The sequence below is a fragment of the Cupriavidus sp. 96C5-1 genome, assembly GCF_057798855.1.
The window spans coordinates 115344-172317 of record NZ_JBYOJU010000011.1; the positions used below are offsets into that span (position 1 = coordinate 115344).

Consider the following 56974-nt stretch of genomic DNA (forward strand, 5'->3'; position numbering starts at 1 on the left):
CGCGCGGCCAGACGATCCACCGGTAGGCTTGCAGGTCGTTCCAGCCAGGCTCCGCCAGCTCGAACAGCGGATGGCGCGGGCGCGTCACGAAGTGGATCGGCTCCATATAGAGTGCCTCCGCGCGCATCTGCCCGTCCTGCAGTTCCGGCGCCGAGCGTCCCACCACGATATCGACCTCGCCCCGGGCCAGTTGCGCCATCAGCAGGTTCATCGTGCTCTCCACCAGCCTGACCTGGGCTTTGGGCAGCCGCTGCAGCAGCGAGGTGACTGCCAGCGGGACGGTATCGGCCGCGGAAGCCCCCGAGGTGCCGATCACCACCAGGCCGCTGCCGCCTTCGCGCATGGCCTGCATATCGTCGCGGGCGGTATCCAGGTGCGCTTCAATGCGCCTGGCATGCGCGATCATCGACTCGCCGTAAGGCGTTGGCCGCAGGCCGCGGGCGTGCCGCTCGAACAGCGGCAGGCCGACGTCGTCTTCGAGCTCCTTCAGCCACTTCGAGAGCGCGGGCTGGGTGGTGCTGAGCGCCGCCGCCGTCTGGCTCATGTTTCCGGTCTGCGCGAGGCTAAGCAGCATCTGCAGGTTGCGCAGCCGGAGGCGCTGGGTCCAATCCATCAGGGTAATCCCTTTGAGCTATATCCATATCTATATGGATAAGAGGAATTGATTATTTTACAAGGTATATCTCCGGGCGTATAACTCTTTCATCGACGCGGGACAGCCAGATCGCTGCCCCGGCCAGACCAGACCAAAGACCGGAGACCAGCATGTCAGACGCAGCAAAGCGCGCGGACCGTTCAGCCTATTACAACCGCATCGGCCGCAATCACATGGCCCCGCTATGGGAATCGCTGCACGCGCTGGTGCCGCCCCAGCCACGCCCCCAGGCGCAGCCGGCGATCTGGAAGTACGCCGAGGTACGCCCGCTGGTGATGCAGGCTGGCGAGGTCATCAGCGCGGCGGAAGCGGTGCGCCGCGTGCTGGTGCTGGAGAATCCCGGCCTGCCTGGCAAGTCGAGCATCACCTCCACCCTGTATGCCGGCCTGCAGCTGATCCTGCCTGGCGAGATCGCACCCAGCCACCGCCATACGCAATCCGCGCTGCGCTTCATCGTGGAAGGCCGTGGCGCCTGGACTGCCGTCAATGGCGAGCGCACCACCATGCATCCGGGCGATTTCATCATCACGCCGTCGTGGACCTGGCATGACCACGGCAACCCGTCGCTGGCCGATGGCGGCGAGCCGGTGGTCTGGCTCGATGGCCTGGACATCCCGCTGCTGGTGCACCTGGACGCAGGGTTTGCCGAGAACTACCCGGAAGCCTCGCAGCCGGTGCTGCGTCCCGAAGGCGACAGCTTCGCCCGCTTCGGCCACAACATGATGCCGGTGCGCCACCGCGTCACCGATCCCACTTCGCCGATCTTCAGCTATCCCTACGAACGTAGCCGGGAAGCACTCGACCAGCTTTACCGCAACGGCGAACTGGACGCCTGGGATGGCGTGAAGCTGCGCTATGTGAATCCGGCCACCGGCGGCTGGCCGATGCCGACCATGGCTACCTTCATGCAGTACCTGCCTGCCGGTTTCCAGGGCAAGACCTATCGCAGCACCGACGCCACCGTCTATTCCGTGGTGGAAGGGCGCGGCACGGTACGGATCGGCGAGGCGCAGTTCCAGTTCGAGCCGCGCGACACCTTCGTGGTGCCGTCATGGCAGCCGGTGCAGCTGGCCTCGGTCGAAGACACCGTACTGTTCAGCTATTCCGATCGTCCTGTGCTGTCGGCGCTCAACCTGCTGCGCGAAGAGCGCACCTGACTCCGTTTCCCGCGGGCACGGCGGCATGCCGGTGACCGCCTTCCCCGGCTCCATCCATCTTCCCTGTTTTCCTGATTCCCATACCGAGGTCTTCCATGTCTTTCGTCGTCACGCCTCCCGCCACCGTGGCCATTCCGGTCGTTGGCAGCAATGAGCTATTCCCTGTTCGTCGCGTCTATTGCGTGGGCCGCAACTATGCCGCGCATGCCCGCGAAATGGGTTTCGATCCGGACCGCGAGCCGCCGTTCTTCTTCTGCAAGCCGGCGGACGCCGTGATCCCGGTGGCCTATGGCGAGACCCTGACGCTGCAATACCCGGCGCAGACCGCCAACTACCACTACGAAGCCGAACTGGTGGTCGCCATCGGCAAGGGCGGTTCGGACATCCCGCTGGAACAGGCGCTGGACCACGTGTGGGGCTATGCCGTGGGCCTGGACATGACCCGCCGCGACCTGCAGATGAAGATGCGCGAGATGGGCCGCCCCTGGGAAATCGGCAAGGCCTTCGACGCCTCGGCGCCCATTGGCCCGCTCCATCCCGCCAGCGACGTGGGGCATTTCGAGCAGGGTGCGATCTGGCTGACCGTCAATGGCAGCGACAGGCAGCGCAGCGATGTGACCCACCTGATCTGGTCGGTGGCCGAGACCGTGGCCGACCTGTCGAAGTTCTTCCGCCTGGAGCCGGGCGACCTGATCTACACCGGCACGCCCGAAGGCGTCGGTGCCGTCAAGCCCGGCGACCTGATGGCCGTGGGCGTGGAGCGGCTGGGCGAACTGTCGGTGCGCGTGGCCTGATCATTTTTGCGAGGGCTGCACCGTGCAGATCTATAGTTTTTTCAATAGCTCGACGTCGTACCGCGTGCGCATCGCGCTGGCCCTCAAGGGCCTGCCGTACGACTACCGCCCGGTCAATATCCGCACCGGCGAGCATCGCGCCTCGGACTACGTGGCCGCCATCAACCCGTCGGCCGTGGTACCGGCGCTGGTGGACGGCGACTTCCACCTGGGCCAGTCGCTGGCGATCATCGATTACCTGGATGCGCATCACCCCGAGCCGCGCCTGATCCCGCAAGAAGCGGAATTGCGCGCCAGGGTGCTGGAGCTGGCCTATGTCATTGCCTGCGACATCCACCCGGTCAACAACCTGCGCATCCTGCGCTACCTGCAGGACACGCTGGGCGTTTCGCCGGAGCAAAAGGACGCCTGGTACCGGCACTGGGTCGAGGAAGGGCTGGATGCGGTGGAACGCCTGCTGGCGCAGCACGGGCGCGGACCGTGGTGCTTCGGCGAGCAGCCCTCGCTGGCGGACTGTTGCCTGGTACCGCAGATTGCCAATGCGCAGCGCATGGGCTGCGACACCTCGCGCTTCGTGCGGGCCATGGCGGTTTACCGCCATGCCAGCGGGCACCCCGCCTTCCAGCAGGCAGAACCTCAGCGGCAGCCGGACTACACGGCGCGCTAACCGGGGTGTGCCCGGGCGTTGCGTGCCGGGCGCGCACCCAAGGAGACCATCATGAATGACATCCGCAGCACGGACCGCAAGGTCATCGTCGTCGGCGGCGGTATCGGCGGACTGGCCGCCGCGCTGGCGCTGGCCCGCCAGGGCATCCGCGTCGAATTGCTCGAACAGGCCGAGAAGATCGGCGAGATCGGCGCGGGCATCCAACTCGGCGCCAACGCCTTTGCCGCGCTGGACGCGCTGGGCGTGGGCGAAGCCGCGCGCAAGCGTTCGGTCTTTACCGACTACCTGATGATGATGGACGCCATCGACGCCACCGAGGTGGCCAAGGTGGACGTCGGCGAGCCCTACCGCAAGCGCTTCGGCAATCCCTACGCGGTGATCCATCGGGTCGATATCCATCTGTCCATCCTGGAAGCCGTGCAGGTGCATCCGTTGATCCAGTTCCGCACCGCGACCCAGGTGCGCGCGCTGGAGCAGGATGAATCCGGGGTCGTCGTGATCGACCAGCACGGCGAGCGCCACCGGGCCGATGCCGTGGTTGGCTGCGACGGGGTGAAGTCGGCAATCCGGCAGGCCTTGCTTGGCGACGAGCCGCGCGTGACCGGCCACGTGGTGTACCGCGCGGTGGTCGATGTGGCGGATATGCCAGCCGACCTGCAGATCAACGCGCCGGTGGTGTGGGCCGGCCCGAACTGCCATCTGGTGCACTACCCGCTGCGCGGCGGCGAGCAGTACAACCTGGTGGTGACCTTCCACAGCCGCGAGCAGGAAGTCTGGGGCGTGCGCGACGGCAGCAAGGAGGAAGTGCTCTCGTACTTCCAGGGCATCCATCCCCGTCCCCACCAGATGCTGGACCGCCCGAGTTCCTGGCGCCGCTGGGCCACCGCGGACCGCGATCCGGTCGAGCGTTGGAGCTTCGGACGCGCCACCATCCTGGGCGACGCGGCGCATCCCATGACGCAGTATCTTGCCCAGGGCGCCTGCCAGGCGCTGGAAGACGCCGTGACGCTGGGCGCCGCGGTGCAGGCGACGGATGGCGATTTCACTGCCGCCTTCGCGCTCTATGAAAAGGTCCGCATCCCGCGCACCGCGCGCGTACTGTACTCCGCGCGCGAAATGGGGCGCCTCTACCACGCCAGGGGCGTGGAGCGGCTGGTGCGCAATTCGCTGTGGGTTGGCCGCACGCAGGAGCAGTTCTACGACGCGCTGCAGTGGCTGCACGGCTGGCGTGCCGAGGATTGCCTGGGAGGCGCGCGATAGGGGCAGGCAGCGCCCCGGCGACAAAGCCCATCAAAGCGGCCCGATCCCGGATCGGCCGCCTCGAAAGACAATGAAGGAGACAGCTGTGCCCACCCAACCATCCATCGGTATCACCGAGTTCATCGATCGCCATCCCTTGTCGGGGTTCCAGGTACTGATCGTCGCGCTGTGTTTCCTGATCGTCGCCATCGACGGCTTCGATACCGCCGCCATCGGCTTTATCGCGCCGGCGATCCGGGCCGAATGGCAGCTCACGCCGGCACACCTGGCGCCGCTGTTCGGTGCCGGGCTGACCGGCCTGATGGCGGGGGCGTTCCTGTTCGGCCCCCTGGCCGACAGGTTTGGCCGCAAGAGCGTGCTGATCTTCTGCGTGCTCTTTTTCGGCATCGCCAGCCTGGCCTCCGCGTTCGCCGGCTCGCTCTGGGGACTGGTGGCGCTGCGCTTCCTGACCGGCCTCGGGCTTGGCGGCGCCATGCCCAACGCGATCACGCTGACCTCCGAGTATTGCCCGGCCAAGCGCCGCTCCTTCCTGGTGACCACCATGTTCTGCGGATTCACCATCGGCTCGGCGCTGGGCGGCCTGGCCTCGGCAAGCCTGATCGAGGAGTATGGCTGGCGCTCGGTGCTGCTGATGGGCGGGGTGCTGCCGCTGTTGCTGCTGCCATTCATGTTGTGGCGGCTGCCTGAATCGGTCCGCTACCTGGTGATGAGCGGCAAGCAGCCGGAGCGGGTGGCGGCCACGCTGCAACGGATTGCGCCGGGAGAGTCCATCGCGCCCGGCAGCATCGTGGTCACGGACAAGCGCATGCCCGGTTCGCCTGTGGCCCACCTGTTCCGGCCCGAGCTGGTGCGGGGCACCTTGCTGCTCTGGCTCACCTTCTTCATGAGCCTGCTGGTGATCTACCTGCTGTCGAGCTGGCTGCCCACGCTGCTGCGCGCCACCGGCGTGTCGCTGAAGACTGCCGCGCTGGTCACCATGATGTTCCAGGTGGGCGGCACCGTCGGCGCCATTGTGCTGGGCTGGCTGATGGACCGCGCGAATCCGCACTATGTCCTGGCAGCGACCTACGCGCTGGCGGGCGTTTTCATCGCCGCGATCGGCAGCCTGACGGCGGCGCCGTGGCTGGCGGGGGTGGCGGTATTTGCCGCGGGCTTCTGCATCTCAGGCTCGCAGGTCGGCGCCAATGCGCTGTCCGCGGCCTACTATCCCACCAACTGCCGCGCCACCGGCGTGAGCTGGGCCAACGGCGTGGGCCGCATGGGCTCGGTGGTGGGATCGGTCGGCGGCGGCACCATGCTGTCGATGGGCCTGACCATGCCGGCGCTGTTCCTGCTCGTCGGTATTCCGGCAGTGATCGCGGGCGCGACCATGCTCAAGCTCGGGTGGCATCGCGCTGGGCTGGCGCGGCGCGTGGCCGTGGCCTGAGCACAAGGGCAGGGGATTCGTCCTTGACCCATCAAATGATAATGCTTATCATTCATAACTCGGGTTTGTGACACGGCCTGAGTCAGCAAATGGGTTACCGGACACGTCATGTGTCCGGTTTTTTTTGCATGCTGGCGGCTATTGGCAGCCACCTGCACAGGCCAATGCTGCAATTCATCGCTGCAACGCCGGGCTGCTGGTCACCGCCATGGGCCAGACACCCGGCCGGTGCCGGCAGCCAGTCGGCGGTGTGCGGCGGTGCGCCGTGTTCAACCCTGCTCCCACGCGCTGCACCACCCCGCGGCCGCCACCTGCTTGTCGCCAAACAGCACGCAGCCGCCCGTGGCAGGGCTGCTGCCTTCCTGGAATAGCTGGCAGTTGGCGCAGGTCTGGCTGGGGGCATGCCCGGGATACCTGGCCTGGTCCACCTTGCGCGTATCCGCCTTGTAGCCCAGCTTGACGGCCTGCGGATCCTTCTCGTCGAGCTCGGCGGCGCCGGCTGGCGTCGCCATGGCCGCAAGGCTTGCGGCCATGGCCACCGGCATGGTCTTCAGGAAATGACGGCGGGTCGGCATGCTGCTTTCCTCTTTTTGGGGGGACAGGATTGGGGGACAGGAGTGGGTTTGGCCGATGAATCGAGGGGCTCGGCCTTTGCCGGCTGGATTGTGGCACAGCAAGCTGTTGCGCCGCAGCCGTGCATTGCCTTGCGGCTTCAGGTTTGCCGGAAGTAGGCGCTCGGGCTGACGCCGAAGGTCTTGCGGAACACGGCCGCGAAGGCGCTGGGGCTGTCATAGCCGTGGTCCAGCGCTACCTCCAGGATGGGGTCGCCCTGCGCCAGTCTCGGCAGGCTGAGCAGCAGCCGCGTGTGGCGGCACCAGGCGCCGAAGGTCATGCCGGTTTCGCGCTTGAACAGGCGGGCGAAGGTGCGGCTGTTCATGTGCAGTTCGCCGGCCCAGCCTTCCAGGGTTGCCGGGGCCGCCGGATTCTGGATCAGCCGGGTGCAAAGCCGGGCGGTACGGGTGTGCTGCGGCATCGGCAGATGCAGCGAGAGCACGGGCGCCGACTGGATCTCGTCGAGGATCAGTTCCATGACGCGCTGGTCGCGTCCCTCCAGCGCGTAGGCGGGAGGAATGCGCACAGCGTGCAGGATCAGTTCGCGCAGCAGCAGGCTGACCTCGATGGCGCGGCAATCCGGCGGCAGGCCCGGGCGGGCGTCCTCGGCCACGAAGACCGTGCGCATCCGCACGTCGCCAACCGTGCCGATGCTGTGCTTCATCAGCGGGGGCACCCAGACCGCGCGGCCGATCGGCACCACCCAGTCGCCGCGCGCGGTGCGCACGATCATGACGCCGGAAATGGCGTGGATCAATTGCCCATGCCGGTGCCAGTGCTCGGCCAGATCCGAGCCATCCGGCTGGTCGGTGGCCACGACGACGATCGGTCTGGGCGTTGCCAGCGATTGCTGGAGGGCGGAATCGGACAGGGTCTTCATGGCGCTGGCATTCCCGGCAATGCGGTCTTTCTATCGAGCGGGGAAGTTTATCCCGCTTGCCGATGGCGGATGCGGCGGGCAAGCAGGATGGCTAGGCGGCGGCCAGCGCCTGCTCATCGATCTGCGCGGGCCGGTCACGCAGGCGCAGGGCCAGCAAGGCTGCCACGCACAGCACCCCCAGCACTGTCGCCAGCGTGAAGCCGAGCCCGCGCGCATCGGACAGCATGCCGAACAGCGGTGACGCCAGGCCACCCACGGACAGGGCCAGGCCCAAGGTAATGCCACTGGCCATGGCCGGATTGCGCGGCAGGTAGTCTTGCGACAGCGTGACCTGTGCCGAGAACGGCAGGAACATCGCCATGCCGAGCAACACGGTGAATACCAGCGCCAGCGGTGCGGTCGGCGCCAGCACCAGCCCGCCGAGCATGGGCAGCATCAGCACATAGCCGGTCCGGATCGCGGTCATGCGGCCCAGCCGGTCGCCGAGCCAGCCGCCCAGCAGGGTGCCCGCGGCGCCTGCCGCGGTGAAGGCGGTCAGTACCGCGCCGCCCAGGAAGGCGCTGCCGCCAAGATCGCGCGTCACATGCAGCGACAGCATCGACAGCACCGTGACATAGGGGATGGACCAGCCAACGATGACGGCCACCAGCAGGCTGAAAGCACGCCAGTTGTTGTTTGCCAGCGCCGGGCGCGCCCGCCTGGCCGCAGCGGCGCCCGGCGCGCCCGCGGGCCGCGCCGCAGCCACCAGCCACAGCAAGGCCATCAGCAGGGCGGGGATGCCCAGCAGGTAACTGCGCGACAGTGCACCGCCGCCCACGGCGAGCGCCGCCAGCAGGGGGGCGAACGAGGCGCCGATGGTGCCGCCCACCGAGAACACGCTCATCGCCTTTTGCGAGGCGCCGCCGGCGGCGCGTGCCGCTACGGTGGCTGGCGGATGGTAGGCGGCGATGCCCAGCCCGCTGAGCGCAATGGCCAGCCACGTCGCCTGGTAGGTGGCGGCCATGCCGGCCAGCACCACCCCGAACGCGGCGACCAGGAAGCCCGTCGGCACCAGCCAGCCACGATGCGCGCGGTCGGCATAGGCGCCGAACAGCGGCTGGACCACGCTGGACAGGCCCGTGGCGGCCAGCATCAGGCCGCTGACGGCGGCGTAGCTATAGCCGCGCTCCAGCACCATGAACGGCAACAGGGCAGGTACCAGTCCCTGGTAAAGGTCATTGACCGCATGCGTGCCCGTCAGCAGGCCGAGTCGTTTCTTGTTCATGCGGCACCTCCCGGTCGACGGGCGCGCGGGTTGGGGGCGTATAACAACATGTCAGGATCCTCCTTCTTGTCGGAAAGAGGATCGTAGACAACGGCGCTGAATGCATCTCGCTTGGAAACTACAAGATTCGTCGCAAAATGGACAACGCCGGATAATCGTGGATACGCTGCCGGGCCTATGGCAAACTCGCGCTACCTTTTTCGGCCGGCTCGCTCGCCGGCAATCGTTCACTCACCATCAAGCCCATGACCGCGCCGACCAATACCGATACCCTCCGCCATGCCCTGCAGGCACCGCTGCCCCTGCAACCGGGGCCCTTGATGGGCCCTGCCTTTGCGCAGGCGGGCGAGGCCGGGCGATTTGCCATCTACACCGAGCCGCCGGAAGCGCCCGGGCGCGACGAGGTGCTGGCGGCGCTGCGCGTTCAACTCGAGGCACAGCCTGGCGGCGACGAAGCGGTACGCGGCGAAGTCCTCGACAGCGACGACTGGGAACCCGGCCAGGCATTCGAGATGGACATGGACAGCGACGACGTCTGCGGCCAGGTCCTTTTCTACCGCTTGATTCTGGCGCGGGAACTGGATCCGGTCGGGTATTGCGCATTCGAGATCAATGCGGACGAGACCGGCGTGGTTTTCGTCACCCTGGTGGAGTCGTGGATCCGGGCGCCATACCGGCAGCTCGGGCTGGAACGGGGATTCGTGCTGCAGATGGCCGATGCCGTGTATGCCGTGCTGGCTGAACTCGATGTCCGGCTGCATGCGGCGGGCCAGGCCGGCGCGTCGTTCGAAGTGCTGCTGGGGCTGGACGAGCCGTCTTCCGCGGGAAGCTCGCTGCTGCAGTCGCTGGCGGAAACGCTTCAAGGCCTGACTGGTACGCCGGACAGGGCCAGCGCAGCGGGGCTCGATCCATTGCGCATCACCAGCGCCAATGTGTCGGTACTTGCCGCCAATTGAACGGGTGGGTGCCGACAGCTGCCGCCAGCGTGGCAGCGTTTGCATGGATATCGGGGTGGTGTATTATGCCGCACTTTTGGCCAGGTTTATCACTGGCCAATGTCGATTGCGCAATGGGCTGTGCCATGTTGGCATCGCCGTTGCCGCCACCTGGGGAAAACATGTCATTAAAATCGCGTCGCCCGCTGCTGAAGCTGGCGCTGGGCGCAAGCCTGTGCCTGGCATTGACGGCGGGTGCCGCCGGCGTCGGGGAGATTGGCCAGCCCGCGCCGCATATTGCCTTTGAAACTCTCGATTACCGCGATGAATTGCTGAACCGCGATCCTGCGCTCACCGAGGCAGTGCTGGCCTTCTTCGGCCTGGAGACCGGCACCTATTTCTGGGAAGACGACCTGGTCGCAAGCCAGGCCTGGGACGGGCTCGGCCAGCGCAGGAGCAACCAGGTGGTGCAATTGCCCGATGGCAGGGTTCTGCTGGCCTCGATGCGCACGCTGTCCACCGGCGAGGAGCGGACCGCGCTGCTGGCCGATGCGCAGGGCAATCTGCAGGCAGTGGCCCTGGCCCATCTGCAGTGCGGCAAGAAGTGCCTGCCTCACGAACAGCGCAGGCTGACCGTGTTCCTGCGCGCGGGTGTCGGGCAGGCATCGGCCGAGCCGCTGGTTGCCTGGGGCCGGCGCGACCCGGACCCGGAGGCAGACGCTGGCGCGCCGCGGCCCGTGCAGGTCGAGTTCCGCACGGTCGATCCCGGCAGCGCCGAGCGCGCCGCGCCGCCCGCGGTGCCGGCCGGAATGCCAGGGAAGGTGCCCTTGTACCCTTACTCGCGCCGCGCTCGCGATGACACCAATCAACGCGGTCAGGCGGTATTCCTGACCCCCCATTCCGTTGCCCGGGTGGCGGCGTACTATCGCAAGCTGGCGCAAAGCGATCGGCAGGTGCGCTGGAACGATGGCGGCGAAGCCGGTGGCGTATTGTGGTTCAAGCGCGGCAAGGGCGAGGGCATCGTCGAGGTGTCGCCGCAGCGCAATGATCCGCTGACGCGCGTGCGCATCGAGTACAGCCCGGTGGCGCCCTGAACAGGCCAAGGCCGGCGGGCTAGCGAGCCAGCCCGCCGGCATCGCGGCATGGCCGGCGGGCGGTGCGGCGGTGCCGGGCGTGTCAGTCCAGCGGCCTGCCCGGCCGGAAACCATCCCGCAGTTCCCGCTTCAGCACCTTGCCGATCGCGCTGCGGGGCAGTTCCTCGGCCAGTTCCACGGCGGCGAGCCGCTGCGTCTTGCCGACCCGCTCATTGGTCCAGTCCATCAAAGCCCCGGCGGATGCAGGCGCTCCTTCGCGGCGAACCACGAAGGCCACCGGCGTTTCGCCCCAGCGCTGCGACGGCACGCCCACCACCGCGCAGTCGGCCACATCGGGATGCTGCCGGAGGATGCTCTCCAGATCGCTCGGATAGATGTTGAAGCCGCCGCTGATGATCATGTCCTTCTTGCGGTCCAGCAGCGTCAGGAATCCATCCTCGTCGAAACGGCCGACATCGCCGGTCCGGATGAAGCGCTTTCCGCTGGCGTCGCGCCATTCCGCGGCGGCGGTCTTTTCCGGTTGCTTGTGATAGCCGGCCATGATGGCGCCGGAATGCCCGACCACCTCGCCAATCTCGCCGATGGGCACCTCGTGGCCGTGGTCGTCGATCAGGCGGATATCGTGCCCCTCCATTGGCCGGCCGACGGTATGGAGCTTGGCCGGAAACTCGTGGGCGGCGAGAGCGCAACTGCCGCCGCCCTCGGTCATGCCGTAGTACTCCACCAGGCCGCCTGGCCAGCGCTTGAGCACGTCGGCCTTCAGTGCCGCGCTCATGGGCGCGCTGGTGGAGAACTTCATCCTGAACGCCGACAGGTCGTAGTTGCCAAAATCGGCGCGTGCCATCAGGCGCTGGTATTGCACCGGCACCAGCATGCTGTGGTTGACGCGGTAACGTTCCGCCAGTTCCAGATAGCGTTGCGCATCGAACTTCGGCATCAGCACCGCGGTGCCGCCCAGCGCCAGCGTGGGAATGAAGCTGACCAGCGTGGTGTTCGAATAGAGCGGCGTGGAAATCAGCGTGACGGCCTCGGGCCCGTAGCCGCCCATTTCGTGGACCCGCCGGATCTGGTTCCAGCGCAGGGCGTGGCCGTGCACGATGCCCTTGGGCGTCCCCGTGGTGCCGGACGAGTAGATGATGTTGAACACCTGTTCCGCGTCCACTGGGCGCACCTCCGGCCGGCTTCCCGCGGGCGCCAGCCATGCTTCGAACGACAGGCCGGTGGGCGCACCGGCCAGGCCGACCAAGCGGGCTCCGATGCCGTCCCTGACCGCCGCAATCTCACGCAAGACGTCCGGGCCAATGAAAAGCAGCCTGGCCTCCGCATCATCCACCATGCCGGCCAGGCTTGCCGGGGTGGATGACGGGGCGAGCGGGACGATGGCGACGCCGGCCCGCAGGCCACCGATAAAGACCGCGGCATACTCGATGGAGGCGGCGGCGCAGACGGCCAGCGCGTCGCCGGGCCGCAGGCCGTCGCGCTGCAGGGAGGCCGCCACGCGGTCGGCCAGTTGGTCGAATTCGGCATAGCCGACCGAGCGCTGGTCGTCGACCACGGCAAGGTGGTGCGGCCGCTCGGCGGCATGGGCACGGACACAGTCAGCGAGGTTGCCGACGGGTTGCGCCAGGATGTCGTTGATATGCATGAGGAATTCCTGTCTCCATTTGGCGTCGCGCTGGACGGGGCCTGAGCCGTCAGCGCGAGCGGATTTATGGTCTTGGGCGGCTGGCCGTCCAAGCCTTCGCCAGCCGATCTCCTCCCGTACCGGTGATGGTCCTGGCAGGGCGCGACGAGGGCGTCCCGGGAGTCTAGTCCGGAGTGGCCCCTCTATCAACGGCCCGGATTCCAGGTGAAAATCAATTAAATGGCAAAAACGATATCAAGGAGCGCATTGATTCAAATTTGACATTTGATGGCGCGCCACATGTATCATGTGCGCCCGAGTGCTTCCGGTCGGCTAATCGGCACTTAACGCTTGGCAATAGGCAAGCAACACCAAGCAATAAAGAAAATAAAGAAAGGAATTAGGTAATGAGCGTTCTCAATAAGGTTGAAGGCGGTTATCTGCAGTTGTTGCGGGTCCTGGTGCTGGCGATGGCCACGCTCGTGCTTGTCTGCGCTGCTATTTTCGGCGCGCGAGCCCTGATGAACTACAACGCCAAGCCCAAGGCGGTTTCGGAAGACATCGCCATCAGCGCGGCCTCCTTCCATCTCGGCAGCGAGCCGGAGGAGAAGGAAGCCGAGGGCGATGGCAAGAGTGACGTCCACGCGGCCGAGCACGCGAAGCTGGCAGACAGCCTGCTTGCCGTGATCAAGAAGCATGGCAAGGCGCTGGCCGGCCCGACCTTCGAGGTTGACAAGACCGAAGTGCACAATTTCGTCGAGGCGGCGTTGGGCGAGGAAGACCTGGGCGAGAAATTCGTGGCAACCCAGACCGCATACATCGACCAGGTTTTCGCGCGAGCCGATGTGGTAAAGCATGTCAAGAACAGCGAAACGTTCTATGAGACGCTGAACAAGGCCTTCGGGGACTACCGCAAAGCCTATCTTGCGGAGAAGGAGCGGATCTCGGGCGAAAAGGCGGTGGCCGAGGGCGAAGCCAGCAGCAAGCAGGTCGAGGCCGCGCAGTCGATCTACCTGATCGGTGCGCTGTTCTCCGCGTTCATCCTGCTGGTGCTGTTGATCGTGCTGATCCGCATCGAGCGCAGCATCCGCTCGATTTCCGTGGGCAAGCCGGCGGTGTGAGGTACAGGGCCGCCATGGCGGCGCATAGGCATGGAACTTCGATTTACGATCACGGCAAGCCAGTTGGACGATTTTGCCGAACGGGCCAAAGCGAGCCGCCAGGCCCGCCAGGCCCGTTTTGACCGAAGGCGGGAGCGGGCGGAGGCATGGATCGAGCGATGCCAGCGGCGCTGGCTGCCGTTGCTGTTGCTCGTATTGCCATTGCTCGGTAGCGGCCTGGTTCTCTATCTTCCCGCGCGGCGGTTCAGCATTGAAGCGGGCATTGCCCTGGCCATCGTCTCCGTCGTTTACTTCTTGCTTTGGCGGCGTTACGCCCGGCGCATGGTCGATGCCCTGCTTGAGCGCCCGTTCAAGTGGCGCACGATGCTGCTTCACCGTCTCGCGAGCAAACTGGAGCACTCCCTGGATCGCTCGAACCGGCGTCGCCTGGCTGCGCTGGAAGGGTGTCACAGGATCCATATCGCGTCGGCGGGATTGACCCTGGAGCCACCCGGGCGCAAGGCCATTTCGCTCGCCTGGGGCCAGATTGCGCAATTGCGCGAGAACGGGGAGTTCTACCAGATATCGACGCGCGTCCAGAAGCGGATCGGCGTGGGATACCTGATTGCCAGGCAGAGCCCGGAGATGGATCCGGAGGCATACCAGGCCGGGCTGCAGTCTCTGGTGCAACGCGTTCTCGAAGGACGGGCGCACGGCTGACGAAGGCCTGGCGCCGGGCGCAAAGGTTCGCCGGAGTGGAGCATGGCTATGACTGGCGTGCGATCTCCTCGAGCAGCGCTGCTTCCATTGCTTCGATCGGCGCCCGTGCGCAACCGGTGTAGAACTCGACCTGCGCGCACGCCTGGTGCAGCATCATGCGGGTGCCGTCGATGGTGCCGCAACCCAGTGCGGCAGCGTCGCGGATCAGTTTGCTCCTGACCGGGATGAAGGCCGCATCCATGACAAGCAGATGCGATGCCAGTTGTCCCGCCACCGGATTGATGTCGGGCGCGCGGAAGCCGGCGGCCGTGGCGTTGGCAAGGATATCGAAGCCGGACGCACGGAAGTCGGGAAGGGCGCCGCCAAAGCGCAGGCCCAGTGAATCCGCCAGGGCCTGTCCGCGTGCCGCGGTGCGGTTGAACAGCGTCACTTCCGCGCCGGCCTCGCGCAGGCCGTAGGCCATGGCCCGCGCGGCGCCGCCCGCGCCGAGCAGCGCGACACGCTTGCCGCCAAGCGCGGTCGCCTCCTCGAACGCGCGCACGGCGCCGGTGCAGTCGGTGTTGTAGCCGGTGAGCACCCCGTCGACATTGTTGATGGTATTGACCGCGCCGATGGCGCGCGCGCTGTCGTCGAGCCGGTCCAGATGCGCGATCACGGCCTCCTTGTGCGGCATCGATACGTTCATGCCGCGCACGCCCAGCGAGCGGATCGCCTGCACGGCGCCCGGCACGTCCTGCACGCCGAAGCAAACGAAGGTGTAGTCGACCCCGAGCGCGCGATAGGCCGCGTTGTGGATGCGTACATTGAAGGTGAAAGGCTCGCCCATGATCGAGCCGCACAGGGTGGGAATGGAGCGGGGCATTGCGGATTCGTCCTTAAAGGGAAATTGTGTGGCGGCTCAGGCCGCTGCAGCAGCCAGGTCGAAGCACGCGGCGGGGCGCCGTCCGGCCAGTGCGTCCAGCAGGTTGCGGGTGGCCAGCTCGGCCATGGCGCGCCGGGTCTCGTGCGTGGCCGATCCGATATGCGGCAGCGCCGTCACCAGCGGGTGGCGGCGCAAGGGGGAATCCTGCGGCAGCGGCTCGGTGGCGAACACATCGAGTCCGGCCGCACGCAAGTGCCCGCTGTCGAGCGCCGCGAGCAGGGCGGCTTCCTGCACGATCTGGCCGCGCGCGCCGTTGACGAAGATGGCGCCCGGCCTCATCAGCGCGAACTCCCGCGGGCCCATCAGGCCGCGCGTGCCCTCGGTGAGCGGCAGGGTAACGGCGACGATATCGGCTTGCTGCAATGCGTCATCGAGCGTAGTCCGGGCAGCGCGGCCAGCAAGCTCGGGCACCTCCACCGTGGTTTCATTGACGTACAGCACCCGCATGCCGAAGCCCAGCGCCGCGCGGCGCGCGACCGCCTGGCCGATGCGGCCGAAACCGAGGATGGCCAGGGTCTTGCCGTGCACGTCCCAGCCGAACAGGCTTTCGCCGATGTTGCGGGTCCAGCGGCCCTCCCGCACATGGGCGGCCAGTTCGGCCAGGCGGCGGCTGGCCGCCATGATGAGCGCGAATACCGTGTCGGCGGTGGTCTCGGTGAGCACGCCGGGCGTATGGCAGAGCGCAATGCCATGCTCGCGCAGCCACGCAAGGTCATAGTTGTCGATCCCGACCGAGATGCTCGAGATCACTTCCAGGTGGCGGGCCCCGGCCAGTTCGGCCGCGCCGAGCCTGTAGCTGGAACCGATCAGGCCGTGCGCGTCCGCCAGCGCCGCGCGGAAGGCCGGCAACTGCCCGGGCTGGCGCGGGTCGGCGACGATCACCTCGTGCTGTGCTTCGATGCTGGCCAGCAGGTCCTGCGGAAGCGGGCGGAACACCAATACATTCTTGCGCATGATCATCCTCTTGCCGGCCTTGCCGGCGATTCAATGCCGGCGGTTTCCAGTTGCCCGCGCGTCGGCAGGCCCTCGGTATCGCCCCGCACCTGCACCGCGCGGGCGCCGATCCAGGCGCCGCGCCGGACCGCATCCGCCACCGGCCGTCCTTCCAGCAGCGCGCTGATCACCCCCACGGCAAAGCCGTCGCCGGCGCCCACGGTGTCGACCACGCGCTCGACCCCGCAAGCCGGGATATGGCCGGAACCCGCCTCGCCATCGAAATAGGCGCCGTCGGCGCCGAGCTTGACCACCACCAGGCGGGCGCCGCGCGCGCGATAGAAGGCGGCGATGCGTTCCGGCTCGGCATGGCCGGTGAGAAACCGGCCTTCCTCGATGCCGGGCAGGATCCAGTCGCATTGCCGCGCCAGGTCGTTCAGCGTGGCGCGCATCAGTTCGGGCGAGGCCCACAGCGTGGGCCTCAGGTTGGGATCGAAGGAAACCGTGCGGCCGGCGCCACGCATGGCGGCGATGGCCTTGCGCGTGGCCGCCTGCGTGCCTTCGGCCAGCGCCGGGAACACGCCGGTGACATGGAGGTGCCGCGCGCGGCGCAACCACGCATCGTCCAGGTGCGCGGCGCCCATGCGGCTCGCCGCCGAGCCGCGGCGGTGGTACTCGACCGGCGGGTCGCTGCCATCGTCGACGCGGCCCTTGAACTGGAAGCCGGTGCGCTGGCCGGGCTCGCATACCACCTGGCTGCAATCCACGCCCTCGCGCTGCATCTCGCCAAGCAGGTAGCGCGCCATCGAATCGCTGCCCAGGCGGCTGGCCCAGCCTACCTTCAGGCCCAGTCGCGCGAGGCCGATGGCGACATTGGTCTCGGCGCCGGCGGTGCGCTTGTGGAAGGTCTGCACGTCCTCGAGCGGACCGGTTTCGCCCGCCACCAGCATCAGCATGGCCTCGCCCAGCGTCACTACGTCGAGATCGGTGCTCATGCGGGCAACTCCACCGAACGCAGCAGGTCGAGATGGCCTCGCGTGACCTGCACCAGGTCGTCACCCTGCAGCGGGAACTCGATTGCGCGCGGAGCGCCGGCCGGCAGGTTGCGCAGCACGCTGCGCCAAGGGGCGGACGACGCTTCCAGCGGCACGGCTATCCACTTGGCCGAGGTGCGCTGTACCCCTTTGCAGTGCACATAGCCGACCTGGCCGGCCAGGACCCGGGCGGCGTCGAGCGGGTCTTCGCCGTTCCAGTGCCAGTTGCCCATGTCGAAGGTCATGGGTATCGCGTGCCCCAGTGCGGCGGCACGCGCAAAGAAATCGCGCAGCGGTGGCAGGGTGCCGGCCGGCCCGGTCTGGTCGTTCTCCACCACCAGTTCGATCCCGGCGTGGCGCAGCCATGGCAGCAGCGGTTCCAGCGCCGCGCCGGCCTGGTAGCGGCCGAGCGACATCTTGACGCGCATGGCGCCGAGCGCCTGCGCGACACTGAAAGCGCGGTCGAGCGCGCCGGCGTCGAGGCTGCCGGCATCGTTCCATAGCCCCTCCGGGCTCGACCACACCACCGCCAGCCCGTGTTGCGCGGCCACGGCGCGCTGCTCGCCCAGTTCGTCCTGGTGGCCGCGCTGCAGCTCGCCGCGGTACTCCACACCGTCGGCACCGGCCGCCGCCGCGATCCGTGCCAGCGCGGCCTGTCCTTCGCGCTGCGCCAGTTCGGCGCCATAGGCGGCGAGCGAGACCAGCACCGCCGGCCGGGGCATGGGGAGGGATTGTCCCTGGGTCATTTCAGTGCTCCCGCGTTGAGGAATTGCCGCAGCTCGGGTGTGCGGGGTTGCGCAAACAGCGCCTTCGACGGGCCCGCCTCGTGCACCTTGCCCTGGTGCATGAAGATGGTGGTATGCGCCATGCGGCGCGCGAACTCCATCTCGTGCGTGACCAGTACCATGGTCATGCCCGATGCCGCCAGGTTCTCCATCACGCGCAGCACTTCGGCGGTCAGTTCCGGATCGAGCGCGGAGGTCACTTCGTCGAACAGCATGACCTTGGGTTCCATCGCCAGCGAGCGGGCGATCGCCACCCGCTGCTGCTGGCCGCCGGAGAGCTGCTCCGGATAGCAGTCCTTCTTCTCCAGCAGGCCGACCTGGGCCAGCACCCGGTCGACGATGCCCGGGATCTGGCCGGCGGGCAGCTTCCTCACGATGGCCGGGGCCAGTGCAATGTTCTCGCCCACGGTCAGGTGCGGAAAGAGGTTGTAGCTCTGGAACACCATGCCCACGTCGCGGCGCAGGTCGAGCAATTGCTTCCTGTTGTGATCGAGCTTGTGCCCGGCCACGGTGATGTCGCCGGCGTTGATCGTCTCCAGGCCGTTCAGGCAGCGCAGCATGGTGCTTTTGCCCGAACCGCTGCGGCCGATGATGGCGACCACCTGGCCCGGTTCGATCGCGAACGACACGCCCTTGAGCACGGCGTTGGGCCCATACGACTTATGCACGTCGCGTGCTTCGACAATGGCTTCAACGGTTGACATGGAGTCTCCTTTCCATGCGCCTGGCTGCCGACGAGAGCGGGAAGCAGAGCGCGAAGTAGATAAGCGCGACGACGACGAAGACCGCGAAGGGCTGGAAGGTCGCGTTGTTGATCAACTGTCCGGCGCGGGTCAGTTCGATGACGCCGATGATCGAGGTGATCGAAGTGTTCTTGACCAGCTGGACCGAGAAGCCGACCGTCGGCGGCAGGGCCAGCCGCACGGCCTGGGGCAGCACCACGAAGCGCAGTTGCTGCCAGCGGGTCATGGCGAGCGCCTCGCTGGCTTCCCACTGGCCTTGCGGTACGGCCTCGATGCAGCCGCGCCAGATTTCACCGAGGTAGGCGCTGGCGTAGACCGACATCGCCAGCATGGCGGCGACCATCGGCGACAGCTTGAGCCCGAGCACGGAGAGGCCGTAGTAGCTGAGGAACAGCACGATCAGCACCGGCGTGCCCTGCACGATCTGGATATAGACCGTGCTGGCCAGGCGCAGCAGGGGGCTGCGCGAGGTACGCGCGAGTGCCACCAGGAAGCCAGCCAGCGTGCCGCCGGCGAAGGCCAGCAAGGTCACCCACAAGGTCCAGCGGGCCGCCAGCAGGAGAATCCCGAGATGGTTCCAGGAGAACTCGGTGATCATCGGGCGCTCCCTGCGGTGACCGGTGCCAGCGGCGTGCGCGCCAGGGGCGCAACGCTGGCCGTGCGTGCGGCCTTCCTTGCCCGTGCCACCGCGCGGCGGCGCCTGAAAACGACATTGCCGAGCAGGGCGAACATGGCCCGCAGCAGCAACGCCAGCCCGATGTAGATGAACATCACCAGGATGTAGCTTTCAAAGGTGCGGAAGGTCTGCGAATCCACCTGGTTCGCCACTGCGGTCAGTTCTTCCACCGAAATCGCCGAGACCACGCTCGAGGTGAGCATCATCAGGGTGAACTGGCTGGTCAGCGCCGGATAGACCTTCTCGAAGGCGGGCACCAGCGCCACGTGGCGGATCATCTGCCAGCGGGTCATGCCCAGCGCGGCGGCAGCCTCCAGCTGCGAGCGGTGGATCGCCTGCAGGCCGGCCCGGATGATCTCCGTCGAGTAGGCGCCCAGGTTGACGGTCATGGCGATCAGCGCAGCGGTGAGCGCATCGATCTGCAGGCCGACGGTCGGCAAGCCGAAGAAGATGATGAAGAGCTGGATCAGGAACGGCGTGTTGCGGATCGCCTCGACGTAGAGCGTGGCGGCGCGGCGGGTCCACGGACCGCCATAGGTGGCGGCGATGGCGCCGACGGTGCCGGCCAGCGTCCCGAGCAGGATCGAGCCGAAGCTGAGCGCGAGCGTCATCCCGGCACCCTCGGCGAAGCGGTCGAGCTGCGACAACACCGGGGCCCATTCGAATTGGTAGTGCATGCGTGTCTCCTGGCGCGCCGGATGGTGCTGGCGCGCGGGGTTCAGAACACCGGCAGCGCGGGCAGCGTCTTGCCGGTCCACTTCTGCGCGATGGCGTCGAGCTCGCCATTGAGCCTGGCGTACGAGATGGTGGTGTTCAGCCACTGGCGCAGTTCGAAAGCGTCCTTGCGCACGGCCATCGAATTGGGCTGTACCGAGAAGGCGAACTTGGCGTCGAACTTGCCGGCGCCGCGTGCTTTCATGATCTCGTTGCCGGTGGTGTTGGGCAGGGCGATGGCATCGACCTGGTTGCTGATCAGCGCCTGGGCGCAAGTGGCGTCGTCTTCGAAGCGGACGATATTCATGCCGGGCACCGCCAGCCGGGTCAGCGCGGAATCCTGCGTGGTGCCGCGCGTCACGCCGACCTTCTTCTTGCCGAGATCAGCCAGCCTGGCGTACTTGGCCGCGGCCGGCGCGAAGATGGTCAGCTCGAAGGCGCTGTAGGGCGAGCTGAACATGATGGCCCGGGCCCGCTCGGGTGTCGGCGCCAGGGTCGCCACCAGGAAGTCGACCTTGCCGGCTTCCAGCGCCGGAATGCGGCTGGGCGAGGTGAGCGGCACGATATCGACCGGCACGCCGAGGTACTTGCCCAGCAGGTTGGCCACATCCACGTCGTAGCCGGCGGGCTTGCCGCTGGCGTCGGTGGTGCCGAAGGGCGGCGCGCCGGTCACCACGCCGATGGTGACTTTTCCCTTCTTGACGATCTCGGCGACGGTCTGCGCCTGGGCGCCGGCGGCGCTGGCCACGACCAGCAGCGCGAACAAGGGCTTGGCCAGCTGGCGCAATAAGCGTTGGATATCCATCTTTGTCTCCTGCACGGGTTATTGATGTGTCGCCGGCGGCACGGTGGCTGGCGAATGCGGTTCTGAAACCGGTTTCAGGATTATAGGAAACCGGTTTCAGAACTCCACCAGTGGAAACCCTAGGCAGCAGGAAATCGGCTTGCGGGGAGCCGGGACGCGGCTCGAATACGCGTGTCAGTACCTTGCCGCTGCGCCAGCGGCAAGGCTTGCGTGAAACGAGGGGAATGGCTCAGGCGCGGCGGGTGGACCCGCGCCTGACCAGGGTGCCGGGCAGCAGGACCTGGCGCGGCGGCAGTTGCGCGCCTTGCAGGCGCTCGATCAGGCAATGGGTGGCGACCCGGCCGATATCGTCGGTCGGCTGGGAAATGGCGGTGATGCCGGGGCCGACCAGGGCGGCCCATTCCGGATCGTCGAAACCGATCAGGCCAAGGTCGGTGCCGAGCTGCCACCCCAGCCTGGCCGTGGCTGCGGCGATCCGCAGCGAGATCACGGCATTGGCCGCCAGCACCGCGGCCGGCGCATCGCCGGCGCGCCGGCGCAGTGCGCGCAGGGCTTCGTCCAGCGCGGCGTTGTCGCCGGCCCGGGCTTCGAAAACAGCACCGCTGAGCGAGTCCGCATGTTCGGCGATAAAACCCTGGAAGGCGCTGGCCCGTTCGTTGCGGGAACTGATCGCCTTCAGCGGTTCGGAGATGAATAGCAGGTGCCGGTACCCGGCTTCGCTCAGGTGGCCGGCCGCGGACTGCACCGCGGAGCGGTTGTCGAGCGCGATCAGGTCGACCTCGGCGTCGCCCACCTTGCGGTCTACCAGCACCACGGGCTTGCCCAGTTGCGCTGCGTCGGCAAGGGCGCCGGCGTCGTGGCCCAGCGTGTGCAGGATGAACCCTTCGACCCGGTAGGCCGACAAGGCGCGAATGGCTTCGCGCTCCAGTTGCTCGTCATTGGCGAGGTTGAACAGCATCACCATATAGCCCGCGTCGCGGCAGGCCTTCTCCACGCCGCGCAGCACGGCTACCGAGAACGAGTTGGAAACATCCGCCACCACCAGCCCGATCAGGCGCGATTTGCCGCGCTTGAGCGCCTGCGCCATGGGGCTCGGGCTGTAGCCCAGTTCGCGGACCGCCCTGGCGACGCGCGCCTCCACGTCGGCGGACAGCTGCTCGCCGCCCCGGTTCAGGTAGCGCGACACCGTCGCCTTGGATACGCCCGCATAGGTGGCGACATCCTGGATGGTGAGCTTGTCTGCAGGCTTCGGGGTGGGCGGGGACAGCGGCGCGGGACGGGACATAGTGGGTCGGTTGCGGTGAAACCAGTTTCACGATTATGCCCCGGACTGGCGCCGGGTTGCCAACGGCAGGGCGGCACGCAATCCGGCATTCCCTTGCCAGGTGCCGCTTCAATCGCTTAAAATCCAATACGAATGATTCGCATCCGCATTTATCAAGGCAAGGCGCCAGCCGGCGCTGTCCGCGCGGACGTCAAACCACCATGTCCGCAGCCGATCCCAGCCTTACCCAGGAAGTCCACCATCTTTACAGCGATCACCATGGCTGGCTGCGCGGCTGGCTGCGCAAGAAGCTGGGCAACGCCATGGATGCCGCCGACCTGGCGCACGATACCTACCTGCGCGTGCTGGCCGCCGGCGCCGCGCCGCGGCCCGAGCAGTCGCGACGCTATCTGACGCAGATCGCCAACGGCCTGGTGATCGACCTCTACCGGCGGCGCCATATCGAGGCTGCCTACCTGGCCACCATCGCCGGCCTGCCCGAAACCCTGTCGCCGTCGCCGGAAACCCGGGCTCTGCTGCTGGAAGCCCTGATCGAGATCGATACCATCCTCGACCGCCTCGCGCCCAAGGCGCGCCGCGCGCTGCTGCTGTGCAAGCTCGAGGGCCTGAGCTATCGCGAGATTGCGGAGCAACTCGGCGTATCGGTGTCGTCGGTGGAGAAATACATCGCCAGCGCGCTGGTGGCCTGCTACGCCGCGCTGTTCGGCGTCCCGGCATGACGGCGGCAGGACAGCGTCCGCCCGATGCCGACGACGCGGCCGCGGTCGATCCCGAGGTGGTCCGGCGCGCCGCGCAATGGCTGGCACGGCTGTGGTCCGAGCAGGCCAGCAGCGCCGATGCCGCCGCCTGTGCCGCCTGGCGCGCCGCAAATCCCGAGCACGAGCGCGCCTGGCTGCGCCTGCAGGCGGTGGGCGACAAGCTGCATGGTGTCCCGCGCGAAGTGGCGCGCGGCACGCTGCTGGCACCGCGCGGCGCGGCGCCGCCGGCCACGCGGCGCAAGGCGCTGGGCCTGCTCGGCCTGCTGGCCCTGGCCGGCGGCAGCGCCTGCCTGGTGCGCGAGACCGAGACCTGGCAGCTGGCCCTGGCGGACCACCACAGCGCCGTGGGCGAACTACGCGACGTGATGCTGCCCGACGGCACCCGCATCCTGCTGAATACCGCCAGCGCCATCGATGTGGACTACGACGACGGCGAGCGCCGCGTGGTGCTGCGCGCCGGCGAGATCCTGGTCAGCACCGCGCCCGATCCGGCGCCGGTGTACCGGCCATTCCTGGTACAGACCCGGGAAGGCACGGCACGCGCTTTGGGCACCCGCTTCACGGTACGGCAGCAGGATGGCGCCTCCAGCATCGCCGTGCTGGAAGGCACGGTCATGGTCAAGCCGGCGCAGCCGGGCGCGCGCGAGGTGCGCATCGATGCCGGCCAGCAGACGGCACTGCGCTCCGGCGCTGCCTTGCCCCCGCGGCCCGCCGACGAAGACACGGCAGCCTGGTCGCGCCGCATGCTGGTGGCCGAGCGCATGCGGGTGGCGGATCTGCTCGCCGAGCTGGCGCGCTACCGGCCCGGCGTACTGCGTTGCGATGCCGGGGTGGCCGAGATGCGTGTGAGCGGGGTGTTCCCGCTGGCCGACACGGACCGGGCACTTGCCAACCTGACCCTGGGGCTGCCCGTGGCGCTGGTTTACCGCACCCGTTACTGGGTTACGGTGCAGGCTCGCTAGTTAGTGTCCGGAGCCTGGAAACTCGTTGCGCATTTCGGTTTCAGGACAGTGGATGCGCAGGCCAGGAGGGGGGCGTGCCCAGGCTGTGCGCGCGGGCGGTTGCTGGTTCTTCGGCGATCCGCGGGGAACACGAAGGTCGCCTGGCGACCTGGAACGGTCAACCGGTTGGTCATGGTAGAGTCGATCATCATTCTTTATCGCGTAGCCTTATGTCGCCACCCGTCGAACGTAGACCCGCCGATTCAGCAGACCATCAACAGGGCATGGAAAACGCCGCTGACGCGCACAGTGTGACCATGCGGATTCCGGCAATTGTTCCAGCGCAAACCGCTCTGGTGGTCATGCATTATCAGACCGACATCCTGGCGTTGTTTCCATCGGTCGCGCCCGCTTTGCTCTCCAATACGCGCAAGCTGTGCGACGCTGCGCGGGCCAAGGGCGTCAGCGTCTATTTCGCCAAGATCCACTTTAGCCCAGGCTATCCGGAAGTCAGTCCGTTGAACAGGAACGGGCAGGGAATCAAGCAACTTGGTCTTTTCGTCGACGACCGGATCTCGCCGGAACTCGGCCAGCAGGCCACTGAACCGCTCATCATCGCGCATCGTGCCAGCGTGTTCTTCGGTACCGACCTGCAGTTGCGGCTTTCCGCGCAGGGTATCGATACCCTGCTCATGGTGGGCATCGCGTCGACCGGCGTGGTGCTGTCGTCGGTCGCGTACGCGAGCGATGCGGACTTCCGTTTATTCACGGTCAAGGATTGCTGCTACGACCCGGACCAGGTCGTGCACGATCATCTTTTTTCAACGGCGTTCGATTCGCGCACAACGGTGCTTTCGCTTGCTGATGCCTTGCTGTTGCTTGGCTAGCATTCCGCCCTTGCCAACTGCGCCTACTTACGGAGGACGATACGTCCATGCACAAACCGCTCAATCTGAGACGCGGTCTTGTCTGGCGCAGCATCGCTTCGAAACCGGGCGCATGACAACGCCATGAACTTCGGAAATCGCTCTCGTATCCGTCGCGCCTCGCTTGCCCTGTCACCAGGTAGATACGGTCTCGAAAGCTGCCGCTGCACGATGATCTCGACACACGGCTCCAGCTCGAATGCGGGCAGCAGCAAGGAGGTCAGTGCATCGGATTCGATGGAGCAACGGAGAGCCTGATATTCATGGTCAACGCCCTCGGGGTAAGTCAGAAAGCCCGAGGAAAGGGCCAGAACGGTGGGGGCTGCGAGCGAGGACCTGACCTCCCGGTAAACAGCGATGTTCTGCCTTGCATAGGCCGCGTAACCCCGCGTCGCTATGAACGCGCCAATGTTCCCTTCGAATGCCATGAAGCGCTCGTCCAGGTCGACGAACTGCCAGCCGAGCCGCTGAGCCAGGACGGGACCGACAGAGGTCTTCCCGGCGCCGCCGGGCCCGACGAGATGAAGAACACTTGTCATTTTTTTACCAAAGCGGCGCGCCAGCATCAATGAACCCGATTCTAGCGCAGGCCGGGATGCCCGGTCCTGGCGGGGAGCGGCCGTCCAATGCCGACCGCCGCTTCCGCGATGACCACTGCTTCTTTCTCAAGATCGGCGTGACTTTCCCCGGATATCGTCGAATTCCCTTTTTTTTGCCGCGGCATTGAGGGTTTCGGATTCTCGTTCGGAATACCAGGAGAACAGACACGAAACCCTTGGCATCGAAAAGGATCCCGCTATGCCGTGCAGCCGTACCCCGGCCACAGTGCGCCCGACAGGCGCCCGCTCTTCCACGCTCCGCTCCAGCCCTAAGCCGCCATGCGCGGCCGGGTTCACGCCGATGGCGGCCGCCGCTCCGCGCCTGACCGCGCTGGCCGCCGCCATCGGGCCGGCCTGGGTCGCTGCCCTGGCGTTCGGCCTCGGCAGCGCCGCCATGCCGCTGCGCGCCGAAGCCGAGCCGGTACGCGATGCGGCCGAGGCCAGGCGTGCCTACGAGATCGCGCCTGGCACGCTGGACCAGGTGCTGAACCGCTTTGCCGGCCGCGCCGGCGTGGAACTGGTGGCCGACGCCGCGCTGACGCGCGGCAAGACCAGCGCCGGCCTGAGCGGCAGTTTCACGCTGCAGGAGGGCTTTGCGCGGCTGCTGGCGGCACACGGGTTACAGGCGGTGCGCGGCGTCAACGGCGCCTACACGCTGCGGCCCGACGCGCATCCGCCCGGTGCCGTCACCGAGGCCGCGCTGCCGGAGGTGACCGTGAGCGCCGCCGCCGACCGCGCCGAAGCCCTGCCGGAATCCTACGCGGGCGGCCAGGTGGCGCGCGGCGCCAGGCTCGGCATGCTGGGCAATGCCGACATGATGGACACACCCTTCAACATCAGCAGCTATACCGCGCAGGCCATCGAGGATCAGCAGGCCGGCACAGTGGGCGATGTCCTGGTCAACGATCCCTCGGTGCGTTTCACCACGTCGGCCGGGCATATCTATGAGAATTACAGCATCCGTGGCTTCTCGGTCAACGCCGACGACCTGGCGCTCAATGGCATGTACGGGTTGTCGCCCAATGGCCATGCGCCCACCGAGTTCATCGAACGGGTGGAAGTGCTCAAAGGCCCCAGCGCCTTGCTCTCAGGCATGTCTCCGAACGGCGCCGTGGGCGGCGTCGTCAACCTGGTTCCCAAGCGGGCGGGCGACGCGCCGCTGACGCGGTTCACCGCCGACTACATCTCCAGTTCGCAATTCGGCGGCCATCTTGACGTGGGGCGGCGCTTTGGCGGCCGCAATGAATTCGGCGTGCGTTTCAACGGTGCCTACCGCGACGGCCGCAGCGAACTGGACGGGCAGAGCAAGAAGCGCCTGCTGGGCGCGCTCGGGCTGGATTATCGCGGCGAGCGGCTGAAGCTGTCGCTGGACGCCTATGCCAACGAGGAAGACATCAGCAACGGCAGCCCATGGATGGCGTCCTTTTCCGGCACCACCGTGCCCAGTCCGCCCAAGACCGGCACCAACCTGCTGCGCGGCACCCATGGCCGGCTGGATAACAAGGCGGCGGTGGTGCGCGGCGAATTCGATTTCAACGACCAGTTCACCGCCTATGCCGGCGTCGGCGCGCGCAGCTATCGCTATTCGGGCTACATCAACGGCACCCGCGCCGGCAACGTCTCGCCGGCCGGGAACTACACGGGCATGACCTACCACCAGAACGGCTACATCGACACGCTGTCGGCCGAAGCCGGGTTGCGGGCGCAGGCGCGCACCGGCCCGGTCGGGCATCAACTGGTGCTGAGCGCCACCGCGCTGCAGATCGAGAGCGGCACCGTCAACAAGACCGGCGCCAGCTACGCCTCCAATATCTACAATCCCGCCACGCCGCGCCTGGCGGGCCAGCCGGGCGCCGCGCCCAAGACCGCCGAGACTACGCTGACCAGCATCGCGCTGGCCGATACGCTGTCGTTCGCGCGCGACCGCGTATTGCTCACCGCCGGCCTGCGTGCCCAGCGCGTGCAGACCACGACCTTCAGCGGTACCACCGGCGTGCAGACCGCCGACTACGACAAGAGCGCGCTGACACCGGCGCTGGGGCTCGTGGTCAAGCCGTGGAGCGCGCAGGTGTCGCTCTATGCCAACTACATCGAGGGACTGAGCCAGGGCGACAGCGTGACCGACGTCACCGCGCGCAACTACGGCGAGGTCTTCGCTCCCTACAAGAGCAAGCAGATGGAAGCCGGCGTGAAATGGGACGCGGGCGAGATCACCAACACCCTGAGCGTGTTCCAGATCAGCAAGCCGAGCATGCTCAAGGACACCGCCAGCAATACCTACAACGCCGACGGCGAGCAGCGCAATCGCGGCGTGGAATGGAACCTGTTCGGCCAGGTCGCGCCGCAGGTGCGCTTGCTGGGCGGCGTGACCTATACCCAGGCCTTGCTGACCCATACCGCCAACGGCGCTTTCGACGGCAACACGGCCTTCGGCGCGCCGCGCTGGGCCGGCAGCGTGGCGCTGGAATGGGATACGCCCTGGGTGCCGGGCCTGACCCTGACCGGCCGCGCGGTGCGCACCAGCTGGCAGTACCTCAATTCCGCCAATACGCAGCGGATTCCGGGCTGGACCCGCTATGACGTCGGCGCGCGCTATGCCACGCGCGTCCAGGGCCGCAAGGTGGTGTTCCGCGCCAGCGTGGAAAACCTGCTCGACCGCAGCTACTGGACCGGCACCTTCAACGACGGCTTCGCCACGCAGAACGCGCCGGGTACCTTCAAGCTTTCTACCACCATCGACTTCTGAAGGGGCCGGTCATGAGGAAGAGCGAGATGCGGCATCGGGATGGATCCAGGCGGCCGCCACGCGCGCTGGTGCTGGCGGCGATGCTGCTTGGGATGGCCTGCGGCGGCGCGCGCGGGCAGGGTGAAACGCCGGCCCCGCAGACGCAGATCGCGCCGGCGGGGCAGCAAGGCGCGGCAGGGGTGCGGCTTGGCGAGGGCGGCAGTGCCGGCGGACTGTGGCGTCCCGGCATGCCGGCAGCCTACCGGCTGGCGCTGGCAAAGGGCGACCTGGTACAGGGCAGCTTCGAGGGGGTGCCGGCGGCGCTGGACCTGCTCGATGCCCAGGGCGGGCGCCTGCGGCGCCTGGCCGGCGCCGGCATGCCCACCCGCGACTTCATGTTCGTGGCACCACGCGATGGCGACTACACGCTGCGGGTAGGTCCCCCGGAAGATGGCAGCGATGGGCTTCTTGGCAGGAATGCAACTAACGGCCAGGAGGCTATCCCCCACACCAAGCCTGCGGCCCAGGCCGGCACGCCATACCGGATCACGGTAGACGCCATTGTGCCGCTGCCGGCGCAGCACGCGCCGGCAGCGGCGGTCGAGAGCCCACGGTTGCGGGCATTGGCAGAGACGCTTGCCAGCGGTGGTGGCAGCGCGGCGTTCTGGCGGGAGATGAGCCAGCGCGGCACGCCGCTGGTCGAGCCGTTGTCCGAGCCGCTTGCCGGGTCCGGCAAAGAGGGCGCGGTCAGCGATGGCGGCGCCGGCAAAGCGGTGCTGGTGACCTTCCTGTGGCGCGGCGCCGGCCACGGCGTGCGCCTGTTCGGCAGCCCGGCTGGCGATCATGACGAACTGGCGCGGCTGGGCGACAGCGACGTCTGGTTCCGCTCCTACCGCCTGCCCACCAGCACGCGCCTGAGCTACCAGCTGGCCCCCGACGTGCCGAAGTTCGACGCGCCCGCGGCGCAATTGCGCCGCGCCATCCTGGCCACCGCGCAGCGCGACCCGCTCAATGCCCGGGTGTTTCCGGCCGCTGGCGCCGATGCGTTCCAGGCCAAGTCGGTACTGGAACTGCCGCAGGCGCCACCGCAGCCGTGGGTGGAGGCAAGGCCGGGCGTACCCGCCGGTACGCTGTCGCTGCACCGCTTCGAGAGCCGGTTGCTGGGCAATGCGCGCGACGTTTACCTGTACCGTCCCGCCGGCTACCGCCCCGGTGCCGCCGGCCAGGCGCTGCTGCTGGTATTCGATGCGCATGCCTACGTGAGCCTGGTGCCGACGCCGGTGATCCTCGACAACCTGATCGCGCAAGGGCGTATCCCGCCCACTGCGGCCATCATCGTCGGCAACCCGAGTGCCGCGGCGCGTAGCGCGGAACTGCCGCCCAACCCGATGTTCGCCCGCTTCCTCGCCGAAGAACTGATGCCGTGGGCGCGCGGGCAGGGCCTGTCCGCCCCGGCGGCCAGCACTGTGGTGGCGGGGTCGAGTTTCGGCGGACTGGCTTCGGCCTACGCCGCGCTGCGCCATCCCGAACTGTTCGGCAATGTGCTCAGCCAGTCGGGATCGTTCTGGTGGGCGCCGGGGCCGGGCTCACCGTTGGGCGCATCCGCGCCGGCGCGCGAGCCGGAATGGCTGACGCGCGAGTATGTGGCGGCCCCGAGGATGCCGCTGCGCTTCTATCTGGAGGCTGGCCTGTTCGAGGGCGCGCGGGGGCCCGGCGGCATTCTTTCCACCTCGCGCCATCTGCGCGATGTGCTGCGGGCCAAGGGCTATCCGGTGCGCTACGCCGAGACCGCCAGCGGGCACGATTACCTGCACTGGCGCGGCTCGCTGGCGTGCGGACTGCTGGCTTTGCTTGGCAGCGGCAAGACTGCGCGTGGCGGCGGAGAGGGTGCGTGCGCGGCGTCGGGACGGTAGGCGCCGCTTACGCGTCGCCCGTTTTCGCAAGGTTCGCAAGATATCTTGTCTGCACCAGCCCGCTGGGCAGGCTTCTGGTGCTGTGCATGCGCCATGTGGCCCGTGGCAGGTCCTGGTCAAAAAGCGCAATGCCTTTGCCCAGCACGACGGGCACCCGCGACAAGGTCAGGCTATCGACCAGCCCCGCCCGCAGTCCATCCCGAACCACGGCACCGCCGTCCAGGTAGACATGGCGATGTCCCGCTTTGCCCAGATCCCGCAGCAACGCATGCAGCGGGACATCGGCGCGTTCCTCTCCGTGCCTTGGGCGCAGTTCGCGGCCAGTCAGTACGACCACGCGCTTGCCCTCGTAGGGCCAGGGCCCGAATCCCAGCACCGCGTCGTAGGTGTTGCGGCCCATCACCATCGCATCGGTTTCGCGCATCAAGGCGGCGTATCCGGTAGCCTCCGGCGGATCCGAGGCATACGGCGAAAGCCATGACAGATCGCCGCCTTCACCGGCGATGAAGCCATCGAGGCTGACGGCAAGAAAAACGCTGACCATTGGACGATGCATTGGTGTGCCCTTATTAAATCTACGGTGTAGAATTATAAGCATGAGCACCATTGAAAATACAGCCCAAGCGGCTCCCGTTCGCAGGCGAGGCCGCCCGCCAAAGCTGGAAGCCGACGCCATCCTCACGGCAGCCACCGCGCTGCTCGAGCAGGCGGGCGAAGACTTCTCGATGCGGGGCCTGGCGCAGGCGATGGGCGTCGACCCGATGGCGGTCTACCGCTATTTCCCGACGAAAGCGGCGCTGCTGGATGCGGTGGTGGCGCATGCGTTCGAGGCACTCGACTCCGCCACGCTGCCGTTCGCGGCCGGAGACGATACGCAGTCGAAGCTGATCGCCGTATGCTCGATGTACCTGAAGCTGGCTTGCCCGGTGCCGGCGCTGGTCCGCCTGATGGCGCGGGGCGCTGTCGGGCCGGCCCATGTCGGCCGGCGTTTTGACGCGCTGTTCGAACTGGCCGTGGCAGATCTCGGCTTGTCCGATGCGCAGTACCTGCTCGCCAGGGATGTGGTGGTCGACTACCTGCACGGCTATGCCCTGTCCGGGCGTAGCCCCGACAGGGGCGAGTGGGCAGCGGGGATCAGGCTGATCCACGCCGGCATTGCGGCTGGTGTTTCAGGACTTGCATAAGTCCAGGAATTCCAACGCTGGTGCTGCGCGAAAAGGGCTGACGGAGATCGGGCGGCCGGCCCAAGGTATTGTCGGCCAATGTATCCTATGTATCATGTGCAGCATGCCGATTGCTGTCTTCTCCCGCGAGGCCCGCAGGCTCGCCACCGATACGCCTGGCCGGGCGCAGTCCCGGCGCGCAGGGCGATCCACTGGCGCTTCCATCGCTTCCTTCTCCACACCTGAACGAACTTTTCCACGAGGGCTCGCCATGCGTTTTCTCCTCCGATCGGCTCTTGCGTCCGCGCTGGTGCTTGCGGCCACCCAGTCCGCCATGGCGCAGGTGCCTAAAACGGTGCAGCTGGAGGAGCTGACGTGGACCGAACTGCGCGACCAGATTCACGCCGGCAAGACCACCATCATCATTCCCATCGGCGCGACCGAGCAGAGCGGTCCCGGCGTTGCGCTCGGCAAGCACAATGCACGGGTCAAGGTTCTGTCCCAGCGCATCGCCGAAGGCCTGGGCAATGCATTGGTGGCGCCGGTGATCGCCTATGTGCCGGAGGGGAGCTATGCTCCGCCGACCTCGCACATGCGGTTTCCCGGCACGATCACCGTGCCGGACGACGTGTTCGAGAAAACGCTGGCGTCTGCCGCGAACAGCTTCAAGGTCCACGGATTCACGAACATCGTCTTTCTCGGCGATCACGGCGGCTACCAGAACGATGTCAAGCGCGTGGTGGCCCAGCTCAACAAGGCCTGGGCCGGTTCGGGAGCCCGCGCGGTCGTGCCGCCGGAGTACTATGCCGCCAGCGCTGACGGTTACGCTGAGATGCTGCGCAAGCGCGGCTACCGCGACGACGAGATCGGCACGCATGCGGGACTTGCCGATACGTCGCTGCAACTCGCGGTCGCACCGCAGATGGTGCGGCTCGAGCGCCTGAGAAGCGGCCCCAGGCTGGGGCCGGCGGACGGCGTCTATGGCGGGGATCCGCGTCGTGCGAGCGCCGAGCTCGGCCAGCCCGGCATCGATGCGATCGTCGCGCAGACCGTCGGGGCCATCAGGAAGGACACCGGAGTCCATTGACGCGTCCGGTGCCGTCCGCCTTCCGCATCCAGCCGCATTTTCACTCGATAAGGGAACCAGCCATGCCATTGCATCCTCATCGTTTTTCGCGCCTTGCTTCGGCAGTTGCGGTGGCGGCCGGTTGCTGTGCCGCCGCCGCGGCATCCGCTGCGGCGGCTGTCGCGACCGTGGCCGGCATGCCGCCCGTGGTGAACCCCGGCAACCTCTATGGCGAAGCGGCTGCTGGCCATATGAGCCCGGCGGTGTCGGGCGCGTTGCCACGCGTCTATGTGCCGAACCTGCGCTCGAACGACGTCTATGTCATCGACCCGGCGACGCTCAAGGTGGTTGACCGGTTCCCGGTCGGCCGCAGCCCGCAGCATGTCGTTCCGTCGTGGGATCTGCAGACGCTGTGGGTAGCCAACAATGCCGAGGGCCGGCCCGACGGCAGCCTGACCCCGATCGATCCGAAAACCGGTAAACCCGGCAAGGAGATCCGGGTCGACGATCCATACAATATGTACTTCACGCCGGACGGCAAGGAGGCCATCGTCGTTGCGGAAGCGCATGCGCGGCTCGACTTCCGGGATCCGCGCACGATGGCGCTGAAGTCGAGTCTCGAAGTGCCGCAATGCAAAGGGATCAACCACGCGGACTTTTCGATTGACGGCAAGTACGCGCTGTTCACCTGCGAATTCGACAGCAGCCTGGCAAAGATCGACCTGGTGAATCGCAAGGTGGCCGGCTACCTGCAGCTCGGCAAGAAGGGCATGCCGCAGGATATCCGCATTTCGCCCGACGGCAAGGCGTTCTACGTCGCCGACATGATGGCCGATGGCGTCCATGTGGTCGACGGCGACAGCTTTACCAAGACCGGCTTCATCCAGACGGGGGTCGGTACGCATGGGTTGTATCCAAGCCGCGACGGCACCAGGCTCTATGTCGCCAATCGCGGCTCCAACCGTGTGCACGGGCCAAAGCATGGCAAGGGCAGCGTGTCCGTGATCGACTTCGATACACGCAAGGTCGTCGCCACCTGGCCGATTCCGGGCGGCGGCAGCCCGGATATGGGCAACGTCAGCGCCGACGGCAAGACGCTGTGGCTGTCGGGCCGGTTCGACGACGTGGTCTATGCCATCGACACGACAACCGGTTCGGTCAAGTCCATTCCGGTGGGCATGGAGCCGCACGGCCTCACCGTCTGGCCGCAGCCCGGACGCTATTCGCTTGGCCACACCGGGAACATGCGTTGACCCGCGACCCGTGGCGCGGCGGTTCTCCCGGCCAGGCGATCTCACGCGACAGTGTCGTTGCCGCTTTCGATTTCGACGGCACCATCACCACCTCGGACAGCCTGCGCGATTTCGTGCGCTACATGGTCGGTGGCCGGGGATTGATCCGCGGTGCGGTTTGCGCGGCACCGTGGCTGGCCGGCATGCTGGCCGGCACATGCGACCGGGGGACCGCGAAAGCCCGTTTCCTTGCCGGTGCGATCGGCGGCATGACCCGGCGCGAACTGGAGCGCGCGGCGCGGCGATATGTGGCCCAACGGTTGCCGGCACTGATCCGGCCTGAAATGGAGGCAAGGCTGCGGGAACACAAACGCCGCGGTCACCGGCTGGTATTGGTCAGTGCCTCTCCTGCGTTCTACCTGAAGGTTTGGGCCGAGAGCGCGGGCTTCGATGCCGTGCTTGCAACCGAGCTTGAATTCCGCGGCGACCGCTTTTCCGGGCGCCTGGCCTCGCCGAATTGCTGGGGGCCGGAAAAAGTGCGCAGGCTCCAGCAGTGGTCCGGCGTCGGAAAACCGCCGGTGTTGTTCGCCTATGGCGATAGCCGGGGCGACAGGGAACTGCTCGCGCTGGCCGACCATGGGTGGCTGCGCGGCCAGGGCGAAATGCCTTCGATCGACGCATGGCCGTAGCCGAAGGCCGCCGGTTCCCGCTCAGTCTTTCGGTTTGAATGTGAGGGTGACACTGCCCGGCGCTATGCCATTTTCGTCACGCGGCAGCGGATCGGATCGCTCCACCGCGCGCAGCACTGCGCTGTCCCAGGCGGAATTCCCGCTCGATTTGGTCAGGCGGGCCGACAGCAGCGAACCGTCCGGGGCCAGCTGCACCGCCACCACCGCGGCCGGATTGCCGGACACCTCTTCGGTGAAGATGATGTTCGGCTTGACACGCCGGCGCACCCGGTCCGGATAGCCGGACGAGGCGGTACCGCCTGCGCCTGCGGTATTGCCCGCGCGGTTGCCCACGCCCTGGCTGGCGACGGTGCCGCCTGCCTGGGCCTGCAGGCGTTCCAGTTCGCTCCGGCGCTGCGCGTTGGCGGCGGTGGCCTGCCTGGCCCGCGCATCGGCTTCCTCGCGGGCCAGGCGGGCACGCTGGTCGGCTTGTTCGCGCGCTTGTTGGCGCGCTTGCTCTTGCGCCTCCTGGCGCGCGGCGGCGGCCTCGCGGCGCTTCTGCTGCTGGAGTGCAATGTCAGCCTCTTCCTCCTTTGGCTGCACAGTGGGTGCAGGCGCGGGGTGGGGCAGTGCTGCCGGTTCGGGTGGTTGCGCCGTGGTTGCCGGGGTCGCGTCCCACAGTTCGGCTTGCAGGCCGACCGGGGTGCTGCTTTGCCAATGGACCCCGTAGTACAGCAGGACGCCAAGGAACACGTGCATCAGGAGGGCCAGCAGGAAGCACCCCAGCGTTCCCCGCTCCGGTACCGGCTGATAGGGATAGGCGATGGGCTTCATGTGATACAGCGCTGCCGGCAATCGTGATTTGCATGGGCATGTGACTTCCGCGTACCCTCCCCAGGGTGATGATGGTGGGCCACCAAACCCGGCAGGCGGGCAACGCGTTGGGCACAGTCAGAAGTAGCTTACGCCGCCAATGTCGGCACAGGCAAGCGCGCGGGGCGGCTTGCCCGAGGTCTCAGAGAGCCCATCGCTTCAGGTCGGGATTGCGGTCGGTGACCAGCAGCACCGGCGCTATCGCACCGGCCTGGTCGAGAAGTGCCTTGTCGGCCATGGGTGGGGCCAACAGCTGCACGCCGACTGGCATGCCTGCGTCGTCGAAATCCGCGGGCAGGGCGATGGCAGGGGTGCCGAGGAAGTTGCCTGCCCGGCAGAATTTGCCGATGCCAGCGTGACCGGCATCGGCGGGGTCCAGAGGCAGGGCACCATGGCTGGTCGCCGGCATCAGCAGCGTTCCCGTGGCACCCATGGCCCGCGTGAACGCCGCCGCGGCTTCCGTCCTGCGCTCGATGGCACGATCATAGGTTTCACGGGGAATTTTCGCGCCGGCGAGTATGCGATGGCGAACCACTTCCCAGAAGGGCTGCAGCGGGTCTTGCGCCAATTGCCCGTGAAGGCTGTAGCCCTCATATCCGATGATCAGGGAGTTGTCGTCGGAGAGCTTGCCAATGTCCAGCGCCGCGCATGGCGTCCACGGCGTCAATGCCCAGCCGGCCTCGCGCAGCCTTGCCAGCGCCCCCTTCCATGCACGCATGGCGCTGGAGGCAAGGCTGGCGGGAAATGCCTCTGTATCCAGCACGAAGATTTCGCGTTCCGGACTTGCCAGCCTGCCCTTCAGGCGAGCGAATACATCGGCAGGTGTTTCAAGGGTGACGGGATCGGCGTCGTCCGGCCCGGCCAGCACGGTGGTAAGCGCGTGGGCGTCGGCGACCGTGCGGCAGATCGGACCGAGCACGTCCAGGCTGGGGGCAAGCGGAACGACTTCCGCGCGGCTGATGATGCCGGTCGATGGCTTGAAGCCAACGAGGTGATTCAGGGTCGCGGGCGCGCGCACCGAGCCGCCGGTGTCGCCACCCAGCGCAATCGGAGCAAGGCCGGCGGCGACTGCCACGCCGGCGCCGGAAGACGACCCTCCCGGCGCACGGTGCCGAAAGGCATCCCAGGGGTTCCAGGGCGTGCCGCACGTGGGATTCTGCCCGGACAACCCGAACGCGAATTCCGTCATGTGCGTTTTGCCAAGGATGACCATGCCGGCGGCCTGGAGCCGCCTGGCCACGGCGCTGGTGCCGGTGCTGACGACGGCCATGCGGCTGAGCGAGCCGGCTGCCACCGCGGTGCCCGCGATCTCGATGCTGTCCTTGATCACGATCGGCACGCCATGCAGGGGGCTGGCCGCCTGGCCGGACCGCAGCGCGCGGTCCGCCGCATCTGCCTGGGCGAGGGCCTGCTCGTCCAGAACGACCGTGAAGGCGTTGAGCGCGTTCGCCCGGTGGATCCGGTCCAGGAAGCACTGCGTAACCTCACGCGAAGTGATCCTGCCGTCTGCGATCTGCCGTGCAATCTGCAGCGCGCTTTGAAAATGGAGTGCTTTGAGTTCGTCTTGCATGAGGAGCTGGATCTGTGATCCGAAAGAATACGGCCTGTGCCACTCGCGGCAGGGGCCGGTACGTGTACCCGGTGGACTGCGGGTGCGGGAGCGCGGCGCGGCAATGACCGGGGATCGATTGCGATTACTTCAGTTCCTGCCCCACCGTTTCCGGCATGCGTATAAAGGTGACCAGAGTGATGACAGCGCCCGCTAGAACGTAGTAGAAGAACCAGCGCTCCTGGCCGATACTCTGCAGCCAGGTCAGCAGGTATGGCGTGGTGCCGCCAAGCAGGGCCACCATCAGGTTGTACGGGGCGCCGATGCCCACTGCGCGAACGCTGGTCGGGAACTGTTCGGACATGATGGCCGGAGCGATCGAGGTGTACAGCGCATAGAGGACCAGACCGAACAGTTCCACAGCCAGGATCGAGCTAAAGGTCGGCTGCATCGTGGTGATCATCGGGTAGAACAGCAGCAGGTAACCGAGCGCAAAGACGATCAGCTGAGGCTTGCGGCCGATCTTGTCGGAGAGCATCCCGAAGATCGGGTGGAGCAGCATGAAGACGATCATGCCGATGGTGTTGGCGGCGAATGCGGTCTTCGAGTCGGCATGCAGCGCCCGGATCGCATAGGTCGGGACGTAGGCGACGAACAGGTAGAAGGCAAAGGTGGTCAGGACCGAAAAGCCGATGATGCGCAGCGTTTCTCGCGGATAGTCGCGCAGCAGCGTCCGCAGGGGCTGCTTGACCGGTTGCTGATGCATCTGCCTGGCCGAAGCCTCGGTTTCCGGAATCGAGGTGCGCAGCCACATGCCGGCAACGCCGCCGACGGCGCCCAGCAGGAACGGAATGCGCCATCCGAACGCTTTCATCTGGTCTGGCGTGAGCCAGGTTGTCAGCGCCCAGCCGATGGCCGAAGCGATCAGGATACCGGCGGCGGAACTGAAAAAGGCGAAGCTCGTGTAGAAGCCACGGCGCTTGCGCGGCGCCATCTCGGCCAGGAAAGTCGATGCGGAAGCGTATTCGCCGCCCAGCGACAGGCCTTGCACCAGGCGTGCGGCCACGAGGAGCAGGGGGGCGAGCAGCCCGATTTTCTCGTAGGTCGGAGTTATGCCGATCACCAGCGAGCCGCCGGACATCATCAGGATCGTTGCCGCGAGGGCCGCCTTCCGGCCGTAGCGGTCGGAGAAAATCCCGAGCGCCCAGCCGCCGACCGGGCGCATGAAGAAGCCAACTGCGAAAATGGCGAACGTCGCGAGCAGGGATGCGGTCTCGTCGGTCTTGGGGAAGAACTGGCCTGAGAAGAAGACGGCAAAGGCGGCGTAAATGGTCCAGTCAAACCATTCCACTGCATTGCCGATGCTGCCGGCAGCAATCATGCGGGCTTTCGATATCGGAGTCTCCGCCGGGATCGCTTGTCCTGCCTGGGTCACGTGATTCATTAGTTTGGCTCTTGTTGAAGCGCTGGGTCTCGACAGCGCTTGTTTATAATCGCAATAAAAACGACACAAACAAAAGGTTAATGTCAGAATATGGACACGTCAAGCTCGATTAAAGAGGAAAACGGACAACTGACGGCCGATGAGGTGGATCTTCGCTGCCTCAGCGCCTTGCAGGGCAACCCGCGCGGTACATGGCGGGAGCTGAGTGCGGCCAGCGATGTGCCCGAGCGCACGCTGTCGCGCCGACTGCAGCGGTTCATGGATGGCGGCTACCTCAAGGTGATCGGTGAACTGGACCCGGTGGTGCTGGGCAGCGGACCCGTGTTGCACGCATGGGTCCGCGCGGAGAATGGCAGGGAAAGCGAAGTGGCCGAGCATCTCGCCATGCAGCCGGAAACCCAGGTTGTGCTGGCAACCACGGGGGAGGCCGATATCTTCACCGAGATCAATTTGCAGACACAGGAGCAGCTCGCGGAGATGGTGATGCGCACGTTGCCACTGGTGCCGGGACTTCAGCGATTCGAATCTCGCGTGGTTCTGCGCTCGTTTCGTCGGGCGAGCCGCTGGCGTATCGACGGTTCGGTGCCGGCCGAGCCGGCGAGCGCCGGCCACGACCAGCGCTCGCTGACTGCCGATGAAACGCGCCTGGTCTCGGTGCTCGCCTCCGACGGCAGGGCGAGCCTGAGCGCGCTCGCGGAGGCTTGCGGCGTTAGCGAGCCAAAGGTGCAGCGCGTCATGAGCGGTCTCATCGAGCGCAATGCGCTGACCTTCAGGGTCGAGCTGGAGCCCTCGCTGGTCGGCTATGAGGTCGAGGCGATCCTGTCGGTCCAGACCCAGCCAGGCCTGGCCGATCGCATTGCGCTGGACCTGGCGCAGGACAAGCACACCCGATGCCTGTTCGGTACGAGCGGCCGATCGCAGCTGTTCTGGCACGTGCTGTGCCGGGACATCCGGGACCTGTGGGCCGTCTCGACGGATCGCATTGGTTCTCTCGATGGTGTCTTTGCGTGCGATGTCAGCACCGTGGTCCGCGCGTATAAGCGCGCCGGCCGAGTCCGCTGCGGGCGCAGGGTAGAGTAAGAGCCGTCTGGGGTTGCGTGCCGATGTCGCCGCCGCAGCGTACTGCCGATAGAAGCTCCACCTTCAGCGAGGCCGTCTATCCCGGCCCTGGATTCGGCCCTGGCTTCGCCATCACCCAGGATCTGGCCCGTACCATGATGCCTGGCGGCGCCGGTGACTCCTTCTGGGGCGGCGGGGCCAGCACCGCCTTCTGGATCGACCCGGCGGAGGATCTGATCGTGGTGTTCATGACCAGATCCTTCCCTCGACCGCCTGCAAGGTCCGCAGGGATCTGCGCCAGTGGGTCTACCGCGCCATTTCCGATAGTGGCCGGGCCTGGCCCGCCGGCGTGTACGGCAGGCGCCCGTCGTTCACGTCCTGGTCGCCTGCAGCCTCAGCGGTACCGTCCACAACTCGGCCAGCAGGACGCCTGCCACCGTCAGCACGCCGCCGACGGCGTGATACACCGCGAGCGACTCGCCGAGCATGGCCGCCGCGATCAGCGCGGTGAACAGCGGGATCAGGTTGAAGAACATGCTCGCGCGGCTGGGGCCGATATGGGCGACGGCGTGCATCCACACCAGCGGCGCGACCATCGAGGCCATCAGCCCGGCGAAGCCCACCAGCGGGAGATTGGCCGCCGATAGGCCCATCTTCGGCGTGGCCAGGTACAGCGGCAGCAGGGCGGCGACAGCCACCACGATCTGCAGGTAGAGCAGTTGCAGCGCCGGCACATCCTTCATCTTCCAGCGTTTGAGCAGGATGACGTAGACCGCGTAGGCCAGCATGGCCAGCAGCATCAGTCCGTCGCCCAGGTTGGCGCCGCCTGTCAGCAAGCTGGCGGGATCGCCGGACGATACGACCAGCAGCACGCCGGCAATCGACAGCACGGACCCGGCCACGGCGCCGGCGTTCAGGCGCTGGCCCAGCATCAGGATGGACAACGACAGCACCATCATTGGCGTGAGCGAGCCGATGATGCCCATGTGCGTGGCCGTGGTCATGTAGGCCGCGTAGTAAGCCAGGCATTGGTAGGCCACCATGCCGAGCAGGCCAAGCACCGCGATCCGGCCGAGATGCGGGCGGATCGCCGGCCAGTTGCGCAGCACCGGGCGCAGCGCCAGCGGCGTGAAGAGCAGGGCGGCCAGCAGCCAGCGATAGAAGCTGATCTCGGCCGGCGCGATCGTACCGGCCGCCATTTTGCTGACGACGGTGTTGCCCGACCAGATCAGGACAGCCAACAGCGGAAAGGCATATTGCCACATGGGAGCTTTCCCTTATGTGAATGGATCGCTATCATGAGCGCGTCCGCGTTGATGCATATAGCTCAAATAGGACAACTCGTCCGGGATTCCGGACTTCTTTGTGCTTTGTCTTGCGACCAACCCGATCTGCCATGCCCGACCAGCGGCGCTTCTTGCCAATCCAGGATGTCGAAGGGATGGAAGGTCCCTTTTACCTGCGCTATGACGAGTTCGGGGCCGACATGCAGGCCGAGGCGCACAGTCACAGCTGGGGCCACCTCAACTACGCCGCGCACGGCACCATGCAGATGGAAACCGATGGCCTGCGGCTGCTTTCGCCACCGCAATACGCGGTGTGGATCCCCCCGGCGGTGGTGCACAGCTGCACGTTGCGGCACGCGATCGTCTATCGCTCCATCTACATTGAACCCGGACTGTGCGCGCAACTGCCGGCCGAGGCCTGCATGATGCGCATCAGCCCGATCGTCAAGAGCGTGCTGGCGGATTTCGCCGCGCGCGGCGTGCATGTGCCGCGTACGCCGGCCGACCTGCGCCTGGCGTACGTGGTGGTCGACCAGCTCGCGAAGGCGCCGGTGCAGCGCTGCTACCTGCCGGCGGCGGCGACGCCCGCGCTGATCGCCGTGCTGGAGGCGCTGCAGGCCGATCCCGGCGACCATCGCTCGCTGGCCGAATGGGCCGCCAGCGTCCACATGACCGAACGAACGCTCGCGCGCCGTTGCCAGCAGGAACTCGGCATCTCGTTTGGCGACTGGCGGCAGCGCCTGCGCTTTCTGCGTGCCATCGATGCGCTGGAGGCCGGCCGCGGCGTGCAGGCGATCGCATTCGATCTCGGCTACAGTACGGCCTCCGCCTTTATCGCGATGTTCCAGCGCGAGGCCGGCTGCACGCCCGAACAGTATCGGCGGGAGTTCTGCGGTATCGCGTGATGCCGGTGCCCGCCCGGTGCGGCCCGGATGGCAAACTGCCGGGGCGGCGCAACGCCGCACCATGCCGGCAGCATCAGGCTTGAGATTTTTCCTACATAAATTAGGAAAAATCCGCATGCACGCAGGAACCCTCCTATAGAGGGGGTGACCGTTCCAGGGAATACTGGTCCGTTCCACCGACCTCTTTCCTTCCCATGCAGAACCTGAGCCTACTCGTTGTTGAAAACCAGCCGCTGCAGCGGCAGGCAGCCGTGGCTTCCCTGCTCAGCGCGGGCGCCGGCCAGGTCCATCAGGCTGCCCATGGAACCGAGGCACTGGAGCGCCTCGAGCGCTGCGGTGGGGTGGATGTGGCGATCTGCAACCTGCGCAATCCCGGCATGGACGGGGCGGCCTTCCTGGGCTTGCTGGGCCGCAGCGGCCTGGCCAGAGCCGTCATGCTTTGCGAGGAGGCCGATGCGAGGCTGCACAGCGCAGCCGTCTCGATGATCCGATGCTTCGATCTGGCCTTCGCTGGCGATCTCGGCATGCCGCTCGATCCGGCGCGCCTGCGCCGGCAACTGCAGCGCTTCACGGCATGCGGCAGTGCCCAGGCGCCGCCGCCCAGCCTGCCTGTCCAGCCTGCTGTGCCGCAACCCTCGATCGAAGACATCCGGCTTGGCCTCGCCAGGGGCGAGTTCGTTGCGCATTACCAGCCCAAGTTCTGGCTGCGCAGCGGCGAGATGAACGGTGCCGAAGTATTGGCCCGCTGGGAGCACCCCCGCCTGGGGCTGCTCGGTCCGGCCAGTTTTCTCCCCACCATGGAAGCCAGCGGCCTGATCGACACGCTCTTCGTGCAATTGCTGGAGCAGGGCCTTGCCTTGCAGCGCGAACTGGCACGCTACGCCGTGCAGATCGAACTCGCGTTCAACGTGCAGACCTCGCAGCTCGCCCGGCGCTTCTTCGCGGAGAGGATCCGCTTCGCCCTGGCGCAAAAGCAACTCCCGGCCAGCGGCCTGACGTTCGAAGTCACCGAGACCGGCGAGATCGGCGGCGCAAGCCACGAGGCCGGCCAGATGGCCTGCAGCCTGGAAAACATGCTGCGGCTAAGGCTGATGGGATGCGGCCTGGCGCTGGACGATCTCGGCAAGGGCCACTCGTCGCTTGCCCGTCTTTGCGATTACCCGTTCAATCAGGTCAAGCTGGACGCCGCGTTCGTGCACAAGCTGGACCATTGCCAGGCCAGCCGCGCCGTCATCGGCGCAGCGGTGGCGCTGTCGCAAGCGATCGAGGCCCAACTGGTGGCCGAAGGCGTGGAGACCGCCGTGCAAAAGCGCGAACTCCTCGCCATGGGCTGCGAGATCGGCCAGGGCTTTGCGCTGGCGATGCCCATGCCGGGGCAGCGCTTCCTGCGCTACTGCATGGAATAGGGCCGCAGCCACGATGCCGGGTTTTTTTACCTCCTTCCTGTCGGTATTCGTTGCGCTCGCCATCTCGATGGCCATGGGCGGCGCCTGCGCGCAGGCCGGCATCCAGCCGGCGCCCAGTCTGCAGTTGCAGAGCCATCTGCCGCTGGAGCGCCGGGAGGTCCCGCTATCCGCCGCAGACTGGACCTGGCTCAGGGGCAAGCCATCGCTCGTGCTGGGCGTACCCGGCCCCGGCTTGCCGCCGCTGGATATCGCCTATGGCGGCGATTTCGAAGGGATCACGGCCGATGTCATGGCCCTGCTCAGGCAACAGCTGAGTATCGAGATCGAGGTCCGCTATTTTCCCGACCGGGCCAGCGCCATCCAGGCGTTGGCGGACGGCCGCATCGACCTGCTGGCCAGCGCCAACAGCTTCGAGCAGGACAACCACGGGCTGATGCTCAGCCGGCCCTACGCCGCCGACCAGCCCTCGCTGTTCAACCGCGGGGCGGGCGCCTGCCGCCGCTCGGACGACCTGGCGGGCAAGACCGTCGCGATGGGGCAGGACTACCTGCAAGGCGAGACGCTGCAAAAACGCTATCCCAAGGCCAGCTTCGTGCGCTACCCGTCCAACACCCAGGCCATGGCGGCCGTGGCGTTCGGGCAGGCGGACCTGTACCTCGGCGACGCGCTGTCTGCCTCTTACCTGATCAACCAGGGCTACTTCAGCAACGTGCGCTTCGAACGCTTTCTCCCGCTCGACACCAGCGGCTTCGGCTTCGCCATGCAGCCCGGCGACGCGCGCCTGCGTCGCATCGTCGACACCGCCCTGGAATCGCTGGGCAAGACCAAGCTCGACCGCATCACCAAGCGCTGGGCCGGCGAGGGTGCCGTGCTTCCCGGACAGGTGCTTGACCTCAGCCCTCAGGAACAGCGCTGGATCGCCCGCCACCCGGTCGTCCGGCTGGCCGTCAACGATGATTTTGCCCCAGTGGCCTTTTTCGACGCCAACGGAGGCTTCAATGGCATCGCATCCGACTTGCTCCAGACCATCGCCTTGCGTACCGGGCTGCGCTTCGAGATAGAGCGGACCGGCAGTTTCGCCAGCCTCCAGCGCGCCCTGGCCAGCGGCCGTGCCGACCTGAGCCTCCTGATCCCGAGCCCCGAGCGCGAGGACTCGCTGCGTTTCAGCCGTCCCTTCCTGGCCAGTTCCTTCGTGCTGGTGACGCGCAAGGGCCAGCCCGTGACCAGCGCCAGCCTGCGGCAGGGCCCGGGCAAGCGCGTGGCCATCGCCCAGGGGCATCTCGCCATCGAGCGCATGCGCGCCGCCTACCCGGAAGCGCGCATCGTCACCGCGTCCACGATACTGGATACGCTGCGCATGGTGGCCGCAAACGAAGCCGACGCGGCAGTGCTTACCCTCAACACCGCCCGCTACTACATCGGCAGGCTCTACGATGACAAGCTCGCCATCAGCGGCCTGATCGACAACGACGCGGCACCCCTGAGTTTCGCCATGCGCCGCAGCGACACGGAACTGCAGTCGATCCTGAACAAGGCGATACAGGCCTCCGCCCCCCACGAGCTGCAAGCCAGCATCAGCCGCTGGCGTTCGGATACGGTGATGGTCGGCCAGACCTGGCGGGACTACCGCCAGACCATCGCCATCATCGTCGGCGGCGCGCTTGTGCTGCTGGCGCTGTTCCTGGCCTGGGTCTTCCACCTGCGCGGGCAGATCCGCAAACGCATCCGCGCCGAACAGGCCTTGAGCGACCAGTTGCAGTTCATGCAGACCTTCACCAACGGCCTGCCCAATCCGGTGTATGTGCGCGACTGCCAGGGCCGCATGCTCTCCTGCAACCGCCGCTACGAGGAGGTGCTCGGCATTGCCGCCGGGCAAGTGCTGGGGAAAACCGCGCTGGATTTGCCGCCCAGCCACTTTGAGGCTGCCCCGCTGTTCCACGCGTGCTACCTGCGCGCGATCGCGGACGATGAGCCGATCCGGCAGCAGCGCGCCGTGCATATCCGTGGCACGCTGGTCTGGATCGACCACTGGATCCAGCCGTTCAGGGACGCATCGGGCGTGATGAAGGGAGTGATCGGCGGCTGGCGGGAAATCACCGAGCAGCGGCGCCTGATCGGGGAACTGGAACAGGCGAAGCATCTGGCTGACCAGGCCAGCCGTGCAAAGACGACCTTTCTCGCGACCATGAGCCATGAAATCCGCACGCCCATGAATGCCGTGATCGGGATGCTCGAACTCGCGCTGGAGCGCGCCGGCACCGGTGTGTTCGACCGCACCGCCATCGAGACCGCCTATGCCTCGGCCAACAGCCTGCTTGCCCTGATCGGCGACATCCTCGACATCGTGCGCATCGAGTCAGGACACCTGAGCCTGGCGCCCGCCCGGGCCAACCTGCGTGAACTGGCCGAGTCCGTGGCCAGCGTCTTCGAAGGCCTGGCCCGCCAGAAGGGCATCGATCTGGTGCTGGAGATGGATTCCAGCGTCAACCGCGAGGTGCTGGTCGATGCCACGCGCTTCAAGCAGATCCTGTCCAACCTGGTCAGCAATGCCGTCAAGTTCACCGATCATGGCTTCGTCAGGATCCGGCTTGGCTGCCAGCCTCTCGATGCCGGCCATGTGCAGGTCGCACTCTCCGTACAGGACAGCGGAATCGGCATCGCGCCGGCCGACCAGCGGCAGCTGTTCCGACCCTTTGCCCAGGTCGCTTCGTCGCCCGGCCATGTCCAAAGCGGGACGGGGCTTGGCCTGGCGATATGCCAGTCCCTGTGCGAGATGATGGGTGGAACCCTGAGCCTGCAGAGCGCCAAGGGCCAGGGCACGCAGATCGACGTGACGCTGAAGCTGAATGGCCTGGCACCCAGCGCGGCCACTCCCCCAGCGCTGGAAGGCCACGCGGGCGGTACGGCACCCTTGCCGGCCCCGAGGGCGCCCAGTTCGGGGCAGCGCCTGCGCGTCCTGGTCGCGGACGACGACGCGGTCAGCCGCGCGCTGATTTGCCAGCAGCTTGTCTTTCTGGGGCATCGCGCCGTCGTCGCCGTGGACGGCGGGCGCGCCTTGCAGCGGTGGCTGAGAGGCAGCTTCGATGCCGTGATTACCGATTGCCACATGCCGGTCATGAAAGGCCCCGAACTCGCGCGGGCCATCCGGCAGCGGGAGCACCAGCAAGGGCGGGCGCCGTGCCTGATCCTGGGCCTGACCGCCGACGCGCAGAAGGAGGGGATTGCAGGCAGCATCGACGCCGGCATGAACGCGTGCCTGGTCAAGCCGATCGGCCTGGACGTATTGCGGGAACAGCTGGCTGCGGTCGTGCCCGTGTCAGGCAGGCGGCGATTGCGCCCGGGCAGGGATGGGGATGGCGGCACCGCTCTGGCGGCAGGCGCACCGCCGCCTGCCGTCCGCACCTTGCCGGAGGGGCTCCGGGAGATCACGGTGCTTGCCGACGGCAACCCGGTACTGTTGCGCAGGCTGATCGACGAAGTGTTGCGCACCAGCAAGCAGGATCGGGAAGCACTGGCCCCGCTGGCAGGCGCGCAGGATGCAAGCGCGCTCGCAGCGTTGGCTCACCGGATCAAGGGTAGCGGCCAGATGCTGAAGCACGGCGCGCTGGTCGAGGCCTGCGTGCGGCTGGAGACAGTCTGCCGCGACGATGTCCTGTCCGTGCCGCGCCTGCAGGAAGCCGTCGCGGCCGTGGCGCGCCAGATGGCCGCGATGGAGAAAGCCTTCCGGCACCACCGTGCCACCGTTCCCGAGGCTTGAGGAGAACGAGGGGGATGACGCGGACGAGAAAGGCTAAGCGGTCCGGCAAGCCCGGCCGGTGGCGGGAAGGATCAAACGAGTCCGTTGCGTTTCGCTATCTCAACCATCGCCACCAGGTTGGAGACATTGAGCTTGCGCATCAGGCGCACCTTGTAGGTGCTGACGGTCTTGTGGCTGATCAGCAGATCTTCGGCGATTTCCTGATTGCTGAGGCCTTTTGCCAGCAATTTCAGGATTGTGATTTCGCGGTCGCTCAAGCTGGCGATCAGATCCTGTTCCTTGCCGGCGGCCTGCCCGCTCTCCCGCAGCATGCTGACGGCGCTCTCGGGAAAATAGATGTAGCCGGACAGCACGGCTCGCACCGCCGCCACCAGTTCGTTGAGGTCATCGTCCTTGCTGACAAAGCCGGCGGCGCCGGCCTGCAGGCAACGTATGGCGAAATTGCGCGGATCGCCCGAGGTCAGGACCAGGGTCTTGACCCGGGTATCGGTGGCCTTGAAATGAGAAATCACGGCAAAGCCATCCATCTTGGGAATCCCAAGATCCAGAATCACCAGGTCTGGAGAATGCTCGCGGACAGCCTGAATGCATTCGGAGCCGCTGGTGCACTCCGCGACGATGGTGTGTCCCTCTTTCTCGAGCATCAGCCGGACGGCGACGGAAATCAAAGGGTGATCATCGACAATGACGATTCGGCTCATTTATTACTTCCTATATTCGATCAGGTGCGCATGCATCCGCGATGCAAGAAAACCGTCAGCCTCCGGCATCACCCGGCAAGCAAGGCGGTGAGCTTAGCACAGGCGTTTCATCTGCTCACAGGTGTTGTATAGCCGTCTCGATCCGGGCGACCAGGTCATGCAGCTCCGCATCCTGGGCGAGCGGCACGCCGTCGGCGAGGCCGGCTTCCGTCTGGCTGCAGGCGGCCACCAGTGCCTGGGCCTGGGCAACTGCCAGCGCACCGCGGATGCGATGCAGCAGGCGGCGGACTTCGCCCGAGTCGTCGCGGCCGATCGCCGCATTGACGGCCTCCAGATCCTCCCGCATGGTGTTCACGAACACCGCCAGCAAGCCCTCCGGCACCTGGATACCGTCGCCGGTGGCCGGCGTCGCGGTGGGGGGAGGGCCTGGCGGCCCGGACCGCGCGGGCCCATCCGCCGTTGCGCTCCCGCGCGGTCCCGCGGCCTTGCGCAGGCAGGCATGGAGCGTCTGCAGGCTCATCGGCTTGGTCAGCCATCCGTTCATTCCCGCGGCCAGGCAGCGCGCTTCCTCGTCGCGCATGGCGTTGGCGGTCACGCCGATGATGGGGATGGCGGGATCGCGCTGCCGCAAGGCCCGGGTGAGCGCATAGCCGTCCATGACCGGCATGCCGACGTCGGTCAGCACGATATCAATATGGCCGGCCTTGCCGGCCGCCTCTTCCAGGCAGCGCAGGGCTTCCTCGCCATTGCTGGCGGCGACGACCACGCAGCCCAATTGTTCCAGCTGCTCGCCGAGCAGCGTGCGGTTGATGGGATTGTCCTCCGCCACCAGCACGCGCAAGCCGAGCGCCTGCCGGCGCGGTGCCCGCTTGCCGGCCGCCTGCGGCCCTGGCATGGCCGGCGTGGCCCCGTGCGCGGCCGCGGCCAGCGCACGGCACAGGTCCGCCAGGCTGTGCAGATTGACCTGCCACCCCTGCGCGCAGGGCTGCGGCTCCAGTTCCGCATCGTGGCTGCCCAGCACCCGCACGCCTTGCCAGTCCATGGGGGGCAGGAACTCGGGCAGCAGTTCGAGCAGCAGGCCGGAGCGGGCCGCCGTTTCGCCCTCAGGTGCCACGGGGGCGGCGACCGCGCCCCAGCTTTCCAGCCACCGGCACAGGCTGCCGGTCAGTTCGGGAGAGGGCGAGCGGACATGGATGGTCTCATGCGGCAAGCGCGCCTCCCCGCCAAGCGCGGGCGCGGATTCGACTTCCTGCAAGGTCAGCCCCAGGCCGAAACTGCTTCCGAGCCCGGGCGCGCTGGCCACCTCCAGCGATCCGCCCATCATCTGGCAAAGGCGCAAGCAGATCGACAAGCCCAGCCCGGTGCCGGTCACGGCATGATGCCGCCCCTCGTCGGCCTGGTAGAACGGCTCGAACAGCCTGGCCTGCTGCTCTTTCGGGATGCCCGCGCCGGAATCCACCACCTGCCACTCCAGCCTCACCTGTCCCTCGGCTTGCGCCGGCCGCTCGCCCATCCGCAGGTGCAGGACGACGCGCCCCGTCTCGGTGAACTTGATCGCATTGCTGATCAGGTTGCTCAGAATCTGGCGGATCCGCGTGCTGTCGCCAGACACCCTTGCCGGTATGTCAGCCGCTATGCAACTGTAGAGCTGCAAGCCCTTCTCGTGCGCCAGGGCAGCATAGTTGCGCACCGTTTCCTCGGCCAGCGCCAGCGGGCTGAAGACCTCCGGCTCCAGCGGCATCTGGCCGGCCTCGATCTTCGAGATGTCGAGAATGTCGCTGATCAGCTGCAGCAAGATATCGGAAGAACTGCGGATGGTGTGCAGATAGCCCTGCTGGCGCGCATCGAGCGGCGTCAGGCCGAGCAGCTCCAGCGTGCTGACCACGCCGTACAGCGGCGTGCGGATCTCATGGCTCATGGTGGCGAGGAAGCGGCTCTTGGCCGCATTGGCCTCGTCCGCCGCGGCGCGGGCCCGGCGCAGCGCCGACTCGGCCTGGCGGTGGGCCGTGATGTCGTTGAACGCGCACAGCAGCACGCTGGCGCCTTCGTACTGCGCCGGCGCCCAGCGCGCGTGCAGGAACAGCCCGCCGGCTATCACGCAAGCCTCGCCGCGCACCGGGGCGCCGGCCTCGAACAGATGCCAGTCGCGCACCAGCGCGGCGATGGCCCCGGGCCCGCCAAGCCATGCCTGCGCCAGCGCGTTCTGCGTGATCACCGCGTGCCCGCTGTCGCCCAGCACGCACAGCGCCACCGGCGCGGTCTCGATGATGGCCCGGTTGAAGGCATGACTGTCCTGCAGCGCGTGATGCGCCGCGCTGGCGGGTAGTACCACGCGCCGCCGGTACCAGCGCCTCAGTGCCCAGCCGCCGCCGAAGATGGCCAGCAGCCCCAGCCCCCACTTCAGAATCGCCCAGCGCTCGTCGCGCAGCACCTGCCGGTACGGGACCAGATAGGCCGCCTGCCAGCCCTGGCCGCCTGCCTCGCCGAGCCGGACCAGCAAGCCCTGCCGCGTCAGGTGGCTGCCGTCGGCATACTGCCGCACCCACTCCGCGCTGCCGCTCAGCACGCGGCCATCCGGACCGAGCAGGTGCAGCGCCTCGTAGGTGGGCACATTGAGCATGCGGTCGATGCTGTCGAAGTCCAGCACGGCGACGGCGGCCGTGCGGCGCGGCGCGGCCGCCGCCCACCAGAATTCGTCCGGCACGCGGTCGGACACATAGGCCAGCAGTTCGGGCGCCGGGCCGCCCAGCAGTTGCCCGGCCGCCCGCCATTGCACCTGCAGCACGCCCGGCCGCGGCGGATCGGCCAGGATACGCTCGCGCACCGCCTGCAGCACGCGCAGGAAACCTTGGCGGCCGCGCGTGCCGGCGTCCGGCTGCGCATCGATCGACGGTACCGCCAGGCCCGCCGGGCTGTCGAGATCCGCCAGCAGCATCTGCGGTGCGGGGTAGCGCGAGCGGCTCCAGAAACTGCTGTAGAAGCTGCTGGCGATGAGGCCCAGGCCGAACTGCCGCTCGCGCGCCTCGGGGGCAAGCGGCAGCGCCTGCGTCCCCGGCAGGGCCAGCGCGAACGGCGTGGAAAAGGAGAACTGCTGCCCTTCGTAGATGTCCACGTCGCCGCGCGGCATCACGCGCAGCGTGGTCAGGTCGGCGCGCAGGCGGCGCGGCGTGGTCTGCGGGGCGGTCTGCGGCGCGGGCTCGGTGGCGCGGATGAACTGCAGCAGAAAGCGCTCGTGCTCATGGATATTGCCGGTCAGCCGCTCAAAATGCAGCTCGATCTTCCTCTGCTCGACCCCCAGCACGCGGGACAGGCCCCAGTACGTGGTACCGAGCAGCACCGCCGCCAGCCCCGCCACGGCCAGCAGGCCGGCATTCAGCCGCAGCGCGCTGCGGGCCAGTTCCTGGACTTTCGCTCCTCGAGCTTGCTTCATGCTGCCCCTGGGCGCCTTCGCGCCGATCCGCATGCCTTCGGCAGTGCCCAGGGAGCCCCATGCTCCCGGCCCGACACCACCGAGAGCCGCATTGTAGCGGGCGGCAGGATGCCGGCCAGGGTGCAGCATCCGAAACTTGAGGTAGCGCGCTAATACGGTGGCCGGCGCGATTGCCGTGCCATGGATTATCTGTGGTGCTCCGTGCCCGCCGGTCCGCGACGCAAGTCCTCGCAACACCGGTCCGCCGACCGGGGCAGGGCATCAGGCCAACGGCTTGCGGCGCACGACCGGCACCCGATCATGGAAGATCGCCTTGTTCTGCGGCGGCAGCCGGTAGCTGACGGCGCAGCTATCGTTGCCGGGCACTATTGATAGCTCAGGGTGTAGGTCGCGACGGCGTTCGCGCTCCCCGACTTTATTTTCGGGGCCGTCTGTACATAGCGTGCCTGCAGGTCAATGGACATAGTGGCCTGCCCCTGCTTGACGGTACCCGCATACCATTGGTTGGTATTGCCAACGGCGCTGGAATCCGGCCCGTATCCCAGCACGACATCACCCTTGAGGATCTGGATGCCGACGCCGGTAGCCGCCGTCGCGTCCCTCGACAGTGAAAGGGTCGTCGAGATGTTTCCCGGATTGGTGGCGTCGGTCAGCGTGACGAAGGCCCGGGTCGCCGTTTCCGCGTCGCCGCCCGAGCACCGCAGTTTGATCGAGAACGATTGGGGCGGGGCCGTCGATCCGACGCCGGAGAAAGCGGTCGCCGAAATCACGTGCCCCATGGGCACAGGGATGCTGGAGGGACTCTCGACCTTGCAGGTCGGAACCCTGGGTGTAACGATAAGCGGCGCAGCGAACTGGTATTCGACAAGCGTCTGGCCAGCTGCGTGGTCCGCTGTGTAGCGGGCGTAGGCTCCGGCCAATATGCCTGGTGCTGTGATGTTTCCTGTCTTGATCAGTTGTATCTTCGGCGCGTAAGCCAAGTTCCAAGAGGCCGTCCACCATGGAGAAGAGCTGTCGACAAAGGGGAAGAACTTCCCATTGGGAGCCAGTATCCGTATTCCGATATTCGGGATGCTCGTCGGATAGATATTGTTAGCTCCCAGAGTGCCGATGCCGGTCACGTAAGTGTTTGTCAAAGAAGGGCAGCTCGTGGAGGGGGAAGTTGGATTCTTCGCGTTCTTGAACGATAACCCTTGCGCAGTCGCCTCGTAGATTACTCCGCCCATAGGAATATCACCGGGGCTGAAGGGAGGCGGATTGAACCCCGATACCAACACTATGTAGTGGTCCTTTCCATCCGTTGTGTAGGCCGTGCAGGCCGCAAACGCCCAGATTGGAGCGAGCGCCAGGTAGAGCCCAGTAAAAGCCTTTTTTTTGGTAATCATTTACACCACCCACTTGATCTAGAAGCGTTCACAAAAAGCCGAAAAGGGGCTCGACAGCCGCCGCCAGCGGCCGCTCTTCGGCGAACAACAACGCAAAGTGCTTTCCGGATGCGGATCATTTGGCGCCGACCACCGTGCCGGCGCGCGTGCAGGTCACCGGCTGGCGTTCGTAGGTCAGTTCCTTGTTCTGCGGCGGCAGCAGGTAGCTGACGGCGCAGCTATCGTTGCCCCAGCGCACGTCGATGCGGCCCTGCTGCTGGATACCGAACACCAGCAGGCGCGACTGGTTGTCCACCATGCCGATCAGCTTGTCCTTGGCATCGTAGGCCTGGGCGCCGAACGGCACCTTGCCGGACTGGTCCAGGCTCAGCTCGAACTGCACGCGGCGGCCCGTCTCGGCCTGGAAGCGCGTCTTGACCACGGCGCCGCGGGTGGGCACCACCATCTTGGCGTTTTCGGCGATCTCGGTCTGGGTGCCGATGCTGGACGGATCGATGTTGAGCCAGTTCACGCGATAGGGCTGCAGATAGGGCACCACGGCGTAGCCGCGGCGGTCGGTGCGGATCATCTGCGAACCGCCCAGCGACACGTCGGGCACCTTCGGCACCTCGACCACGGCAAAGGTCTCGCCCACCGGCTGGCCCAGCGTCACGCCGCCGCCATGCACCACCAGGGAGCCCGACGCGCCCGCGTCGACGTGGCTGCCGGCGCGGCTCTGGCTCACGTTGCCGGTCAGCCTGGCCGTGGGCGTATCCCAGCCCAGGCTGACGCCGCCCGAACCGCCGCCATCGCGGCTGTAACCCGTCTGCACGCCATAGTTGACGGTGTTGCTGTCGTTCAGGTAGCCCGACACCCCGCCCTGCAGGTTGAAGTCGCCACCGTTGGACGACACCGCGTTGGCATAGGCACGGTGCGTGCTCGGCGCCTTGCCCAGCGGGATGCTGAGCGACAGGCTGACCTGCGTGCTCGGGCGCGCGTTGGAGCCGGAGTCGCGCGTGTGCGAGACCGCCACGCTGTAGCTGATGTCCTTGTAGCTGCCGCTGTAGCCAAGCTGCAAGCGGCGGCTGTTCCCCGCGCGGTTCCAGTAGCTCGTCTCGCCCACGCCGAGGTACAGGGAACCGCGCGACAGCGGCTGGTTGACGTTGACGTCGAGCCGGCTCTTCTGCCGCCGGAAACCGTAGCCATCGGTGTTGTCCTTCTCCTCGACGTGCTGGCTGAACGTACGATAGCCGTCCGTCGAATAGCGGTAGCCCACCATGGTGAACGTGGTATTGGTGGGATAGACCGTCTTCGAGTAGAGGAAGCGCAGGCTCTGCCCCTGCCGCTTGCCGTTGCCGGTGCGCGACTGGCTGTGGGTGACGTCCAGCGACACGCCGCCGATCGGCGTGTTGACGCCGGCGCCCAGCGCGAGCGCCGAGTAGCCCTGTGCCGCCAGCACGCCGCCGTAGCCGGTGAAGTCGTCCGACACACCGTAGACCAGCGTGCCCTGCACGAACTTGGGCCGCGACTGGCCGTCGGCCCGGTAGGCGCCGCCGGCCAGCGCATAGCGCAGGCTGCCGCGGCGCACCATCACCGGCATGTAGGAATAGGACTGGGTATAGCGCCGCACGCGGCCGTCGGCTTCGGTGATCTTGATCTCGAGGTCGCCGTTGGAGCCGCTGGAAGCGATGTCGTTGATCTCGAACGCGCCGGGCGGCACCGCCACCGAATAGATGACGTAGCCGTTCTGGCGCACCTCGACCACGGCATTGCTTTCGGCGATGCCGCGCACGACCGGCGCGAAGCCCATTTCGCTCTCGGGCAGCATGCCCAGGTCGGTACTCACCTGCGCGCCCAGGAAGCGCACGCTGTCGAAGATCTCGCCGGCCGTGTACAGCTCGCCCGCCGCGCCCTTGCCGCGCAGGCTGCGGATATCGTGCTCGACGTAGCTGCGGTTGCTGGAGAAGCGGGTGCCCGTGCCGCTGGAGCCGGTCAGGGAGGATTCGTTGCGAAAGCGCCAGCCGCCGAAGTTGACGCCGCTGCGCAGGCCGAGGTAATGGTAGTCGCTATGGTAGCCGCTGCCGTCGTTGCGGCTGTAGTTGGCCTGGTAATTGGTGTAGGCCGCGGGCACGCCGTCGTCCCATAGCGAGGGATCGACGTAGCCACGCGCGTTGCGCGCCACATAGGCCTGCGGCACGCTCAGAAGGAGCGCCAGCTTGTCGGATTCGAACTCGACCGAAGCGCCATCGGCCAGGGCGGCTAGATCCACGGCCGCGGCCTCGTCCGTGCCGGCCGCCACGCGCCCTTCCTTTTCCAGCCGCGCAACGTCGACACCGATCGCGCGCAGCAGCTTGAGCGAAATCGCCGGGCGCACGACACCCTCGGCGTCGGGGCTGAACAGTACCGTCTGCCGGCCGACCGGCGTGTGGTTCAGGTAGACATCGACGTCGTAGCCGCCGGGCAGCATCGCGCTGCCCTTCTCGAAATAGTGCAGCGCGACCGGCCCATCGCCTTTGCGCAGAAAGGACTCGTTGAATTCCACGGCATGGCCCGCCGCGGGCAGCACCAGCCCGAGCAGCGCCAGGCACGGCGCGCCGAACTGGGCGGCCACGCCGATCGCGATGGGTTTCCTGACGATTTCCTTTCTGACGATGACCATACCGAATCTCTTTGTAATGTGCCTCCTGGTCCACGCCCGTCGCCGGGCGCAAAGCGGCCTCCCGCCCCTTGCCGGGGCAGGGGAATGGCGAAGCGAAAAGCAGAAGGGGGGTTAGGCTGGCGGCTTCAGGCGCCGGCGTCGCTGTCGTGCGCCGTGATGGCGCCGTAATCGTTGATGGTTTCGAAATGCACCTTGGCACCGGCGCCCGCCCCGGCCGGCAGGCCGTGTACGGCAAGACGGCGCGTGCCCGACGGCGGAACCATCTGGGTGTCGACGGTGTAATCCTTGCTGCCGCTGCGCAGCTTGACCTCGGCCAGCGACACATGGAAGGCGGTGGGGTTGCTGACCTCGAGCTGCGCCTTGCCGTCCTGCGTGACCACGCGCCAGCGCAACTGCGCGGGCGCCTGCGCGACCTCACCCGGCAGCCCGGCCGGCCGGTAGAAGAACTTGATGCGCTGGCGCACGGCGATCTGCAGGGTGTTCTCGCCCTTGGCCTTCTGCGGGATCTCCTGCACGCTCAGCCAGAACACCGACTCGCGGTCGGTCGGCAGGCCCTGTCCGTAGTAGAGGATGCGCAGCGTCTGCTGTTTCTCGGGACCCATGCGGCTTAGCGCCGGCGTGATGGCGAACGGCACGTCGGCCTTGTCGTCGCCGGCGTCCATCCAGCTCTGCACCATGATGTCGGCCGGCGCAGTGTTGCGGATCAGCAGCGACGCCTCCTTGCTCGGCGCGGCCAGCACGACGCGGGTTCCGTCGAGCGTGATGCCAGCGAGCGAAGGGCCTGAAGACAGCAGCAGCGAGCCGGCCAGGGCCAGCCCAGCAAATTGGAAGCGTTTCATATTCGATCCAGTGGTTGCGGCGAGGGCGGGGAGCCCGGGGCCCCCCGCGTTGCCGTGGGATTACTCGTAGTTAAGCGTAAAAGGCAGCGTGCCGTTGGCTTCACCGGCCTTGATGTCCTTGTCGCCGTTCTTCACATAGGCCGCGCGCATCGCCAGGTTGGCGGTGTAGACCGGGGCTTCGACGGTGCCGCCCTTGATCAGGTTGCCCGTGATCATTTCGTTACCGCTGAGGTTGAGCAGCTTGCCATCGCCGTTGTAGACGCCGATACCGACGCCCGTGGCATCGCCGATGGTCTTCAGCAGATGGTTATCGAAGGCGTCCACACCCGAGCCGGCGACGGGGTCGAAACGCAGGCTGACGGTCTTCAGGTCGGTGGCGCTGGCGCCGCAGTTGAGGTTCAGGTTGACCGCGGTACCGCCCGCGATGCTGCCGCCGGCGCTGCCGCTCAGCGAATCGATGGCGACCTTGCCGAGCTTGACGTCGATGATCTGGTTGCCCTTGTCGCCGGTCACATTGGTACCGCTGCCGCCTTCGATGTTGCACGAGGCAGCCGTGATGGAGCCGGTGAAACTAATGGTGCCTTCAGCGGCCATTGCGGAGCCGGCCACGAGGGTGGTGGCGGCGATAACGAGCATCTTCTTGATGTTGGTGGACATGGTTTACTCTCCGGTTGTGTGAAAAAAACTGCTCTCTCGATGAGAGTGATCATTATCGGAGGTGTCCGAATCTAAATGAATGAGACCGGTCCTACAGGGGAATTGATTTGTCCTACGAGCGTATGGATTAATCCTACAAGCATAAAAAATTGCAAAAAATAATCATATTTCCCAGCCGACGGCTATTATCGCGCGGGTGCGTCATGTTCATTACCGAGGTTGAATGCGCCTCGCTGGCGCGCTGGATTGCCTACTGCCTGCTTGCGCGGGCCGGTACCGGGATATCGAGATGGCACAAGGCGGAACGCCTGGCCTGACGGTCGTGCGGTTGTGCCAATCCGTTTCTGAATGCGGCACGCTCGACGGATTATTGGCGCCCGCCGCATTGTGCCCGCCGGCACTGGCGCGCCCGCGTTCCACTTTACCGTTCCGCCTGAATCGTCCCGCTCGGGACGACCGTCGTATGCGGTAATGGCGACGCAAATGGAAAATGGCGGAGCTGGCCGGCTCGCGCAGGAATCTACCGGGTCCGTGAGGGGGGAGCGTTTGCCTTCAATAAGGCAACGAGAAAGGCAACGATATTGCTATTGCCCCTATATTCGAGATCGGCTGCGCCGGGCCAGGCGGGGATGCCAATGACGCTATGGCACCATGATGCCCTGGCCTGCGAATCGCGCCCGATGCGGTACTGCCGGTGCTGCTTGCCGCCCGATGGCCTGACCGAAGCGCTGGGGGCACGTGCCGGGTTCATCGGCGTTGCCGCGCTGGCGCGGCGGCTGCCGGGCGACACGATCCTGTCCAATATGCTGCTGTTGCCGGGTTACGCGTGGCAGAGGGGCCGGATTCCGGTGCGTCGGGCGTCTTTGGCGGCGGTGCGCAGTCGAGCGCCGGCGTACGGACCGCCGTGCGCATCGGCATCCGTTGCAAGTTCCTACGAGGGTATCGGCGCTTTCGCGCGCGGGGGCATGA

General features: G+C 66.8%; 49 protein-coding genes (2 of these 49 only partly in view). 23 read left to right on the top strand and 26 right to left on the bottom strand.

From position 1 onward, the window contains the following. Positions 1-613: the 5' portion of a LysR substrate-binding domain-containing protein gene (locus AC3FOF_RS14950; protein WP_488727029.1), read on the bottom strand. It extends 338 nt beyond the left edge of the window; 613 of the gene's 951 nt are visible here — the first part of the coding sequence; it begins with the start codon at positions 611-613; its stop codon lies beyond the left edge, outside the window. A 152-nt stretch (positions 614-765) separates the two neighbouring features. Between AC3FOF_RS14950 and gtdA the strand changes: the two genes are divergently transcribed. The 5 genes from gtdA to AC3FOF_RS14975 all read left to right on the top strand — a co-directional run bounded on the left by gtdA (position 766) and on the right by AC3FOF_RS14975 (position 5959). Beyond that, positions 766-1812, top strand: a complete 1047-nt coding sequence (gene gtdA / locus AC3FOF_RS14955) for a gentisate 1,2-dioxygenase (RefSeq protein ID WP_017224787.1) — start codon at positions 766-768, stop codon at positions 1810-1812. 95 nt (positions 1813-1907) lie between these two features. Beyond that, the gene (locus tag AC3FOF_RS14960) at positions 1908-2606 is read left to right on the top strand and encodes a fumarylacetoacetate hydrolase family protein (protein WP_488727030.1); all 699 of its coding nucleotides are present in this window, start codon (positions 1908-1910) and stop codon (positions 2604-2606) included. 22 nt (positions 2607-2628) lie between these two features. Next, entirely contained in the window at positions 2629-3273 is a 645-nt protein-coding gene (gene maiA, locus AC3FOF_RS14965; RefSeq protein ID WP_017224789.1) for a maleylacetoacetate isomerase, read from the top strand. 51 nt (positions 3274-3324) lie between these two features. After that, positions 3325-4533, top strand: a complete 1209-nt coding sequence (locus AC3FOF_RS14970) for a 3-hydroxybenzoate 6-monooxygenase (protein ID WP_017224790.1) — start codon at positions 3325-3327, stop codon at positions 4531-4533. An 85-nt stretch (positions 4534-4618) separates the two neighbouring features. After that, positions 4619-5959 (top strand): MFS transporter, encoded by a 1341-nt coding sequence (locus tag AC3FOF_RS14975; protein ID WP_488727031.1) that lies wholly within the window; start codon positions 4619-4621, stop codon positions 5957-5959. Between the two features lie 269 nt (positions 5960-6228). Here the strand turns inward: AC3FOF_RS14975 and AC3FOF_RS14980 are convergent, their stop codons facing one another. The 3 genes from AC3FOF_RS14980 to AC3FOF_RS14990 all read right to left on the bottom strand — a co-directional run bounded on the left by AC3FOF_RS14980 (position 6229) and on the right by AC3FOF_RS14990 (position 8715). Then, complete coding sequence (locus AC3FOF_RS14980) at positions 6229-6534, bottom strand: high-potential iron-sulfur protein (RefSeq protein ID WP_017224792.1); 306 nt, start codon at positions 6532-6534, stop codon at positions 6229-6231. 137 nt (positions 6535-6671) lie between these two features. After that, positions 6672-7451, bottom strand: a complete 780-nt coding sequence (locus AC3FOF_RS14985) for an AraC family transcriptional regulator (protein ID WP_488727032.1) — start codon at positions 7449-7451, stop codon at positions 6672-6674. Positions 7452-7542: 91 nt separating this feature from the next. Then, on the bottom strand, positions 7543-8715 hold the full coding sequence (locus AC3FOF_RS14990) for an MFS transporter (RefSeq protein WP_276264520.1): 1173 nt from the start codon (positions 8713-8715) through the stop codon (positions 7543-7545). 245 nt (positions 8716-8960) lie between these two features. Between AC3FOF_RS14990 and AC3FOF_RS14995 the strand changes: the two genes are divergently transcribed. Together AC3FOF_RS14995 and AC3FOF_RS15000 are read left to right on the top strand one after the other, a co-directional pair. After that, positions 8961-9671, top strand: coding sequence for a hypothetical protein (locus AC3FOF_RS14995; RefSeq protein WP_017226266.1), 711 nt, complete (start codon positions 8961-8963; stop codon positions 9669-9671). A gap of 161 nt (positions 9672-9832) precedes the next feature. Beyond that, positions 9833-10744 (top strand): hypothetical protein, encoded by a 912-nt coding sequence (locus AC3FOF_RS15000; RefSeq protein ID WP_488727033.1) that lies wholly within the window; start codon positions 9833-9835, stop codon positions 10742-10744. Between the two features lie 82 nt (positions 10745-10826). Here AC3FOF_RS15000 and AC3FOF_RS15005 read toward each other — a convergent pair whose 3' ends face one another. Next, entirely contained in the window at positions 10827-12389 is a 1563-nt protein-coding gene (locus AC3FOF_RS15005; RefSeq protein ID WP_488727034.1) for a class I adenylate-forming enzyme family protein, read from the bottom strand. Between the two features lie 386 nt (positions 12390-12775). Here AC3FOF_RS15005 and AC3FOF_RS15010 point away from each other — a divergent pair, with 386 nt between their 5' ends. After that, entirely contained in the window at positions 12776-13489 is a 714-nt protein-coding gene (locus AC3FOF_RS15010) for a hypothetical protein (protein WP_017223944.1), read from the top strand. Between the two features lie 30 nt (positions 13490-13519). Then, positions 13520-14188, top strand: coding sequence for a hypothetical protein (locus AC3FOF_RS15015; RefSeq protein ID WP_488727035.1), 669 nt, complete (start codon positions 13520-13522; stop codon positions 14186-14188). A 46-nt stretch (positions 14189-14234) separates the two neighbouring features. On the opposite strand, the gene AC3FOF_RS15020 is transcribed toward AC3FOF_RS15015, so the two are convergent. The 9 genes from AC3FOF_RS15020 to AC3FOF_RS15060 all read right to left on the bottom strand — a co-directional run bounded on the left by AC3FOF_RS15020 (position 14235) and on the right by AC3FOF_RS15060 (position 22085). Then, positions 14235-15050, bottom strand: coding sequence for a shikimate dehydrogenase family protein (locus tag AC3FOF_RS15020; RefSeq protein ID WP_488727036.1), 816 nt, complete (start codon positions 15048-15050; stop codon positions 14235-14237). Between the two features lie 36 nt (positions 15051-15086). Next, a complete protein-coding gene (locus tag AC3FOF_RS15025; protein WP_488727037.1) occupies positions 15087-16064 on the bottom strand; it encodes a 2-hydroxyacid dehydrogenase in 978 nt (325 codons plus the stop codon). Positions 16065-16066: 2 nt separating this feature from the next. After that, complete coding sequence (locus tag AC3FOF_RS15030; protein WP_488727038.1) at positions 16067-17038, bottom strand: sugar kinase; 972 nt, start codon at positions 17036-17038, stop codon at positions 16067-16069. Further along, positions 17035-17823, bottom strand: a complete 789-nt coding sequence (locus tag AC3FOF_RS15035; protein ID WP_488727039.1) for a sugar phosphate isomerase/epimerase family protein — start codon at positions 17821-17823, stop codon at positions 17035-17037. The genes AC3FOF_RS15030 and AC3FOF_RS15035 overlap by 4 nt, the downstream gene beginning before the upstream one ends. Continuing rightward, entirely contained in the window at positions 17820-18566 is a 747-nt protein-coding gene (locus AC3FOF_RS15040; RefSeq protein ID WP_276264511.1) for an amino acid ABC transporter ATP-binding protein, read from the bottom strand. The genes AC3FOF_RS15035 and AC3FOF_RS15040 overlap by 4 nt, the downstream gene beginning before the upstream one ends. Continuing rightward, a complete protein-coding gene (locus tag AC3FOF_RS15045; RefSeq protein ID WP_017225137.1) occupies positions 18553-19203 on the bottom strand; it encodes an amino acid ABC transporter permease in 651 nt (216 codons plus the stop codon). The genes AC3FOF_RS15040 and AC3FOF_RS15045 overlap by 14 nt, the downstream gene beginning before the upstream one ends. Continuing rightward, positions 19200-19958, bottom strand: coding sequence for an amino acid ABC transporter permease (locus AC3FOF_RS15050; protein ID WP_017225136.1), 759 nt, complete (start codon positions 19956-19958; stop codon positions 19200-19202). Before AC3FOF_RS15050 ends, AC3FOF_RS15045 begins: the two co-directional genes overlap by 4 nt. Positions 19959-19999: 41 nt before the next feature. Further along, a complete protein-coding gene (locus AC3FOF_RS15055; RefSeq protein WP_488727040.1) occupies positions 20000-20800 on the bottom strand; it encodes a transporter substrate-binding domain-containing protein in 801 nt (266 codons plus the stop codon). Between the two features lie 229 nt (positions 20801-21029). After that, the gene (locus tag AC3FOF_RS15060; RefSeq protein ID WP_488727041.1) at positions 21030-22085 is read right to left on the bottom strand and encodes a LacI family DNA-binding transcriptional regulator; all 1056 of its coding nucleotides are present in this window, start codon (positions 22083-22085) and stop codon (positions 21030-21032) included. Between the two features lie 200 nt (positions 22086-22285). Between AC3FOF_RS15060 and AC3FOF_RS15065 the strand changes: the two genes are divergently transcribed. The 3 genes from AC3FOF_RS15065 to AC3FOF_RS15075 all read left to right on the top strand — a co-directional run bounded on the left by AC3FOF_RS15065 (position 22286) and on the right by AC3FOF_RS15075 (position 24671). After that, positions 22286-22804: a sigma-70 family RNA polymerase sigma factor gene (locus AC3FOF_RS15065; protein ID WP_276264506.1), complete on the top strand. Its 519-nt coding sequence runs from the start codon at positions 22286-22288 to the stop codon at positions 22802-22804. Next, positions 22801-23805 (top strand): FecR domain-containing protein, encoded by a 1005-nt coding sequence (locus tag AC3FOF_RS15070; protein WP_488727042.1) that lies wholly within the window; start codon positions 22801-22803, stop codon positions 23803-23805. The genes AC3FOF_RS15065 and AC3FOF_RS15070 overlap by 4 nt, the downstream gene beginning before the upstream one ends. 263 nt (positions 23806-24068) lie before the next feature. After that, positions 24069-24671, top strand: a complete 603-nt coding sequence (locus AC3FOF_RS15075) for a cysteine hydrolase family protein (RefSeq protein WP_488727043.1) — start codon at positions 24069-24071, stop codon at positions 24669-24671. 23 nt (positions 24672-24694) lie between these two features. On the opposite strand, the gene AC3FOF_RS15080 is transcribed toward AC3FOF_RS15075, so the two are convergent. Further along, entirely contained in the window at positions 24695-25276 is a 582-nt protein-coding gene (locus AC3FOF_RS15080; RefSeq protein WP_488727044.1) for a shikimate kinase, read from the bottom strand. 334 nt (positions 25277-25610) lie between these two features. Here AC3FOF_RS15080 and AC3FOF_RS15085 point away from each other — a divergent pair, with 334 nt between their 5' ends. Next, positions 25611-28055, top strand: a complete 2445-nt coding sequence (locus tag AC3FOF_RS15085) for a TonB-dependent siderophore receptor (RefSeq protein ID WP_488727045.1) — start codon at positions 25611-25613, stop codon at positions 28053-28055. An 11-nt stretch (positions 28056-28066) separates the two neighbouring features. Continuing rightward, entirely contained in the window at positions 28067-29947 is a 1881-nt protein-coding gene (locus AC3FOF_RS15090) for an enterochelin esterase domain-containing protein (RefSeq protein ID WP_488727046.1), read from the top strand. Between the two features lie 7 nt (positions 29948-29954). Here the strand turns inward: AC3FOF_RS15090 and AC3FOF_RS15095 are convergent, their stop codons facing one another. Beyond that, positions 29955-30554, bottom strand: coding sequence for a dihydrofolate reductase family protein (locus tag AC3FOF_RS15095; RefSeq protein ID WP_488727047.1), 600 nt, complete (start codon positions 30552-30554; stop codon positions 29955-29957). Between AC3FOF_RS15095 and AC3FOF_RS15100 the strand changes: the two genes are divergently transcribed. The 4 genes from AC3FOF_RS15100 to AC3FOF_RS15115 all read left to right on the top strand — a co-directional run bounded on the left by AC3FOF_RS15100 (position 30544) and on the right by AC3FOF_RS15115 (position 34097). Further along, positions 30544-31131, top strand: coding sequence for a TetR/AcrR family transcriptional regulator (locus tag AC3FOF_RS15100; RefSeq protein WP_488727048.1), 588 nt, complete (start codon positions 30544-30546; stop codon positions 31129-31131). The genes AC3FOF_RS15095 and AC3FOF_RS15100 overlap by 11 nt on opposite strands. A 250-nt stretch (positions 31132-31381) precedes the next feature. Next, positions 31382-32197 (top strand): creatininase family protein, encoded by an 816-nt coding sequence (locus AC3FOF_RS15105; RefSeq protein WP_488727049.1) that lies wholly within the window; start codon positions 31382-31384, stop codon positions 32195-32197. A gap of 62 nt (positions 32198-32259) precedes the next feature. Next, positions 32260-33429, top strand: coding sequence for a YncE family protein (locus AC3FOF_RS15110; protein WP_488727050.1), 1170 nt, complete (start codon positions 32260-32262; stop codon positions 33427-33429). After that, entirely contained in the window at positions 33426-34097 is a 672-nt protein-coding gene (locus tag AC3FOF_RS15115; protein WP_017226163.1) for an HAD-IB family hydrolase, read from the top strand. The genes AC3FOF_RS15110 and AC3FOF_RS15115 overlap by 4 nt, the downstream gene beginning before the upstream one ends. Before the next feature lie 21 nt (positions 34098-34118). Here the strand turns inward: AC3FOF_RS15115 and tolA are convergent, their stop codons facing one another. The 3 genes from tolA to AC3FOF_RS15130 form a co-directional block, all read right to left on the bottom strand. Further along, positions 34119-34910, bottom strand: coding sequence for a cell envelope integrity protein TolA (gene tolA, locus AC3FOF_RS15120; protein WP_276268517.1), 792 nt, complete (start codon positions 34908-34910; stop codon positions 34119-34121). Between the two features lie 181 nt (positions 34911-35091). Next, on the bottom strand, positions 35092-36519 hold the full coding sequence (locus tag AC3FOF_RS15125) for an amidase (protein ID WP_488727051.1): 1428 nt from the start codon (positions 36517-36519) through the stop codon (positions 35092-35094). 124 nt (positions 36520-36643) lie between these two features. Further along, positions 36644-37978: an MFS transporter gene (locus tag AC3FOF_RS15130; protein WP_488727070.1), complete on the bottom strand. Its 1335-nt coding sequence runs from the start codon at positions 37976-37978 to the stop codon at positions 36644-36646. Positions 37979-38032: 54 nt separating this feature from the next. On the opposite strand from AC3FOF_RS15130, the gene AC3FOF_RS15135 reads away from it, so the two are divergent. Then, complete coding sequence (locus tag AC3FOF_RS15135) at positions 38033-39022, top strand: Lrp/AsnC family transcriptional regulator (RefSeq protein WP_035814647.1); 990 nt, start codon at positions 38033-38035, stop codon at positions 39020-39022. Positions 39023-39372: 350 nt separating this feature from the next. Here the strand turns inward: AC3FOF_RS15135 and AC3FOF_RS15140 are convergent, their stop codons facing one another. After that, positions 39373-40266, bottom strand: coding sequence for a DMT family transporter (locus AC3FOF_RS15140; protein WP_276266382.1), 894 nt, complete (start codon positions 40264-40266; stop codon positions 39373-39375). 131 nt (positions 40267-40397) lie between these two features. Here AC3FOF_RS15140 and AC3FOF_RS15145 point away from each other — a divergent pair, with 131 nt between their 5' ends. From AC3FOF_RS15145 to AC3FOF_RS15155, 3 genes are all read left to right on the top strand, one after another. Next, positions 40398-41192, top strand: a complete 795-nt coding sequence (locus AC3FOF_RS15145; protein ID WP_346430279.1) for an AraC family transcriptional regulator — start codon at positions 40398-40400, stop codon at positions 41190-41192. A 194-nt stretch (positions 41193-41386) separates the two neighbouring features. Beyond that, complete coding sequence (locus tag AC3FOF_RS15150; RefSeq protein ID WP_488727052.1) at positions 41387-42598, top strand: EAL domain-containing response regulator; 1212 nt, start codon at positions 41387-41389, stop codon at positions 42596-42598. Positions 42599-42611: 13 nt separating this feature from the next. Beyond that, on the top strand, positions 42612-46355 hold the full coding sequence (locus tag AC3FOF_RS15155; RefSeq protein ID WP_488727053.1) for a transporter substrate-binding domain-containing protein: 3744 nt from the start codon (positions 42612-42614) through the stop codon (positions 46353-46355). Positions 46356-46426: 71 nt separating this feature from the next. Here AC3FOF_RS15155 and AC3FOF_RS15160 read toward each other — a convergent pair whose 3' ends face one another. The 6 genes from AC3FOF_RS15160 to AC3FOF_RS15185 all read right to left on the bottom strand — a co-directional run bounded on the left by AC3FOF_RS15160 (position 46427) and on the right by AC3FOF_RS15185 (position 56005). Next, positions 46427-47056 (bottom strand): response regulator transcription factor, encoded by a 630-nt coding sequence (locus tag AC3FOF_RS15160; RefSeq protein ID WP_017229004.1) that lies wholly within the window; start codon positions 47054-47056, stop codon positions 46427-46429. Positions 47057-47171: 115 nt separating this feature from the next. After that, positions 47172-50486, bottom strand: a complete 3315-nt coding sequence (locus AC3FOF_RS15165) for a response regulator (RefSeq protein ID WP_488727054.1) — start codon at positions 50484-50486, stop codon at positions 47172-47174. A gap of 365 nt (positions 50487-50851) precedes the next feature. Next, a complete protein-coding gene (locus AC3FOF_RS15170; protein ID WP_488727055.1) occupies positions 50852-51871 on the bottom strand; it encodes a fimbrial protein in 1020 nt (339 codons plus the stop codon). Between the two features lie 115 nt (positions 51872-51986). Beyond that, positions 51987-54509, bottom strand: coding sequence for a fimbria/pilus outer membrane usher protein (locus tag AC3FOF_RS15175; protein ID WP_488727056.1), 2523 nt, complete (start codon positions 54507-54509; stop codon positions 51987-51989). Between the two features lie 125 nt (positions 54510-54634). Continuing rightward, positions 54635-55348, bottom strand: coding sequence for a fimbrial biogenesis chaperone (locus AC3FOF_RS15180; protein WP_488727057.1), 714 nt, complete (start codon positions 55346-55348; stop codon positions 54635-54637). A 60-nt stretch (positions 55349-55408) separates the two neighbouring features. Beyond that, positions 55409-56005 carry a fimbrial protein gene (locus tag AC3FOF_RS15185; protein WP_488727058.1) on the bottom strand — a complete coding sequence of 199 codons (597 nt, stop codon included), beginning with the start codon at positions 56003-56005 and terminating at the stop codon, positions 55409-55411. 635 nt (positions 56006-56640) lie between these two features. Here AC3FOF_RS15185 and AC3FOF_RS15190 point away from each other — a divergent pair. Next, positions 56641-56974: the 5' portion of a hypothetical protein gene (locus AC3FOF_RS15190; protein WP_488727059.1), read on the top strand. Its footprint extends 41 nt past the window's final position; the window shows 334 of its 375 coding nt (coding positions 1-334); it begins with the start codon at positions 56641-56643; its stop codon lies beyond the right edge, outside the window.

Coding starts and splice junctions, on each gene's coding strand:
- AC3FOF_RS15145 (WP_346430279.1), top strand. CDS start 40,398: ATGCCCGACCAGCGGCGCTTCTTGCCAATCCAGGATGTCGAAGGGATG.
- AC3FOF_RS14980 (WP_017224792.1), bottom strand. CDS start 6,534: ATGCCGACCCGCCGTCATTTCCTGAAGACCATGCCGGTGGCCATGGCC.
- tolA (WP_276268517.1), bottom strand. CDS start 34,910: ATGAAGCCCATCGCCTATCCCTATCAGCCGGTACCGGAGCGGGGAACG.
- AC3FOF_RS15085 (WP_488727045.1), top strand. CDS start 25,611: ATGGCGGCCGCCGCTCCGCGCCTGACCGCGCTGGCCGCCGCCATCGGG.
- AC3FOF_RS15010 (WP_017223944.1), top strand. CDS start 12,776: ATGAGCGTTCTCAATAAGGTTGAAGGCGGTTATCTGCAGTTGTTGCGG.
- AC3FOF_RS15155 (WP_488727053.1), top strand. CDS start 42,612: ATGCCGGGTTTTTTTACCTCCTTCCTGTCGGTATTCGTTGCGCTCGCC.
- AC3FOF_RS15080 (WP_488727044.1), bottom strand. CDS start 25,276: ATGCTGGCGCGCCGCTTTGGTAAAAAAATGACAAGTGTTCTTCATCTC.
- AC3FOF_RS15125 (WP_488727051.1), bottom strand. CDS start 36,519: ATGCAAGACGAACTCAAAGCACTCCATTTTCAAAGCGCGCTGCAGATT.
- AC3FOF_RS15000 (WP_488727033.1), top strand. CDS start 9,833: ATGTCATTAAAATCGCGTCGCCCGCTGCTGAAGCTGGCGCTGGGCGCA.
- AC3FOF_RS15135 (WP_035814647.1), top strand. CDS start 38,033: ATGGACACGTCAAGCTCGATTAAAGAGGAAAACGGACAACTGACGGCC.
- AC3FOF_RS15065 (WP_276264506.1), top strand. CDS start 22,286: ATGTCCGCAGCCGATCCCAGCCTTACCCAGGAAGTCCACCATCTTTAC.
- AC3FOF_RS15150 (WP_488727052.1), top strand. CDS start 41,387: ATGCAGAACCTGAGCCTACTCGTTGTTGAAAACCAGCCGCTGCAGCGG.
- AC3FOF_RS15045 (WP_017225137.1), bottom strand. CDS start 19,203: ATGATCACCGAGTTCTCCTGGAACCATCTCGGGATTCTCCTGCTGGCG.
- AC3FOF_RS15050 (WP_017225136.1), bottom strand. CDS start 19,958: ATGCACTACCAATTCGAATGGGCCCCGGTGTTGTCGCAGCTCGACCGC.
- AC3FOF_RS15180 (WP_488727057.1), bottom strand. CDS start 55,348: ATGAAACGCTTCCAATTTGCTGGGCTGGCCCTGGCCGGCTCGCTGCTG.
- AC3FOF_RS15110 (WP_488727050.1), top strand. CDS start 32,260: ATGCCATTGCATCCTCATCGTTTTTCGCGCCTTGCTTCGGCAGTTGCG.
- AC3FOF_RS14960 (WP_488727030.1), top strand. CDS start 1,908: ATGTCTTTCGTCGTCACGCCTCCCGCCACCGTGGCCATTCCGGTCGTT.
- AC3FOF_RS14985 (WP_488727032.1), bottom strand. CDS start 7,451: ATGAAGACCCTGTCCGATTCCGCCCTCCAGCAATCGCTGGCAACGCCC.
- AC3FOF_RS15035 (WP_488727039.1), bottom strand. CDS start 17,823: ATGACCCAGGGACAATCCCTCCCCATGCCCCGGCCGGCGGTGCTGGTC.
- AC3FOF_RS15075 (WP_488727043.1), top strand. CDS start 24,069: ATGGAAAACGCCGCTGACGCGCACAGTGTGACCATGCGGATTCCGGCA.
- AC3FOF_RS15005 (WP_488727034.1), bottom strand. CDS start 12,389: ATGCATATCAACGACATCCTGGCGCAACCCGTCGGCAACCTCGCTGAC.
- AC3FOF_RS15040 (WP_276264511.1), bottom strand. CDS start 18,566: ATGTCAACCGTTGAAGCCATTGTCGAAGCACGCGACGTGCATAAGTCG.
- AC3FOF_RS15090 (WP_488727046.1), top strand. CDS start 28,067: ATGAGGAAGAGCGAGATGCGGCATCGGGATGGATCCAGGCGGCCGCCA.
- AC3FOF_RS15015 (WP_488727035.1), top strand. CDS start 13,520: ATGGAACTTCGATTTACGATCACGGCAAGCCAGTTGGACGATTTTGCC.
- AC3FOF_RS14990 (WP_276264520.1), bottom strand. CDS start 8,715: ATGAACAAGAAACGACTCGGCCTGCTGACGGGCACGCATGCGGTCAAT.
- AC3FOF_RS15160 (WP_017229004.1), bottom strand. CDS start 47,056: ATGAGCCGAATCGTCATTGTCGATGATCACCCTTTGATTTCCGTCGCC.
- AC3FOF_RS15060 (WP_488727041.1), bottom strand. CDS start 22,085: ATGTCCCGTCCCGCGCCGCTGTCCCCGCCCACCCCGAAGCCTGCAGAC.
- AC3FOF_RS15070 (WP_488727042.1), top strand. CDS start 22,801: ATGACGGCGGCAGGACAGCGTCCGCCCGATGCCGACGACGCGGCCGCG.
- AC3FOF_RS15140 (WP_276266382.1), bottom strand. CDS start 40,266: ATGTGGCAATATGCCTTTCCGCTGTTGGCTGTCCTGATCTGGTCGGGC.
- AC3FOF_RS15170 (WP_488727055.1), bottom strand. CDS start 51,871: ATGATTACCAAAAAAAAGGCTTTTACTGGGCTCTACCTGGCGCTCGCT.
- AC3FOF_RS15185 (WP_488727058.1), bottom strand. CDS start 56,005: ATGTCCACCAACATCAAGAAGATGCTCGTTATCGCCGCCACCACCCTC.
- AC3FOF_RS15095 (WP_488727047.1), bottom strand. CDS start 30,554: ATGGTGCTCATGCTTATAATTCTACACCGTAGATTTAATAAGGGCACA.
- gtdA (WP_017224787.1), top strand. CDS start 766: ATGTCAGACGCAGCAAAGCGCGCGGACCGTTCAGCCTATTACAACCGC.
- AC3FOF_RS14970 (WP_017224790.1), top strand. CDS start 3,325: ATGAATGACATCCGCAGCACGGACCGCAAGGTCATCGTCGTCGGCGGC.
- AC3FOF_RS15175 (WP_488727056.1), bottom strand. CDS start 54,509: ATGGTCATCGTCAGAAAGGAAATCGTCAGGAAACCCATCGCGATCGGC.
- AC3FOF_RS15020 (WP_488727036.1), bottom strand. CDS start 15,050: ATGCCCCGCTCCATTCCCACCCTGTGCGGCTCGATCATGGGCGAGCCT.
- AC3FOF_RS15100 (WP_488727048.1), top strand. CDS start 30,544: ATGAGCACCATTGAAAATACAGCCCAAGCGGCTCCCGTTCGCAGGCGA.
- AC3FOF_RS15025 (WP_488727037.1), bottom strand. CDS start 16,064: ATGCGCAAGAATGTATTGGTGTTCCGCCCGCTTCCGCAGGACCTGCTG.
- AC3FOF_RS15055 (WP_488727040.1), bottom strand. CDS start 20,800: ATGGATATCCAACGCTTATTGCGCCAGCTGGCCAAGCCCTTGTTCGCG.
- AC3FOF_RS14995 (WP_017226266.1), top strand. CDS start 8,961: ATGACCGCGCCGACCAATACCGATACCCTCCGCCATGCCCTGCAGGCA.
- AC3FOF_RS15030 (WP_488727038.1), bottom strand. CDS start 17,038: ATGAGCACCGATCTCGACGTAGTGACGCTGGGCGAGGCCATGCTGATG.
- AC3FOF_RS15165 (WP_488727054.1), bottom strand. CDS start 50,486: ATGAAGCAAGCTCGAGGAGCGAAAGTCCAGGAACTGGCCCGCAGCGCG.
- AC3FOF_RS15105 (WP_488727049.1), top strand. CDS start 31,382: ATGCGTTTTCTCCTCCGATCGGCTCTTGCGTCCGCGCTGGTGCTTGCG.